The organism is Paenibacillus sp. 453mf (assembly GCF_900116105.1).
In the GTDB taxonomy this organism is placed as follows: domain Bacteria; phylum Bacillota; class Bacilli; order Paenibacillales; family Paenibacillaceae; genus Paenibacillus; species Paenibacillus provencensis.
In genome coordinates this window covers 1-57,671 of record NZ_FPAC01000003.1, presented here as the reverse complement: position 1 = coordinate 57,671, position 57,671 = coordinate 1, and the positions used below count along the sequence as shown (strand labels likewise).

The following is a 57,671-nucleotide window of genomic DNA, read 5'->3' as shown; positions in this document are numbered from 1 at the left end:
CTGGAATATAATCGATATTTCATTGCCGCGAAGCTTGCGCATTTCATTATTACTCAGTTTCAATATATCTCTGCCTTCGAATAAGATCTCGCCTCCAGCCGAGGGAACCTCCAGTAAGCGCATAAGTGACATCGCCGTCACGCTCTTACCACAGCCTGATTCACCAACGACACATACGGTCTCGCCTTCTCGTATAGTAAAGCTGACGTCATCTACGGCTTTGACGATCCCGGAGGATGTATGAAAATGCGTTTTTAAGTTGCGAAATTCTACAAGTTCTTTTGCCATGTTCGCATCTCCCTACTTTTTCATTTTAGGATCGAGCGCATCACGAAGCCCGTCACCGATTAAGTTAATTCCAATTACAGTTACCAAGATACATACCCCTGGTGGAATCCAGACCCAAGGTCTTTTACGAAACTCAATCAGACTGTTGGCATCCGATATCATATTGCCCCAAGATGGAGTAGGAGGCACAACGCCCAGTCCCAGGTAACTCAGTGCAGATTCACTTAAGATCATGCTTGCTACAAGCAATGTAGAGGATACGATAATGATCGGGACTGTATTCGGAATTAAATGTCGGAATATTTTACGTCCATCCCGAAGTCCGAGCGCCTCTGTTGCCTGCATAAATTCTTGCTCACGCAGAGATAGAATCTGGCCTCGTACCAATCTTGATAGAGTTGTCCATCCCATCACACCCATAATCAGGATAAGGAAGTAAACTCGATTATCCGGATGAACCTTCAAATCGGACAAAATCGCACCCATAATGATCAACAATGGTAACGAGGGAATCGCCATGAAGATTTCAGCAACACGCATAATGATCGTATCTACAAATCTTCTATAGAACCCTGCCAAGGCACCGAGTACAGATCCGAGCAGAACGGCAACAAAGGTGGCTACAAATCCTACCAATAACGATATTCTGCCGGACAACATAATTCGAAGCAGTATATCCCGGCCGAGCTTATCCGTACCGAGCCAGTGCTGTGCATTCGGCGGCTGGTTCTTGTTCGCTACAGAATAGTCTGTCAAGTTATACGGGGACATCATCGGACCAAACACACAGAACAATACCATAAATACTAAAATGAAAAGTCCCATTACCGCGAGCCGGTTGCGAGTAAATCGACGTAACGATATACGCCACGGAGAATCTGGCCGCTTAACTGGAACTTGAGTATTCGACTTAAGGGGTGCAGCCTCAATCGCCAATGTAATCTCCTCCTACTTTAACCTTATTCTAGGATCTGCAGTTCCATAGAGCACATCCGACAGCAGTGTACCTATTAAGGTTAGTGCCGAGATGAAGACTGTGAAACCAAGCATAAATGGATAATCCCGCATGCTTATTGACTCCATATACACTTGTCCAACACCAGGCCATACGAATATTTTTTCAAGGATAATGGCTCCTCCAAATAAGCTCGGAAGTTCAAATCCCATTAATGTAATGGCAGGAAGCATGGCATTACGAAGCGCATGCTTGAAGATAACGGTTCTCTCTTTCAGGCCTTTAGCACGGGCCGTACGAACATAGTCCTGCCGAATAACCTCCAGCATGCTTGTTCTGAAATATCGAGTCAGCGTTCCTGTACTCAGCATTGTCAACACGAGTATTGGCAGGAAGCTATGATTTAGAACATCTAAGAAATATGCCCAAATTGACATATTAGACGCTCCAGCTGAACTCATTCCCCCTACAGGGAACCACCCCAGATCAACAGAAAGAAACTTAATTAATACGAGTCCAATGAAGAAGGAAGGAAGCGACATACATAGGAACACGAACAAAGTTACGATCTTGTCAAAGAATGAATATTGAAATTTCGCAGAGAATACACCGGTAAATACGGCAATAATCCAGCTTAAGATCATACTAAAGAATGCAATAATAAAGGAATTCCACACATAATCTCCGATAACATCAGTAACAGCCCGCTTATGCTGAAGCGATTCACCCATGTTACCTGTAATCATATTACCTACCCATGTGAAATACCGTTCTACAGGGGGTTTATCCAGACCATATATTGCTCGCAGCTGAGCCGCTCTTTCTTCCGTCATCTGCGGATTTTGCTGTGATGTGATAAAATCTCCAGGCACCAATGCTGTTATGGCAAACAAGATAATGGTGATTCCGATCATCGTCGGAATCATTTGCAGCAGCCTCCGGATAATGTACTGCTTCATAATATTCCTCCCGGTTAGAAAAGTAGATAAGCCCAGCCCTTGCCAGAGCTGAGCTTATCATCATGCTGATTTAATTATTCTCCGATTTCGGCTTTGTACAGATCAATAGTAAAGTCTTTGTAAGGTGTAATTTCTAGTCCGTTGATGCGGCCATTGATTGCCCAGCCGTCACGTCTTTGGTACATCAAGATATCCGGAATTGTTGCATTAAGCTCTTGATATGCCTTAGCGTAAATTTCTTTACGTTTCTCGAGATCAAGTTCTGCCTTACCTTGTGCAGCCAGCTCGTCATAAGCTGGGTGAGAGTAACCAAGACGGTTCTGTGCACCATCCGTAGTATATACGGTTGTATCAGGATCTGGAGTCAAGCCCCATGCCATGAAGAACATCTCGAAGTTGCCTGCTTGTGCTTTTTCAGTGATAGCGTTGAAATCAAGCACTTCAGCTACCACTTCAATGCCAAGCTCTTCATAGTTTGCTGTTAGAATTGGAAGAAGTGCATCTACTACAACGTTATCCGCTGTAGCAGAGAAATCGATTGTGAATTTCTCACCGTCTTTCTCACGTATTCCGTCTTTACCTACAGTCCAGCCTGCTTCATCTAGAAGTGATTTTGCCTTTTCCGTGTCAAACGCATAGGCTTCAATTCCCTCTTCTGTGTAAGCCCAAGATTGCTTGGATTGTGGAATATTGATAACATCGGCAAATTTACCGTATACCGCTTCTACAATCTCAGCACGGTTGAGGCCATATACCAATGCTTGACGGACTTTTACATCCGAGAATTTCGGACTTGTATGATTCATACCGATATATCCATATCCGTTAGTAGGGAAGATGTTCAGATCCAAGAATCCAAGGAGCTGAGCCATTTCAACATTATCTTCATCTACTGTGAGCATATCCATATCAATTTCACCGGACTCCAGCATCGCAAGTCTTGTTTCGTCTGTAGTCGTTTTGTAAATTACATTTTTAATTTTTGGAGCTCCCAGGTGATAATCTGGATTTGCTTCAAATACAACTTCTTGGCCTGGCGCAAAGGATTTCATTACATATTGACCAGAGCCAATTGGCTTGTCATTCAGTGCTTTAACCCCATCCAGGTTGCCTTGGGTATAAGGTTCACCATAGTAATCAGAAGGGATGAACGGAACTCCTGCCAAATATACTTGTGTCAAAGCTGTTGCTTCCGTAACTTCAACTTCGACAGTATGATCATCAACAATGGTTACACCCGAAATTTCATCGGCTGTACCATCATAATACTCCTGTCCACCTTTAATTTTCCAAGAAAGTGGATCGGATTGACCATCATAGCTGCTGTCATGGTACATTTTAAGAGCCAAGTAATAGTCGTTTACGGTTACTGGAGAACCGTTCGTGTATTTCAGATCCGGCTTCAGCTTGAAGGTATATTGCAAACCGTCTTCGCTAACCTCGATGCTTTCTGCAAGTCGAGGAGAGTAGGTTCCATCAGCATTGATACTTTGGAAGGATTCAAAAATAAGATCATTTACCCAAATATCGTAGGTTGTACTTGCAAAGATAGGATTAAAAATACCTGCAGGAGATGTAATCCCTACAATCAGAGTGTCAGTACGGCTTGTTGCTGTCCCTGGATTCGCGGACATGTCTGTCGCTTCAAACAGACCATCGTTTTGCGTAGCATCTTCTGCTGCTGGTTCTTCTGCCGGCTCTTCTGTTGTCTCTGCCGGTTCCGTTGTTTCTGCAGGTGTTTCCCCCGTCGCTGGTTCTTCAGCTGTTGATCCGCCGGAGCATGCTGCCAGCACAGTTACCAGCATGAGCATGATCACAAGCATTAGCGAAAATCTCTTTCTCATGAAAATCCTCCTCGTAAAATTCTATAATGCTTCTTGCTTATAAATTATCAGGATAATTATGTATGAATATTTATCCATGAATAATTACAGAGGTGAGTACATTTAATCATGATGCACTGTTGTGTGATGAAAGAAATAGAGCGAAAATGCTAGTTTGTATAATGTTAGAGCGAAGTGTATAGGTGAATAATGTTTAATTTATGATGGCAAGTCTCATAAGATGCGGACTTCTCTAGTTGTGGAATGGAGCTAAAATGATCATTCGATGGTCTTACAGCTTATTGCTAAGTCTATGGGGTCGAAATGTGAAAAATGTAGGAATTTTTATACCAAAGGTCAATAAATGTAAGACAGACCTACATTTTCAATTCCGAATAAGTTATTGTAATAATACGTGTAAATATTACTAACGTCAATAATTTTTTCATACTTTTATTAAAAATGTAGTTTAAATGTTTCGTGACGGGGTATATAGGCCTGTTTTTATAGATCTAAACATCTAGATTGTAAGGCGAATTTTCTCTGTAAAATATCCGGTTTTTAGATAAAACATGACATGGAATTTACGTTTATTAATTGATTATAGCTAAATTTAGATTTATTGTGTAATGTAATATGACATATATATAACTTTGTAGATTTGAGTATGTCTGCTATGATGATTCTGTAAATGAGGTAGAAAGTGGAATTGATGCTATAGATGAGCGCGGTTCTGTTCCTTCAACTTAAATTAACAGGTGCTTTATACTTCTATTATATTTATAGATTATAATAGAACTTTTTTCCTATTATACAATTATCTTTATTAATTTCAAGTCAAAAATGATGAATCTTGTGAATAAATCAAAAAATGATTGGGGTTGCTATATATTCATAACATTCTACGAAAAAAGTAAGCTCTGCCTATATGCAGAGCTTACTTCTCCTAAGATTATTTACTTCTTCCCTATCACATGAAACCGTAAAATGGCTGACTGCTATGTTATTCACTTGCTTCCAGATCTTCTGGTTCGAGCTCATATCCTGGTGGTCTCTTCCCGCGTTGTAGTTCAGCAATACTATAGCCAAAATCATACTGAAGATGCGGATAATCAGGGAAATTGACCCAGTCTCCGCCCCACTCAAATCCAAGACTTTTGGCTATGGTGACCACTTCCATCCAATCAGATTCACCATTATTGTTCCCATCATACTCCAAGTCCCATATCACTTTGTCTTCAGATACCCGAATCGCAAAATCAATCGCAAGTCCATAGTTATGATAAGATTCTCCTCCCCTTGCAGAGGTGACAATCTGTCCTTCCGTCGATCGTCCTTGCTCATACAGCTCATTTTGCCTCTCTTCGCTGCGGTGACCTTCTGTAATCATAACTTGTATGCCTTTTTGCTTCGCTAACTCCACTAGCTGAGATTTCTTCGCTGCCACTTCCGGATGGAGTTCGGTTACCTGCTTCGGTTCCTCCGCTTCAAACAGATGAGTAGGACTTCCCCAATCTATATTAAATGATTCCGTTTGAGACATATAATAGACAAGACCCAATACTAGAAAAACAAAAACAATGGGTCCGCTTGATCTTCGCTTCTGTTTGTACTGCCGCTGTTTGTTCATATTCACTCCTCAAGCTTTTACATATATACGTCTTCTTGAATCACTTCTGACTACTACTTTCCCACTAGATATCTGTTCGAATCCAACATTCTACCATCACAATTATCTAGACAATCTATGTATTCTATTATATTCGTTCTACCATTCAAGGAACAACCCTACAAAAAAAGGACAGCCTGCTAAGTAGCAGACTGTCCTTCCCCTTCACTGAATCGTTAACTATTCAGTTGTGTACGGAAGCAATGCGATTTGACGGGAGCGTTTGATTGCAATCGTCAACATGCGTTGGTATTTTGCGCTTGTGCCTGTTACACGACGTGGCAAAATTTTTCCGCGCTCACTGATAAATTTACGAAGCAGATCCGTATCTTTATAGTCAATGTGAGTAATTTTGTTAACAGTGAAGAAGCACACTTTACGACGTTTGTTACGGCCGCCGCGGCGAGCCGGTCTTTTATCGTTGTCTCCGCCTTCTCTTTGTTTGAAGCTCATGCTATTCAGTCCTTCCTAATTAAAATGGCAAATCATCATCCGAAATATCAATCGGTTTTCCGTCATCGGAAAAAGGATCCTGATTGTTCCGTGAGAAATTGTTATTGCTATTATTCCCGCGGCCGCCGCCTCCATAAGAAGGCTCTTCACGCATACCACCACCGTTATTCGCGTTTCCGCCATCACGGTTGGATTCCAAGAAGCGAACGTTATCTGCAATAACTTCAGTTACGTATACACGCTTTCCTTCGTTATTCTCGTAGTTTCTTACTTGGATGCGCCCCTCGACGGCTGTCAAACGGCCTTTACGCAAATAGTTTGCGCAAGTCTCCGCTAGCTGTCTCCAGGTAACGACCGGTATAAAATCAGCTTCTCTTTCCCCGCCTTGGCTTGTAAACGGACGGTCTACAGCAATTGTAAACTGCGTTACGGCTACCCCTGCAGGCGTGTATCGCAATTCTGGGTCACGAGTTAACCGGCCGATCAGAATGACTCGGTTTAACAATCTAATCCCCTCCTTCTGAGCGTAGTTCTTACAAAATCACTTGAAACGAATTAAGCAACAACGTCGTTCGTAATGAGATAACGAATTACTTCGTCAGAAATTTTCATGATACGTTCCATTTCAGAAACGACAGCTGGCTCAGCGTTGAAGTTAACCAACACATAATGACCATCACGGAATTTCTTGATCTCATACGCAAGACGGCGTTTACCCATTACGTCGTGTTTTGTAATTTCACCACCGCCGTTGGAGATGATGCCTTGGAATTTTTCGACTGCAGCTTGAACAGCTTCTTGTTCAATGTCAGGACGAATAATGTACATCACTTCGTATTTGCGCATATTAGCACCTCCTTATGGACTTAAGGCCCTCAAGTCATCGCTTAAGAGCAAGGAACGAGATTAAACTCGCACCATATCAATATACCATTTTCATTAATTGAGTGCAAGCACATGTTCTGTTTTACCAATGATGATCAGACATGAACATACGAGAGACTGCGCACAATAGCCAATGTGGCAAACATATTTTTGATCAGAACAATGAAGGAGGGAATTCAAATGGGTGAAAAAACCGAATTTGAACCAGGGGATAAAGCTCCTAATGATGGAGAATACACGGAGATCGGTGAAAGAAGCTTCCATACCGAGATCAACGATCCCAAGCGGATCAAGCTTAAAAAAGGGGAGGCTTTCCCTGAAACATCGAACCATAATCGGAAATGGAAGAAGCTGACCAAAGCCCGAGTTCACTAAACAGCTGAGTAACAAGGCAATCCGATTTTTTATGTTTATAATATGCTGAACATTAACCAATCCAAACTTTGCCAACTGTAATCCAGATTATATTTCGTTGATACGGATATAATACAATCAAGGCAGTGCTTCACAGAGAGGTGTGGTTCCGTTGGATGATTTGAAGACAGAGCCGGACTATTCATTTGAAGGAGGGTCTTTAACGTGGCGATAGAAGCGGAAGGTAATGTGCAATTGATGAAGTAATGATGGATTCAGATGCACTGGTATTGCGTAGCAGTACACCGAGCTTCTAACTGAAGCTGTCGTAAAAGATGTTTTCTTTAAAAAAATGCACTGCCCCCCATAAAGGGCCCGAAAGGGTCCTTTTTTGGTTGCGATCTTAAACATTTCGCATGCATAACGCTCGCTTCCATAACGACAAAAGACCCCGCATTAAATGCAGGGCCTAATCTCTATATATATAACAGTTAAATGGTATGGCGGAAAGAGAGGGATTCGAACCCTCGCACGCCGCGAGGCGCCTAACTGATTTCGAGTCACGTATTTGACGCTTATTCTCGGACAAACTCCGTTATATCAAGCGTTCAGTTTACGTTCACATACCGTACTGATTCCGTTGCCTCTACGTTTACAACGATTATCTACTACTTATAATACACGTAGCATAAACGCATAGCAAGGAATATATACGATAATGGATCGCCGATAAGCGTACATATAATGGAAGAAACTCAGTTGTGAAATTCGGAACATCCCGAGATATTTTTTATTTCGCGGATAGTATTTGAGGTTGCTGGGGCCGTGTTCGCTAGGGGCCTTGGGGTCACGCGATCACTCCGCAAATTGGACGCGACACCTAGCTGATTGGTAATCATGTAGAAGTCCGCATTCCTAACGTTAGAGACCGCAGACCCGCGCCACCACTACGTTTAACTATGTGCGGACTCATAGCGGTGCAGTTATATATCCGCGTTATTTGCACTAAATTACCGAAATAGCGCTCTAACCCTGAAGATTTCCGATGCCCGTCCGCCGAGCCCCGCGTGTTGATTATACCGCAGTTACGTACGTATTTGTGACGCGATAACTAACGGCATAGACACGCGGTATCCTCGCGGCACACGTAGATTTCATGCGAAATCATACGTATATTCTTTAACGCACACTAATCGGACTCTCGCGCTAATACACCGGCTACTTCGAAGTATCTGCGCAGTACATCCGCACTGCATCCGTCTAGGTTAATGCGCGGAGTAGAACGCCTAACCTCCGTCTTAACCTTTTCCGTTTCCTTACGTAGTTCTCTGCGGAAATCCTTCCGATCGAGCCAACGGTAAAGCTGGCGCCTACTTACACCGCATTCTAACGCAATTGCCTCGTAACTTGTACGTAGTGATTTGCGCGCAATAAGACGGATAGCGAGACGGTGTCTTTCATCGAGGGGTGGACGGTTACGCTTCTTACGCTTACCCACCGTTAACCATGCGGTCCAGTTCCGCAATCTCACTCGCGATCTCTTCGTCCGTCTTAATGTTCTCCGCGACTTCTGTCTTCGTAATGACTTCCGTTTTATCGGTAAGTAGACCATGTCTGCGCATGTACAGTTCAATCGCTTTTGAGCTCGGGATACCATTCGGTCCGCCCATTATCGCTTTTACTAGCTGCTTATACACTTCTCCACGATACGAACTCAGTTGTCTATCCGCTAAGTAACTCACATATGCGTCGAAGGACTCGTCTGTTTTCCATAAAAATAGCGTTGAACGTGCGACACCAACCTCATCCGCAATTTCTTGCATCGTGCGTTTTTGAATACTATCGTCATCGAGCAGGTCGGCCCAGGTGTTCATTACTAAGAGTGCTGCGGCCTCTACTTGTTGCGGTGTTAATTGTGCTTCTAATTGTTTTCGTCTTCTACTCATTCTGACTCCTCCTCAGGTTCATAATCTTTATCATTTGGCGGTAGTTGCATTAATGCCCTCTCGTATAACTCCGTGAACTCAGCGTCAGTTACTCGTTCCTTTCCGCCTTGTGGTTCCATCCAATGAATCGCGTGTCGTAAGGTCCTAACATGTCCGCTTACGTTTATCGTGTCGACCGTCCCGTTATCGATATCGCCGTTAATCTTTTCGATTACGTTAAGCGCAGTTACTACGCCTAGGCCCGGTATTGAGTATAGAAACTCGCAACTAAACCGGAGTAATCGCGCATAGTCGCGGTAGATTTCGAATTTACATACATCTAGGTTCATTAGCTGTCCTTGAGCTAAGATAGACGCATATTTAATAACGATAGCTCTAAACGGCTGAATCCGATTAGTTAGCGCGATACTTAATTCTTCATCCATGAATTTCGGCCACTGTTTCGGCTCCGGATCTAATCCCTGTTCGATGCGCGTCTGGCGGATGCGCTCCTTTAACTCTTCGATATTAACGATAATCTCTGCGTTACTTTGTGCCATTCTCTAAATCACCCCTTAGAAATAGAGCCGCTCCCCAAACGAGGAACGGCCGGTTGTTATAACGCAAGCTTACGCGCCAATGTATCGGCAATAACTTCGATATCGGAGTCATTACGAACGGTCATATTCTGAATAACGATCGTTGGCGCACCCTTTCCGCCATTACCTCCGATTTGCATACCATTATCGCGCCATTCTTGTGCTTCGGTCTTCGTCAGTACAGCCTCGCCTTGGTGAAGACGCGCGTGGTAACCGTGGTACGGGACGTTATCAAGACCGCCTGCATGCGGCTTCGCTTTTGACACAAGACTATTAAATGTAGCCGAAGTAAAGTCCTTAACTGTGTTGGGATTGCTGAACATAGAAAGCGGTGTTCCGTTGTTATTTCCGAGCTTAGCCCTGCGCTCAGCCTTTAAGCGCGTACTCTCGCTCTCGGAATATCCGCCCATCCACTTAGGTAATGCATCCCCTGTGAAATCAAACACTTTATTCGCGATGTCCGTACTAACGGATTTACCGACGATATTAATTGGAGCCTGTCCAACGCCGTCAATAATTCCTTTAGCGAGAGATGTACCCATCTGCAGCCCTATCGCGGCGATTCGTGGAACCGCAGATTCAATCGATGACAGAATGAAGTTTGTTATCTCGCCGGTTAAATTACGAACGCCTTCTCTGCCGCTCGCCGCCCACCATGCGTCAAACAGCTCTTTTATTTTTCCGAATGTAAAGTCAATTTTGGCTGACAGTGTAGGCAGGTTTTTAAACTCTGGATTGTTTAAGAAGTTAGTATTAATGTAGTTCGTGGCTTCTCTTACAGACTTTACAGCTCCTGAAACTAATCCGCTAAATGCCTGCGCTCCCCACTCTTTGAGCTTTTCAAACTCCGCACTATCCAGCCACTTATTGAAATCTTGTAGCATTGGTGTGATGTAAACTAAACCTCGCATTCCCATATCTCTGAGTCCTGCAGTGATCTTCCCTAAAGCTTGGTTGTACTGCCCCATTGTTGATTGTTCTTGGGCTTTGAGCAAATCGTCGGAGGCCCCCAACTTATCAAGGAATTTATCTAATTCGCGTAATTGCGTACTTAAGTCCAGATTCTTCAACGGCGCGAGATCGGACCTCGATAACTCAAACCTCTCAACAAGTGACTGCGTGTCTCCGGAGAAGAACTCTTTTAATGATAGCGACGCTCCTTCAATACCTTGGACCGGAAAATCAATGGCTGCCAACCGCTCAGCGAGATTAGTCATCTGCTTTAGTTGACCTAAATCCTTCGAGGTTGAGATAAAACCTTTACTCGAACTCAAGAAATCACCGAGGTCATATTGTGAAATGTTCGCACGTTCTTGCAAGAAGTCCAGATACTGGCTAGACGTCTTCTTGTAGCTACTTCCGAACATCGCCTCAACCGTAACCACTCGCTGCTCATGTCTCGCAGCTTCCGCGATCGTTTTATCGAATAAACCTGCGCTTGCTCTCGCGGTCAAGAACGCAGCACCCATCGCACCGACTGTACGTGTTAAACTCGACATTCCAGTCGTGGCCGACGCGGTTGCTTTACGCGAGTTCTGAGCGAACGTAAGCATTGAGCGCCCGGCGTTAGCAGCTCCGGTTTTAATGGAGCCGAACGAACGCGCAGCCGACGCATTTGCCGAAGATAATCCGCTCGTTGTATTACGTAATGCTTTTGTAGCCTTTTCAGCCTGTTCTATTTGTCTTTGCGCTTTACGGAGTCCAGACGACATATTCTCGTCTTTTAATCGCAATCGCGCTATCAGATCGAATGCTATTTTAATTACCCCCTAACTTGCGATGATAGCGCTCTGACGCGGTGCTTGCGGACTTAGTTGCCCGCTGCATTCTTCTCGCATTATGGCGGCTCAAGTTCTTTTCCATCGCTTCAATTGCGGAAATAAACTCTAATACAGCGCGACCGAATAACCGTGCTTCTTTTAATTTGGAGCGCAGAAGGATGCGGCTCGCGTCTTTAATCGCGCAATGTTCCTCCGGGTACAGTTCGGACATTTTATAGTCGATCGGCGTTCGCTCAGCCGCCTTTTCCTCATATAAGCGGATAACGTACGATATAACTTCCATTGCTTCGTTCTCTAACTCGGTAATCATCCGGCTTCCTCCCATACCTGCACACGTCAAAAAGCCCCGCAGCGTTAATGCGGAGCCCTTGGCGTATGTATTCTGTTATTTATTGCGTAGATTAGATACCGCAGCTTTCATTTTCAGATAAAGTGCGGCACTTTCTGGCGTTTTCTTGAATTGAGCGGCATTATACAGTTGGCCTAACGTATCAAAATTAATCTGCATTCCGGAAATGCTTACCGTGTTAGGGTCAATCTGTTCGTCGATTACTTCTCCAGATGCCATGGTATATTCGAAACCGGATGACAGTTTGAAGGCAAGTTCACTGAATCCAGTATTAATAATACGCAATGACTCCGCGCTCACTCTAAACTTTATCTCAGCATTCCCGCTTCCACTAAAGGGCTCCTTTGCCACGAATGACATATTACTCACCTCCTTCCGCCATAAACTCGCGTCTAACCTGCGAAAACTTCACCATATTCCTAGGATGTGGATTACGCTGCGCTTCCTCTCGTGCTTTCTCTACGTCATCCGCAGTAACTTTACGTTGTGGAGCGGGTTCCTCCGTAACGCATTCCGTTGGGTTTTCGTATCCGGTTTTTACCTGCGAATATAGCGCGATATTATTTACGGAACTGTTAGCCCGGGCCAGGCGCTCAGCCGCCAATACATCGCGTTGAGATAGGCGCTCTCCACTCGCGAGTTTTACCTTTAACTGCGAACGGGTTTCTTTCCAGTCTAAATGCTTCATGTTGTCCGCCTCATAGTACTCGAAACCATCGCGTAGAATAACGGCACGTGCCAAGTCATCGGGGTCGCCGGATTCTGCCGCAATTTGTTCAGCACGTTGGACGTATTCCTCACTCTTGGAAGGCAAGTACATAATCGGAGCTTCAGCAGTGAATAAAGATGACACCATATCGTCATACCTCTTCTGCTTTAACTTGTAAGCTACTGTCTTTTCCGGGTTCCCTCTGGACATAAGCTCCATTTCTTTAAGTTTTGCAAGGGTTATCTCCATCTTCATATTATTTCTCCTCCTCCTTATTTAAGGCCTTGAACGCTACGAACTGGCTTATCGCCATTAAGATCATTTAAGTCATATCTTTTGATGAAGTACCTATCTGTTTCAGTAGTTAGATTAAAATCTATCTCATTAAGCTTATATTGGTAAGGATTTGGCCAACGGCCAGGAGCAAGAGTCTCGTAAGTGTCTTTTTTCTGGTCGTCAAAGTCCTTTACTACTGCCCTGTAGCTTTTGTAAGCTTCAATATAAGCTAGTTTTGCATTGAGAAGAGCTTCGATCGCTGGGTTAAACACTTCAGAACGGTATTGTGGAGTAAACTCCTGATTCCACGAATCCTGCACTTGCTGAGGGGTAATCGTATGCATTCTCATCGTCTCGGCCACTTCATACTCGCGTTTTTTTCTTTCAAATGTTCTCTCTGCTTCTGCTATTTGGTCACTTAACTTATCCAATTGTTTCCCCGCGTCGGTACCATTCACAAGTGAGTCGCGCATTACTTTGGCATACTCAGCCCTCAGAGCCTGTACCGTTTCAAGCGCAGAGGCCCGCTGGCGTGCTCTTTCTTCTTGCTTTGCATTAAACTCATCTGACTGTCTCCGGTAGCTTTCGATTAATTCAAATTTCATTTGACATATCTCCTTTAGTTTGGATTTTCTCAATTAATTTTGTAAGTACCCGTATCAATAAGCCGCGCCAGCAACGAGGCTGAACGTCCTCTACCGGGGGTTCCACCGGCTGCGGCTCCGGATAAAACTCGCGAAATATATCAGCGCGTCCCGTCACTTGGTCTACGACGAATGACGTCTCGCTTGGATGTACGATATCGACCGTTATTTGTCCGTCCGTGAGCGCTTCTCTAAATAGCTGCGGATCGGATGTACGCAACTCGAAAACGTCGAACCAGTTCGCGAGCTCCATCGATTCCAGGATGAGCTGCAGCGCAATCTCTGCGGTAGTACACGGCACTACAATCTCGGACATATAGCGGCCATCCGTTCCGAAAATTTGTGCGGAAAGAAGGCGCTGTATCCCGTCAACCTTTACTAGCTCCGCGACAACTATCGGACTTTTCATTGACTTGTCACCAGAACATTGATCGCACGCGGCTTGTCTCCGTTTTCCTCAAGGTCGAACGTAACAAAGTCGCCTGACATTGGGAGCTCGCTTTTCTCATCCATCTTGCTTAGATGAAAGAAAATTTCCTCGTCGATTCCTCTTGATTTTATGAAGCCGTACCCTTTTTCTGATACATATTTCACTTTACCGGTCGACCGTTCCGCCCCATCCTCGACTGTAATAACTGGCGCTGCTTTCGGCTTTTCTACTGCGCGCGGTGATCGATAATTTGTCGGACTGATTCGTGCGTCCAACTCCGTAAAATCTGCGTCTTTCAATCCGTTCCAAGTGATACCGTTATACATTCGTTATTCCTCCCGTTTATTTCGTATATTTTCAAACGCGTATAGAACCGCCATACGGATCTCCGGTTTAGAAATCCCGAAATCGCGGGTAGGGCTATACGCCTTGCAGAATCGTATCGCCGTCATTTCGAGCAGCTTGTACATTTCCACCGGCTCCATCTTCTGAAGCGTCGGCGCGTATACCGTATTGGATACGTGCTCCTGAACGAGGTCCCATACCGGTTCTGTTCTCTCGTTAACGCGGAATTTACGGAACTTGAGCGGCCGTTTATCGGGATCATACGTTACTTCAAATTCGTCATGTGTCACGATAATTACCGCCTCTCTTGCGGCGCTTGACCTCGTCTGCATGAATCAACGGAGCCATAAACTTAATCCACTGGCGCGAAACTGAGTCACCGTAAGTAATAACGATGCCATCTCCGAAATTAATTTTTGTTTGGTATTGCTCATTCACCATTCCCCTACCTCCTCGAAAATAGCTACACTATCTGCACGCTAACCGCTGTTTCCGCCTGTTTTTAGGCGCGCAAAGATAAGCCGAGGGTATTTACACCTCCGCCTGACTAAATCGCTATTTCTACGTCAAATTCACGCCGAGCAGACGCCTTGCCGAACGCTTCTGATCGCTTGGAATCCGGTACTGACGCGCGATGACTGTACCATTCCGATAATAGATTCCGAATTCCATGAACTCGGGGTAACTTCGCCGTATCTTGCGTATAACTTCCGGGTCCTCGACGTAACCCACCAAGTACTCCGGACAGATCCGCCATAATGCGTTTTGCACGCAATTCCTCCTACGTTTTATTAATTCGATGGACCGTTCCAATGAGTTCCGTGATTTGTTCGTCAGAATACGGGATTGCTTGGCGTATTTTCTTAGACACATGCGGTAAAAGGGGGCGCTCTTCGCGCTCAATCGATCCGAGTAACGTGCAAGAAATATCCGCTTCTCTCGCTAACTTCCCCTGTGAGAGTCCCAAAGTCATCCTACAAATTTTGATTATCTCAGGCGTCAAATTCATTACACTGTCCTCCTTTTATCTAGTGGTGGAGTTTAATTAACACAAGTCCATAAAACAAAAAAGAGTTGGACTGCTTGTCCTTCTCTTCTCACTTATACATGGAAATGAGCGCTGTAAAAAACACGGTATTCTCGAAGAAAAAAATAAAAATATTTATGCTGCTTCTAGATTTTCTTTTGGGTAGTAAACCTGTCCCGTGTAGCCATCTATCTGAACTCCACCATCTAACAATGCATCTAACGATATGACTTTCTTACTCCGTACATGATCATCGTAATAAGCCGCATCTGCATTTTTAACCGGATGATTGGCTTTAGTCTCCTCTGACATTTTTGCCTTTATTATAAAATCCGCTAAGATATCGAGTATGCTCACTTTTTTAAGGAAGCTCTTACGTCGCGTCATCGGATGGGTATAACGCGGCCTCATCAGATCGTCACGAGTCCAACCTGCCGTGTCCGTCAACTCGTTAATAACAAGCTCCGCTATCATATTGCGGAGCTCTCCGTCCTCAATGCGATAATGCTCGTCCCAAAAACTATATACGTTTATCATCCGTTGTTCCTCCGTTTCGGATTATGGAAATGAAACAATTTAACTTCCGCGTATCTGTTCCTCTTTCTCCTGTTCTATCGCGAACATAATGTATTGAATAGATGTCTTAATACGCGTTAACAGATACTTGCGAGGAACGAAGTGACGATGCATGAGGAATAGTGTTCTTCTATTCCGAAGCATACGGTTTTGATTCGCAATTATTTATTTTTCTTTCTCTTAAATCTTTCTCTTTATTCTTTCTCTAGTAAAAAGAGTGAATAACCGTTATCAACTCCGTTTATTACGGAAGTTAAGCAGATTCACTTCCATTAGAATCTGCCTGTTTCTCTCGCAATCTTGCACGGTCCTCTTCCGTTTCGGCTTCAATTTCTTCGAGCCGTTCCGTGAAAGCCGCTACTTCCGCTTTGTAAATTGCCCTAAACTCCGCTTCTGTTATCGGGTCAAGCGGTGTGTACATCAGCTTATTCGCAACGCGGCGTGATTTATCCGTTTTAAGGAGTCCGTACTTAACAAGCGTTGCGGTGTGCTTTCGGATCAGATACGGTGACATACTAGTCTGCGCGCTTATTTCACTTTGGTTTAACCCACGCTTTACCGTGCATCCGATGATTAGCGTTATGTTGTCGCCAGGTTAATAGATAAGCGTATAAACCCGCTGTCTCAAGCGTAAAACCGTCAAGTAACGTGTACATTCGCAGTACTATATTAGTTACGCGTGCAAATCCCTCGTCATAAGCTAGTGGTTTCGTTGTATCAATCGGCATTTTATTTTCTCCTTCCGTTTTGTCCTATACTTACTTAACAGATCCCAAATTAAATCGGCGTACTTTTTGCGAAAATATTTTTGCCCTCATAACATATAGCTACGTCCGATTCAATTTCGCACACTTTTTACGAAAATTTTTTTCGTTATACTGATTTATTTACCGCTACTTCTCGATTCGTACAAAAGCGGCCACTCGTTTGGCGCCGAGGACCGCTATTTACTGAGCACACTATTAATAAGGACACGAAATTAGCTAATTGGGACATCTTAGCGGCCACTATTTGGCGCTAGCGACCGCATGTTTTACCGAAGTTTGGCGCCTCCGGAAATTTTACTAAAAATCCGAAACCGAGTCGAATATATGTTCGTATTAAGTGGTATAATCAACGGAAAGAGCGTACCTAACGCGGAGACTCCCCCGCCACCCTTTCCGCAGTATCTATATGAAGCGATGTGCCTAACTGATGTTACAGCATCCGCATCGCGTTATTAACGAGTTAGTCGGTAGTAGACGTTGGCGCGTCCAGGCTACCGACCGAACACCGAGCATTTGGCGCTACCCGGCGTATTGTCCGCATGGCGATCCTATCCGGTTGGCGCCGGAAGGTACGGACATAGCCGCTCGTTCCCGCGAGAAGACCGTTCATCTTCTCCGCATATCTTGCGCAAATACACGTTTGGCGTCGTGCACTACGCGTGGCATCATCGAAGAGTTATGCGATTGCTTCTACGGGTTCCTGATCAATGATAAATCCGAGATCTATCGCTTGTGTAACTGTAATATCAATGAGATTTGAGATAGATAAGTGATTTACTTGAGGTAAGATGTGAAAGAAGGCGCCGGGTAACACGACGATTTGCCGACCAGTACGATAGTCTTGTCTGAGGAGAGTTACGAAGAAGTTTCCGGTCTGATGATCGCGAACATAACTGACTTCTAATAATTGCGTCATTTTTTCCATAAATGCCTCCTAATCGGTTAACGTTCGTCGACAATTAATTATACGTTGTTACGTGAATAATTTTGGCATGCAGCGACCGCCACCACACGGACTCATCAGGGTAATACATACAAAAGTCAGACGATTAAAAAATATAGGTTATCATCAACTCCTTTAGAATAATTCCTATGAGATAAGAGACCTTTTTCAGCAAAGTTGTTCGACGACGCTTTGCTCTAGACCGAGAGAAAGTACGTGAAGGAACATTATTGTAGGTCGAGTATTCATTATGTAATATATCTTGTAAGACCATTTATGAATCACCTCCAAATAATTAACAATTCATTCTATCAAATATGAACGTTTAACGTTCATATCCTACATTCGAAATATAACACATTGATCGTTAAGCGGTCAATAGAATAATACCTTTTTTTTACGTATACTGTTATTGTTTAAAGAAAGGTGGAGAATTTTTTGTCCGAGTGGAACAAGAAAAAAGCAATTCTACAGTGTAATTTAGGTAATATTTTGAAAGAAAAAGAGATCTCTGCACTTAAACTGTCGAAAGATCTAGATTATCGTCGATCTACTATTAATGATTTGGTTACCAATCGTGAAATGGAGCATAAAAGGATACCTGCAACATTGATTGCTCGCCTTTGTGTCTATCTGGAGATAACTCCCAACGATCTTTTTACTGTGACATACGAATAAATAAAAATGGCCCCTCCACCAAATATAGCGGAAGGGCTTTTCAATGATAAAATAAACATTTTCTTTATTAGTACTCGCTCACTTCAAATGTAAGAATGTTATTAAATATTACATAATCAGTTCTTTTCTTAAATGGACCAATATTATTATCATGCTTATCAATTGCATACTTAGAAGGACCAGTTCCTGAATCTCTTGTATCATACCAACTAATAAATCTGTCAACTTCATCATTTGAAAGGTCATATTCTTTAATAAGACCGGTAGTATAGGTAATCAGTAATATTGCTCGATCACCAGAAGGTATTTCTGAACCAGGCTTCTCCGGATTTGGTGTTTCACCACCGGGTTCCTCAGGATTTGTTGAAGTATCATCGGTAACTCCTAAGGTTATTTCATGGAGAGAGGCCCAGGAACTTTTAGCATTAATGTTTATTTTTATAGATTCATACTTTCCTTGTTGAACTGGGATTGGTTCAAGAACTTTCATTTCAGTATCCAAATTAACTGTTCTCGTTGTAACTGGACTTATTTCTAGCCACTCTCCATTATACAGCCCAAAAATTTGGTAATCGACCTGTGTTTCAGGTGTTGTTTGAGCAGCAAACTGAACGAAATTAATATCAATAGGATAAGGGAAATCCAATTGAAGAGAAGCATTAGCCACTCTAGCATTCCATTTCGTCTCTAAATCGTTATCAATAGCTAATTGCCCTAACTGATCACTATAAACACTTGAAGCCAATGCTGTAGTATTTTCTGGTGGAGCTGCCCCTTCCATTCCTTCTATAACTGGAATCTCAGGAGTTGCACTAAATTCATGAGTTGTATGTATTAATTCTGAATTTACTCTCGCTTCTAAAACATAATAATAGCTTTTACCGTTAATTAAATTTCTATCTACGTAGCTTTTAGAATTTAGATCACTCGCAATAGTTGAATACGGTCCTCCAGGGGTGTCGCTCCTTTTTAGTGTGAAGTTGTTTGCTAAACCCATATCATCCCACGATATAAAGATTATACCATTGTATGACGATAGATTTACTTTTTCAGAAATTTCATCAACAACCAGCCATCCACTTTCGTCGATTTCAACCGCATCTAGACTTGCGATCTTAGTATCTGTAGTAGTTAATTCTACAGTATGAAGACCATTACCCAGGTCTAAATTCTCATACACTAGGTATTGGTAACCTGCACTTCTTTTAAGGGAAAATCCTTCTGACGCCCCGTCAATTTGTATCTCAAAATTTTCTGTTCTGTCTGTATTTCCATCAGATATTAACCTAAGTTTTGTACCATAAAATTTAAAGCTTACTTTCTCACCCACGCTTGATGTTAGCTTAATACTCCCATTAGAATAACTTGTTGCTTTATTGTCATACCATCCGTTTGTATAACTAATTTTCGAATCTTTGTCATCGTAACGTTTCCATCCCTCTTCAGGACTAGTTAACTTACCTCCAATAGATGCTGCATATGTATGTTGTCCAACACATAATAAACAGATCATTGATACTAAAATCAAAGTTAAAACTCTCTTCATTTATATTCTCCTTTATTATTTATTCTTAAAAAGAATACAAAAATATGCTTCTTAAGTCTAAACATAAAATAACATATTCTGTAAATTTTGATATATAAATTATATGCTTTTATATATCAATGCAGGAAATTTGCGCCAATTTGTCGAAGTAATCACGCAACCCACAACGAAAGGACTACGTATATGAGCCGATTTATGAGACCGCTGACCTCCGATGTTCACTTTTATACTGCGAAAATGGAGCGAACGCCCCTCGTCGTGTTTATTGAGCGCGAATTAGTCGGTAGCGACGTGATCGAGGATATAACGGAGGCTAGCGTTAAGATAAGCGGTGAGCGTTTTATGCGGGGAGTGTGCACGTTTAAATATACATGATAAAACAATTAGGAGGCATTTTAGTGAGTGAAAATGATGAAAAAAAAAGTCTTATAGACGTGTCACTAATTCCACCAGAAGTAACAAAAGACGCGTATAATGATTTGATCCAACCCTCAGCAAAAAATATAGGAAGCGTCCTCGGTAGCCTAACAGGCGTGTTGGATACTATCACTCTTAAAATAAAATACTGGAATCACAAACAAAGATTAATTTTTTAAAATAACATTAGAAAACTCGAGGAAAACCTGAGCAACATAGATGAAAACAAAAGAATTGAAATCCCTTTAGAGTTATCGGTTCCTGCTATTGAGAAAATGTCCTACACATCTAACAGTCAGATAAATGAAATGTATGTTAACCTATTAACAAAAGGGGCTTCATCTGAGACTATATACCTTGCCCATCCTGGATTCATTCTTACGATCAGCAGCCTTTCTTTTGATGAAGCTTTGCTATTAAAGCATCTTTACGAGCAAGAAAGAAAAACTATACCATTAGTGCAATTCAAAGTTCATTCAATTATATCAAATGAAACCGATATTCTAACTTCTCAGAGAGGTTACAGTTATCTACCTCATATTTGTGGTTTCCACTTCCCTGAAAATGATAATTTATATATCTACAATTTAACAGGCCTAGGTATTCTAGAAAAAGTTGAAGACAGTATAGATACAGAGTATGAGCATGAATATAGAAAACTAGAACAAGAACTTATGGAAGAAAAAGAAGCTTTTCTTAAAGAAATGATTAAAACTCATAGTCTTGGCCAATTCTACACTGCTCACTATGTTCGTAGTTTTTATAGGGTAACAGATTATGGAGTGCAATTTTTGAAAGCTTGTAACGATAGCGTAGAAAAACAACTTACACGATAAACTTGCTGAACCCCGGACTGCATAGCTGCGTTAAGATAAAGCGCGAGCGTTATGCGCGCGGAGTTTATACGTTTAAATATGCTGTTTAATAGGAGACTTATCAGTGAAAAAGTTTTTATCATTCAGATCTGTAGAAAAAATTGCTTTTATTACAGTAATAGTATCTGTAAGTATTTGCTTTGTTTGTATAGCAGTTGCATACCTCTTAGCCCTTGAACCACTTATTGTAATAAATGAATGGGACTTTTTGGCTTTCTTAGGTTCTATAGTAGGTGGAGTTCTTACACTCGTCGGTGTTAACATGACAATTAGAGAACAGAGAAACGAAAGACTCGCAGCTAAGTACGAGGACAGTGTCAAGCAATTAATGAGGGTGAACAAGGAGCTTACATTTATTATTAATGCGCGTAATATGGTAGTAACTAATAGTAATACTAATGAGAAAGATATCCTTAATACAATGAGACTTAGAGCTGGTACCCTAAACAACTTCATCGAAATAATTAATAAAAATATGTCAGAAATAATGACATCATTAAACCTAACTACATACCGAGTTTTCGAAATTAAATTTAATTTCTTATCCTCTAACTTTGCTTTGTATTATAAGAATATAGATTACCACCTTAACCCAACTAACAACAGCTTAGGCAAGTTCGAGAAAAAGCTCAATGAATTTTATGATAAAGCTATTGATATTCGGACGTCATTAGATGAATATGAGAAGGAAATTTTAGACAAATATTTTAAAATTGACAAGAAGTCCAGGCACTAAACAATAAACTCGCAGAACACTGGACTACGCAGCATCCCCGCTTTGGTCCAGTTCCGCATCTTCACGCGAGCCTTAATCCGCGGCTCCACGTAAACGAACTCGCTGTCCTCGCCGGTAACTATCGCTTGATTGGCGCTAACCACTCTATAAAACGCCTTCTTATGCGTTGGACTCGCGCCAAACTCGATAATGCCGGCGGGGCGGATTTCTCACTAAATATGTAAGTATCCTGCTTTCATCTGATCACTTCTCTTATAGAACCTCTGGATAATTGGTACTGATATGTTCCAAATAGAAAGGCACAAACGGTTTTGGAGGCGTTAACTACTAAAACAGCATGATGCTCAGACGGCTCATATAACCGGGAATGTGAATCCCCCACCCTATTTCTTATTGTTCCAAGTCCTTGAATTGTACTTGCTAAACCAGTAATTACTTGTTTTAACGGTTTATCAATGTCTTGTCTGGCTGGATCGAGGTTTAGACATTCTCTTACTTGGTTCGATAAATCAACTAAATTGTTATCTGATTCTGCATGATTGCCTGTTGTTTTAAAAATAATCTCTTTCAGAACTCCTTCTAATAAACTACGCGCATTAGTTATAGCTCCCGAGTAATCTTTTTCTTGCAGTTTACTCTCACACTTTCTTAATTCTTCTTTTATGTGTTCGTATGTTAGAACATTTGGCGGAATGAATTCCACTTTAATAAATTGTACTAAAACCGATTTTTCAGCAAGCATATTGATGTAAGGATTGTATAAGTGTTGTATGAACAATGTAAGCTCTTGTCTATTATCGCAATCTATCCAAGCAATCGATAAAAACTCATCTACATCCAAACCATTAAGAATCGCAGTAGGTACCTCCTTTGATTCTTCATTACATAGCTTCATAATTATATGCCTGCTCTTCTCATAAAGTTTATTAGTAGCCTCGTCCAATAAATCTCCATAATTCAAATAATTTTTAATCGCATTTTTAGCAGACTTTAAAATTTCCTCCGGATTCTCCATTTTACTATTCCCCTTAAAATATCATAAAAATATATACAAATTATAACATTAAAACCATATATCAATCTCATTAATTCATAAGGTTTGACAAGTTACTCTTTAAAATGTTAATGCAACCCTTTAGCATGAGTCGATTATAGGGCGAGAGTTTATACGTTATATTGATTAAAGCTGAAATGGAGGCGCATGTGTTGCCGGTCGAGGATTTGAGGTAAGTACAAAGGGAATAAACCCCAATTTGTCGAATAGATAATTAAAAACTGAACTTACTTCAAGAAGGGGAGTTGTCATGGGCTTCGGGAACAATTGGGAGGTAAAGAAAGATAACGATATAAAATCTCCTATCATTATCGATAATAATACAGAATCGGAAAGGGTTAAACGCAAAGGTTATGAGGGAGGTTTAGTTTTCGCTTTATTAGGGTGGATTTGTGCACTTATATCATTTTTACCATTTACTGCTCTGATAGCTGCATTAGGTGTAGTATTTGGGTTCTTATCTTACAAGTTAGAAAATCGTGAAATACAGGGAGCAGTAATTATGATTTTGTCTTTGGCAGGTGGTTTATTCTGAGGACTAACAAATCGGGAGGAAAATAAGTAATGGAGTCACCGTCTATTACGGATTGGATACAGGCTATATTCGGGGTTTTAACAGGGTTACTTGCTTTGATAACTTATTCATTATCTAGGAAAGTGTATCACGGTCCTTCCTTAACCTTTTTACGCCCCATTAAACTCAAATCAAATAATGAACACCAAGTAGAAATAATCCTTTTTAATGCTGGTCCAGGAATAGCATTTAACGTAAATGTTAAATCTTTATATATCAAGAGAAGGACTACAGTTGGAAATATGTTATTTTATGATGATGGTTATACGCGTACTATTGGTGAGCCAGAATTACAATCTAATTCTCAAGGAAATTATACATTTGAAACACATCTACTCCAACTACAGGCTCCCTTTATAATCACTTGGGAAACTGTCACTGGTAAAAAACTCAAAAGTTACTGGAGATATGGAAACGTATTAAATGAAATTGATTTCTATAAGCTAAGTAGATGGGGTATATTTCTGTTTAAATTAAAAAGGATAATTGCAAACATACTAACACCGTACTACAGATTGAAGAAGCGCTATCTTGAAGAGAGAGAGAAACAGAAACGAACATTGAACATTAAATAGATCTCTGTCAATTAGAAAAAGTTATTGAATAGAAAGTGGTATAGGTATAAAATTAAAGTAGAACTTATTATCGGAATATCGTTATCTCGATAATAAATATGTGTAAGGTAAGGGTAATAGTGTTCCTTATCTAGTCGTTGGAGTAGCTGAGACCCCGCCAAGAGACCAGCTACTCTTTTTTGTTATGATTTAATTTAATTATTGCTATTATTGCTGTGAATAACATTATCACGAATGTCATAGCAGTAAAGACCAATGTAATAGCCTCGTAAGTACTCGTACTCTCACCACCTGGGCCGCTTACCTTACTAATACTATTATACCATCTTTCTCTGTTAATCAAATTAAAACGAACATAGATTTGATCATTCGTGGATATTTTTATTTCTATAACTTTTTGCTTGACACTCCGCAAGAGCCTCGTTATAAACATCGAAAAATAACCCTGTCGGAGAGCTAACGTCTATCTTCGGCAAGCCTGTCCGCATATCGATCGCCTTATTAAAATACCGCTCGCCGGCAATCCGAATAACCTCCGGTTCCAACTGGCCCGGAAAACGCCTCGTTAACATCGCGTAGATGTCCTCGAAGTAAAACTCGTAAAGTGATGACGTATCGTTAAGCGGTAATTTGCGCAGTTCTTTCGCGAGTGTGTCGAGAATAATTTCCGCGCTCTTACTTACTTTTCTCTTAGAGTCAGTAATACTTAAATCATTAATTACTTGTGTCGGCTTATCCGTTATCGGCTCGTCCTTATCGGGAATTTCCGTATGTGGAATATCCGCACCAGGCTCGTCCATAATCGGCCGCTCATAAACGATCGTCTCAACGCCAGTAATACGTTGTGTTTGCTCATCGCGCATCTGTCTCCGCTCCACATAGCCCGCAGCTTCTAATTCTCGCAACGCCGAATAGACCGAATCACGGCCGTCTTTTGAACGCTTAACGAGGTCAGCAACGAACACCTGCCATCCGTTCGGTTTGCTCAACAAATAGGACAGAACACCCTTCGCTTTAAACGAAAGGCGATCGTCCGATAAGAAATACGTATCTATTACAGCATATCCGTTCTCGCGCTTAGAAACGCGGACTATGCCTGATTTCCGTTCTTGGGCGCTCAAATACGTACACCACCCTTCGATCGGCTATTTATCCGCGTCAAGGGGCTGAAACGTCTATGTTCGTCCGAGAGGCTACCTTCACTTATTTGAACATACTTTCTTGTTGTTGAGATATCGGCGTGACCCAATATGAGCTGCAGATGGAAAATCGACATACCGTTCTCTGCTGCCATTGATGCGAAGTTGTGTCTCAAGACATGCGGAGAAACTGTACGATCAATCTTCGCTCTCTCTGCATACTTATCAAATGACTTTTGAACAGTCTTAATACTTAGTTGTTCCCCATAATTGGTTGTGAATAAGTACGGCGAATCAAAATGAAATGCTCAGAACTTTCCACAGTTAATTGTTTTAAAAGTCGTGTTGTCTCTGTGGATAACGGTAAAATCCGCGATTTTCTATTTTTATTTTTCGATGCTGGCAGCACGATTTGTTTCTTGACGAAATCTACCTCGCTTTTTTCAAGAGAACATATCTCGCCTAATCGAATACCGCAATCTAGTATTAGCGTCATAATAATATAATCACGCCACTGTGCCCATTGAGATTGATCGGGAGCTTTCATAAATCTTTTTAACTCATCCTCAGTCAGCGGCATAACCGTATCAACGTCCTGGCGCATCAGAGAGACGTTTCTAACGGGATTCTTACTTATTACTTCCTCTTCATATAGAGTCGAAAAGAACGTGCGTAAAACGCGAATACGGACGTTTACCGATGCCGGCGAAAGTCCTCTACGATCCTTGTTAAACTCAGATTTAAACGGATGCCCCGCGTAGTATTCCTTATCGTTCGAGCACCACAAGATATATTCGCGCAGCATATCCGTTGTCACTTGATTAATCGGTATCTCACCATAACGTTCGTTCGTCCAATCGATGAAATACCGCATGTTTTGTATGTATCCGCTAATTGTGCGCTCTTTAAGGTTATTAGCGCGTTTAATTCTTACGACAAAGTCTACCGCTTCCTCTAATGTATACGAAGACAGACCGATATTCGCGACCGGCTCACGTTGTCCCACTATTCTTTTACCTTTACGTTTATCCATACGAAAAAACCTCCTACGTTAAGTTAACGTAAGAGGCGTCCGAGATCATTCAGGTATGGTTAAATCATTTAGCGCAGAATCCGCTGTATCCGTTCAGTTTCCGTACCACATAACGGACTGAAAACGTGATAACCATGCGGGTTTTTAGTAATGGCGGAAAGAGAGGGATTCGAACCCTCGCACGCCGCGAGGCGCCTAACTGATTTCGAGTCAGTCCCCTTATAACCTCTTGGGTACCTTTCCGCAGTGTTTTATATTATACACTTTTCCTTGTCCCTTGGCAAGTATCGTTTGCTATTCTTGTCCTTGCGGATCCTCAACTGAGCGGAGTACTTTCTTAAAGTTCTTTTCAAACTTTGGGCGTGGTACAAGTACACTATGTTTGCAGCCTACACACTTAATTCGAATATCCATACCCATGCGGATAATTTCCATCTCATTGCTTCCGCAAGGATGAGGCTTTTTCATCTGAACGATGTCCCCCAGATTAAACACTTTACGCTCCATTCGAACCATCCCCCGTATTCTCTTCATTGGCTGCGGCGGCTTCCAGTTCAGCAAGCCTCACGCTCTCCTTATATTCCAGCGCTTCTTTTACATCCATTTTTATTAAACGTTCAACTTCATGATTGGCATTGGGCAGACATTCTGCCACTACTCGAATCACATATTCAGCGGTTGTCATGGATTGTATGCCAACGACCTCCGGCACCATTAGGACGTTGCTGTTACGCTCAGGGAGAGTCTGGACCGCTTCCTTAACCATTCTCATGCTCTCACCTAGCTGCTCTTCGCCCTTCATTGGTATATCCACAACCGCCCGGGAATTGGCCATTGAGAAGTTAGTTACCGTCGTAAATGTACCATTAGGGATAATATGCACTTCTCCTGTAAAACTAACGATCTTCGTTGTTCGAAGACCAATGACCTCAACTGTCCCCTTCAGCGTTCCTGATTGAACAACGTCGCCTACCGCGAACTGATCCTCTAATATAATGAAAAATCCGGTTATAATGTCTTTGACTAAGCTTTGCGCACCAAAACCGATGGCTAACCCGAGTACTCCGGCGCTGGCCAGCACTGGTCCAAGATTCACTCCCATTTGAGATAGAATGAGCAGTACAAGAATGAAGTTACATACGATAGAGACCACATTTTTTAGCAGCTCGCCTACCGTGTTTACACGTCTCTTATTGATTCTGATTCTTCTCTCTGACTGACGATTCAACAGCGACCGATCAATGACATTATGAAGTACCTTAATCGCGATTCGCGTAAGTATAAATACAATTATAATCTGCAGCGCGATTCCTGCGTAATGAATCCACATATTTGTATCCGTGAGCCAGTCCCAAAAAACATCACTTAAGCGTTTGGCTTCATCAACTGATCCTTGAACAGCTTCCCCTACATTTTCAGTGAGTGTTCCCTCATCGGGAGTAGTTGCAGGATCCGAAGCAGTTCCTCCTGTATCTGTACTTCCTTCATTTGGTGCAGCGCCTTCTGTTCCAGAAGTCTCCTCCGGTGTTTCATTTGTTTCGGTTTCAGGAGCAGCTCCTGATGCTTCAAACCACATTAATACTCCTCCCCTTCGTGTTCACACCATTCCACTTGTATATATTCAGCACCTTTCTTTTCATAGATGCCGCGAATCTCTACTTTTTCACTCACGATGATTTGATTAACATGTCTTAATTCTTCCGCTGGAAACTGGATGGACAGTGCGCAGCCTGCCGTTATTTGTTTCGGGGTAGGATAGGTGTCAATTTCAATTCCTGCATATTCGAGCAGCATTTCTGCGCGAAGAGCCTGCTGCGTTGAATCAAATGAGATGGTAAGCCACAACTCCATCCTATACCTCCAGTCTATGAATACGAAATGCCCCAAGTATAAAAACCAAGCTTCTTCCATATACTATTTACTACTAATCCAAGCACGAAAGGAAGATAGTGCGCTATGAATCGGATTCCAAAAGCGATAAATATGCAGGACATGCCTGGTTTAAAGCTGCAGCATACCGATCCGGGAGTACATTCAGCTATTATTCATCGTTTATTATTCCACCTGTTTGAGGCACCTAATCACAAAGAGGTTGTTATCGTATGCATTGGCACCGACCGATCTACAGGCGACTGCCTGGGCCCACTTGTTGGAACAGCACTATCCGAGCATAACAGCCCATTCTTCCATCTCTATGGGACGCTTGAAGATCCGGTTCACGCCATGAATCTCCAAGATACACTCACCATGATTTACAGCAAGCACAGAGATCCATACATTATCGGGATTGATGCCTGTTTAGGGCAAGCCTCCAGTGTGGGATGCATCCAGGTCGCTTCAGGTCCCCTTAAACCTGGAGCTGGTGTAAATAAAGAACTGCCGCCGGTAGGCGATATCCACTTAACAGGAATCGTCAATGTCGGCGGCTTTATGGAATATTTTGTTCTGCAAAACACTCGGCTAAGTCTTGTTGTCCGGATGTCCAACATTATTGCAAATAGCCTATATGCTGCGCTTGTAGAATGGCATAATCGCTCTACTCTGCTTGCCGTGCAAGAATAATGGCTTCCTTCTCTTCGTTTGAGAGCGTGTATGTGGACTCTCCCCCTTGAAGGGGCTTGGCATATACGTATGAACCATCTCTATTGTAGAGTCCGGTTAGGACAAGTCCATCCTCTTTCTCGTTCAACATGGCAATGGAGAAGCTGAGATCTGCTCCACGGTCACCATAAGCATTATACCGTTTAATACCCATTTTTCCTTGGATTCTATCAAGTTTTTTATTCATTCTGGCTACCCTATCTCTGTTCTCACCTTGCTCGTCCTCAATGGCATCCATTTGTACCTTCAAATTCAGTAGTAAAGACTCTAAATCTTCCACACCCGTACTGGACATAAATTTGTTGTAGTTTTTTCGCAGTTTACTGACTTTTGCGGTCTGCACCATCAACATGATCAATAAAATAATCATTACCAATACAATCCCAAACACAATCAAAGGCAGTTGTTCCAGAATCAGCTCATTAATCTCTGTCATTTATTGCTCCTACTCCTAACGTCTTCACGTTGTTCTTTTTGGGATTTATGCCAAACCCTCATCCACAAGCTCACGAACTGCAGCAAGCAAGGTGACTACTTCTCTCTCATTAGAGTTTACACCAAAACTAGCTCTCACTGCACCTTGCTTCGCTGTACCTGCGCTTTCATGGGCGAGTGGAGTGCAATGATACCCCGCGCGAACCGCAATTCCGAATTTCCTATCTAATTTAAAGGCCAGCTCTGCAGAGTCTAGCTTTTCGCTATAAAAAGCAACAAGTCCACTTCTCGGTTCTCCCAGGCTTGGACCGAGTATTTGAATGCCTGGTATTTGGGCCAGGCCCTCCATCAGCAGCTGCGTCAGTTTCCATTCATGAGAATATATTTGCTCTGTTGTCATCTTCAGTACATAGTCTACACCTGCGCCTAATCCGGCAATACCTATCGTATTGGGTGTCCCCGATTCATAACGATCCGGCCTTACGGTTGGCTGATCGATCGCTTCTGATTGACTTCCCGTTCCACCGTGGACCAGGGGTTCTAAATCGATAGAGGGATGAATGTACAGCCCCCCGGTACCTTGCGGTCCTAACAATCCTTTATGACCTGGAAAGGCAAGCATGTCTATTCCCATTCGTCTAACATCAATACCCAGAACACCAGCGCTTTGCGCGGCGTCAACGAGAAAGTGAACCTGATGTTCTTTTGCAATCCGTCCTATCTCTTCAAGAGGCTGAATGCTCCCTAATAGATTTGAGCTATGAGATACAACGATAAGCTTGGTATGATTTCGAATCGTCTGTTCTAACATTGAAATGGAGATTTGTCCATGATCATCAAGGGGGAGATAATCCACCTCCACCTGCTTGTGCTGTCTCAAATACTCAATCGGTCTTCGGACAGAATTATGCTCCATCATGGTGGTGATAATATGATCACCCGAATCCACGATTCCTTTGATCGCCATGTTTAATGCGAGTGTTGTGTTAAAAGCATACACAATATCATTCGGGTTATGAATATTGAACAGCTCTGCCAGCTTTCTTCTTGTATTAAATAATACCCTGCTGGCTTGTACAGCCATATAATGGCTTCCCCTGCCTGGGTTGGCTCCTGCCATCTCCATCGCCTGCAGCATGGCTTCCCTCACCGATTCCGGTTTCGGCCAAGACGTCGCAGCATGGTCTAAATAGATGATGTCTTCTCTGTTCCCCTTCATATGTCAGCCCTCCCTAAACACAACAAATGACATACCTCATCTTCCCTTTACGGTAAGAGGACGATATGTCATCTCATACGAACACCCTTCATTACCTTGCCTATCCTTTGATCGCACCAGAGAATCCATATTCAGCTTCAAGTAACCTGAAATTCTGTTTACAAATCGTTGGTCTGAATAGCTACTGCAATTGCAGCAGCTCTAGTAATCTTTCCAGATCCTGTTGGCTGTAATAGTTAAGCTCGATTTTGCCTTTGTCTTTGTTGGCCTTGATCTTCACTGTGGTTTGGAATCGATTGCGCAGGCTTTCTTCTACATTTTCAATATAAGGATCTCTCTTCTTCGGTTTAATCTTCGCTTTTTGATCTTCATTTTTGCGATCCAACTGTTGCACGGCTTCTTCTAACTCACGTACACTCCACTGTTGTTGAATGCATTGCTTTGCCAACTCTTTGACGACCTTCTGTTCCTTGATGCCAACAATGGCTCTCGCATGTCCCATGGATAATGTTCCACGTGAAACATGATCCTTCACTTCCTCGGGTAGCGCTAGCAGGCGTAAGAAATTGGCGATATGGGATCTTGATTTGCCCACCTTCATGGAAAGCTCTTCTTGCGTGAGGGAAAACTGATCCATCAGTCCTTGATATGCAACAGCGACCTCCATTGCATTCAAATTCTCCCTTTGCAGATTTTCGATCAAGGCAATTTCCATCACCTGTTGTTCCGTGAAGTTTCTTACGACCGCAGGAATGGTAGATTTGCCACAAAATTGGGATGCCCGAAAACGACGTTCTCCTGCAATAATTTCATACCCCTTCAGCACACTTCGTACGATGATGGGTTGAATTACACCATGCTGTCGAATCGATTCAGCTAACTCTTGAATGGAATCTTCATCGAACGATTTTCTAGGCTGGTAGGGATTTGCTCGCAGCTGGCTCAGTGGTATTTCCACAATCTTGTCATCTTCGTTAATCGAAAGCGAAGGTATAAGTGCATCCAAGCCTTTACCCAAACGCTTACTCATATGAGATCACTTCCTTTGCCAACTCTAAATATACTTCAGCACCTCTTGATCGAGGGTCATAAGTAATGATGGACTGACCATGAGATGGAGCTTCACTCAAACGTACATTCCTTGGAATAATCGTCTGATACACTTTCTGTTGGAAATACTTTTTCACTTCTTCAATTACTTGTATACCTAGATTAGTACGCGCATCGAACATCGTCAATAACACACCTTCAATTTGCAGTGAGGTATTCAGATGTTTTTGTACCAGCCGAATGGTGTTTAACAGCTGACTCAATCCCTCCAGGGCATAGTACTCGCACTGAATAGGAATAATGACGGAATCAGATGCTGTTAACGAATTAATGGTGAGCATGCCCAAGGATGGAGGGCAATCAATGAGGATATAATCATACTCGTTCTTCACGAGCTGCAGTGATTTCTTGAGCCGCACTTCACGGGATATCGTCGAAACTAGTTCAATTTCTGCACCTGCAAGCTGGATTGTAGCAGGGATAATATGCAGGCCTTGAATACTTGTCTCTACAATGGCTTCTCTGGGATGAATCTCTTCAATAAGTACATCATAAATGCAATGGGCTACATCTGCTTTGTTAATACCAACCCCACTGGTTGTATTCCCTTGGGGATCTATATCTACGAGTAGCACTCGTTTACCTAACGAGGCCATCCCCGCACCCAAATTGACGGAAGTCGTAGTCTTCCCTACTCCGCCCTTCTGGTTTGCTACGGCAATAATCTTCGACACTTCGTTCACCTCAAATATAGAAGTCATTCCTTGGGGTATGAGATACATTTTTCAGATAGGCAGCGGCAGCCTTGATCCTTCATTTATACGCTCGTCATTCAAGATATGGTTTGCTGACAATGCTCAAAATGAGTAATCCTTCCCCTCAATTCTGCTATCTAAAAAAGCGGCTAAATTGCCGCTTGAGAACTATACATTACTTGCGCTTAGGGATCTGAATCACGATTTCGTAATGATCTTCATGATCAGATTCCTTCGTCTTAATATCCATGCCTGAGCCAGACACCATATCTATGGACTGACGAATCGTATTCAATGCCAGACGTACATCCTTCGTAAAGGAGATACGTTTCGATTTCTTAACGGTTGTCGCTTCCTTATAAAAAGCAACTCTCGCTTCGGTTTGTTTAACATTCAGCTCTTTGCTGATGATTTCCTCTAACAATTTAAGCTGCAACTCCAAATTATCGAGTGACAATAACGCTCTGGCATGTCGTTCTGAAATTTTACGTACCATCAGCGCGTTCTTCACTTCCTCAGGAAGCTGCAGGAGTCTAATTTTGTTCGCAATCGTTGACTGACTTTTCCCAAGACGCTGAGCAAGGCTCTCTTGTGTCAGCTGATGTAAATCTATTAATTTCTGATAGGCTACTGCTTCTTCTATGGCCGTAAGCCCTTCGCGCTGCAGATTTTCAATGAGAGCAATGGAAGCCGCTTGAGAATCATTGAATTCTCGTACAATCGCTGGGATATGCTCCATTCCAAGCTTCTTCACGGCACGCCAGCGTCTCTCACCAGCAATTATTTCATACTGGGAATTACGAATACGGACTACAATCGGCTGAATAACACCATGCGTTTTGATCGTCTGGCATAACTCATCAATCTTCTCGTCATCAAAAATCGTACGGGGCTGATACGGGCTGCTGACAATTTCGTTAATCGGAATTTGCTTTACTTCATCCCCGCTACTGCGTTCCGTCAAACCAAATAACTTAGAAAATTGTTCTTTCATTCCGTATATTACCACCTAATTTCATAATAGTGCCTTGAAGGACACTTCGCTGTCTTACCTTTCGCTTCGGTATACAAAGAATTGCAGCATGCTACACCTGACTATGTAAAGTTGTAAATTTCAGTAGGAATGGTGTTGATGCTTCACTTTATACGACATAAATTTCACGATATCCCATCAGATTGAACCACAATTGAATATCTAACATCCTCTACTACATAGATCAAACAGATGTCATGATCTCCCGTTCATTCTACTATGTATTCTATCACTTTTTCTCGGATAATCCTATTCAACTATAGATTTATTTCTTTCTTTTCCTCTATGAAAATTAGCTATGAAAACAAAGCATCGCCATACTATCTTCCTCTGTTTTTCTGTTTGGCATCGTTTGAACTCGATGATGATGGCATTCGAAGGTTCTACAAGATGGAACAGATATCTCTATAGGCAAAAAAGAAATTCATCTAACGATTCACTTTGCGTTTATTCGGAGCAAATGAGGTGTCGGGTGAGAGTTCAGGGGTCAACCAGAAAGGTGCCATTATTCAAAGAGGATAAGCTTATTCAACACCTTTACACATTAATTTATCATCATGCAAGGACGCTGCTTCGCCATAATCATTTGTCAGGCATCCCGTTCACCCACGCTAGGTAAGGAGAGTATATCGTCTCCTAGGGACTGAAATGGACTTTCTTGATCGCCCCGTTAATGACAAACGTCCAGTCCTCAATAAAAAAAGAGAATGTTTCACGTGAAACATTCTCTTTCTTACTATTTAACAAGCGGCATTTTCAGAGGCATTCCAGGTTTCCGAGGATACTTCTTCGGTGTATTGCTTGTTTTACCTATCACAATAATATGTCTTGCAGATTCTTCAACCGGCAGCTGGAAAGCGTGAGTGTCGATCACCCTCGCCTTAAGCTCCTTCAGGCTAAACTCAGCATCCTGTAATTCTTCCGTAGGATCGCTCCCCTTCATGGCGGCAAAGATACCGTCTTTTCGAACAAAAGGTAAGCAGAATTCATTCAGTACAGCCAATCGGGCGACAGCTCGAGCCGTAACCAGATCATAGTGATCCCGATATCCTGTGCGTCTTCCCAGCTCTTCTGCGCGACCATGGATAAGCTCCACTTCTGTAAGCCCCAGGGTATCTACGATATGCTGAAGGAAGTTAATTCTTTTATTCAAGGAATCAATAATCGTAAGCTTCAGATGCGGATAACAAATCTTCAACGGAATACCGGGAAATCCGGCTCCAGATCCTATATCTGCAAGGGTATGAATCTTGTTCATATCCACATAAAAAGAAAGGGAAACGGAGTCATAAAAATGCTTCGTATAGACTTGCTCCCGCTCCGTAATTCCTGTCAAATTCATTTTTTCATTCCAAGATACCAGTTCTTTAAAATAAAGCTCAAATTGCTCCAACTGTTTCTCAGTAAGAGAAATGCCATGCGAATCTAAACGATCCTGCAGCTGCTGCTGTATTTGATCCATCGTTACCCCCTAGATGCAGTTACCCGATTGTAATGTTCCAAATACACGAGCAAGATCGATATATCGGCTGGTGTCACGCCCGAAATACGGGATGCTTGACCAATGGAGATCGGACGAATCTTATCGAGCTTCTGTTTCGCTTCCATAGCTAGACCGTGTATATCACTGTAATCGATGGAGTCTGGAATTTTCTTCTTCTCCATTTTTTGAAGACGTTCTACATGGATCAATTGCTTCTCAATGTAGCCTGCATATTTAATTTGAATCTCTACTTGCTCCTTCATTTCCGCATTCAGCTCATCAGGTGCAGGAGAGATTTGTTCAATAATGCTATACGTGATCTCAGGACGTCTCATAAGCGTAAGCAAGGTTGTACCATCTTGAAGTGGCGCTGAATTGAGGCTTGCCAGCAGTTCATTAACTTCGGATGGGCGAATTCTCGTTGTGCGCAGACGTTCAATTTCTTGATCTACTTTTTCCTTCTTATTCAGGAATCGCGCATAACGCTCTTCCGAGATCAAGCCAATTTCTTTGCCTAATGGTGTCAGGCGCAGATCTGCATTATCATGGCGAAGCAGCAAACGATACTCGGCGCGTGAAGTAAGCAAACGGTATGGCTCATTCGTCCCCTTCGTTACAAGATCATCGATAAGGACACCGATATAGCCCTGCGAACGATCAAGCACGACCGCCTCTTTACCTTGGGCTTTGCGTGCCGCATTAATTCCTGCCATAATTCCTTGTCCTGCCGCTTCTTCGTAACCGGATGTACCGTTAATTTGACCTGCTGTGAATAGACCCGGCAGACGCTTCGTTTCCAGAGAAGGAAGCAGCTGCGTCGGTACCATGGCATCATATTCGATCGCATAACCATTACGCATCATTTCTACATTTTCCATTCCAGGAATGGAACGAAGAACTTGAAGCTGAACATCCTCTGGTAAGCTGGTGGACAGACCTTGAACGTAATACTCCTTCGTATTCTTGCCTTCCGGCTCAAGGAAGATTTGATGCTTCGGCTTATCGCTGAAGCGAACAATCTTATCCTCAATGGATGGGCAATATCTTGGTCCCGTTCCCTCAATCACACCAGAAAACATCGGAGCACGGTGAAGATTGTCATTAATGATCTGATGGGTCACCGTCGACGTATACGTCAGCCAGCATGGGAGTTGTTCATTATCCGATCCTTCAGTCTCATATGAGAAGAATTTAGGCTCTTCATCGCCTGGCTGAATCTCTGTCTTCGAAAAATCAATTGTATCCTTATGCACCCGAGGCGGAGTTCCCGTCTTGAAACGAACGAGTTCAAAGCCCAGCTCCTTTAGATGATCCGACAGCTTGATGGAAGGCTGCTGGTTATTAGGACCGCTCTCGTACATCAGCTCACCCATAATCACTTTGCCGCGCAAATACGTGCCTGTTGTAATAACAACCGATTTAGCCCGGTATTCTGTACCTGTCTGGGTGATCACACCAACGCACTGTCCATCCTCTACGATCAGACGATCCACCATGCCTTGACGCATCGTCAGGTTCGGTTCCTTCTCCATCGTCTCTTTCATCGTATGCTGGTAAGAGAATTTATCTGCTTGCGCCCGCAGTGCATGAACGGCAGGTCCTTTACCTGTATTCAACATCCGCATTTGAATAAAGGTCTTGTCAATATTGCGGCCCATCTCACCGCCAAGTGCATCAATCTCACGAACGACATGTCCTTTAGCAGGCCCGCCAATCGACGGGTTACATGGCATGAATGCAATCATGTCCAGATTGATAGTCACCATCAGCGTCTTACAACCCATCCGTGCAGCAGCCAGCGCTGATTCAACACCGGCGTGACCGGCACCGACGACGATGACATCAAACGTTCCGCCATCATATCCCATTGTCCTTACCTCCTTATAATTTGGATCTATACAATAAAATCGGAAAACTATTCATCCGATTGATATAACCATAATACTTAAGCAAATCGATGCCCTTCTCAAGCACCATCCTCCATTATAACGAATCCCCATGCTGAAGTTAAGATGAAGGTTACTACATTCGTGTAAAAGGATCGTAGCATCGTAAGCTAACGTCTAACGGCTTATAGTTTATTTACCCAAACAGAATTGAGAGAAGATCTGATCAATCAAAGCATCATGTGCCGTATCCCCCACGATCTCTCCTAGATGCTCCCATGCCATTCGTACGTCGATCTGAATCATATCAATCGGAATATACTGCTCGGCTGCATCGTAGGCATCACGCAAAGATTGATTAGCCTTTTTCAACAGGGAGATATGGCGCACATTGCTCACATACGTCAGATCAGCCGATTCAAGGCTGCCGCTGAAGAATAGCTGGGAAATCGCTGCTTCGAGCGCATCAATTCCTTCCTCGGCTTTCACAGACATCGGGACAATGAGTTCAGGATCTACGTAGCGCTCTAAAATCTCTCGATTGGCCTGTGCAGGAAGATCGATCTTATTCATTACGATAATGGCTTGTCTGCCTTTGATTTGTTCAAGCAATTCGATCTCATCATCATGAATCGGCTCGCTCGCATTTACTACCATTAAGATCAAGTCTGCTTCACTGAATGCTGTCCTTGAACGTTCTACCCCGATCTTCTCGACAATATCCATCGTCTCCCGAATACCTGCAGTATCCAGCAGCTTCAGCGGAATATTATTAATCGTAACAAACTCTTCAATGACATCTCGGGTTGTTCCAGGAATATCGGTTACAATCGCACGATTGTCCTGGGCGAGTGTATTAAGCAGCGATGATTTTCCGACGTTCGGTCTTCCTACGATCGCTGTCGTAATGCCTTCTCTTAATATTTTTCCTTGTTCTGCCGTTTTTAAAAGCTTAGCGATCTCATTCATCACAAAAGAGGATTTTTCTTTAATGAATTCAGAAGTGAGTGACTCCACATCATGCTCTGGATAATCAATGTTCACCTCGATATGAGCAAGCGTCTCAACCAGTGTGTGTCTCAAAGCTTTAATCTTGGAGGACAGTGAACCCTCTACCTGCTTCAATGCCACAGAGAATGCCCGGTCAGACTTCGAACGAATCAGGTCCATAACCCCTTCTGCTTGGGACAGATCAATTCTGCCATTCAAAAAAGCCCTCTTCGTGAACTCACCCGGCTCAGCGACCCGTATATTCATCTGAAGGAGCAAATCCATAATCCGTTTAACTGAAATAACGCCACCATGAGAACTAATCTCGACTACATCTTCTGTTGTAAAAGAGCGCGGAGCTCTCATTACAGTGACCAGCACCTCTTCAATATGCTCCTTGCTGTCTGGCTCTATAATATGTCCATAATGAACGGTGTGAGAATCCACAAGATGGAGTGGCTTTTTACTTTTGAATATTTTCTCCACTTCCGTAATTGAATCCGGTCCACTTACTCGAATCACAGCAATCCCTGCTTCACCAACGGCAGTGGAGATCGCAGTTATAGTATCACTAATCAAGATGTTCACCTACTTTACCATTTGTATAAAGACTCGCCCATACTATGAAAAAAGCAATGGCTCCCGCATCCCGCAGAAAGCCATTGCGTATTCGCAAAATTTCTCATTGAATTACATCATTTAGGTGTGATTACCACTCTACGGTTAGGCTCCTCGCCCTTACTGTAAGTCTTAATCTGACGGTGATGCTGCAGCTTCGCATGAATAACTTTGCGTTCCTGAGACGACATCGGTTCAAGAATGACTTCTTTCCCTGTACGAATGACTTGTCCTGCCAGACGTTCAGCGAGCTCCTCCAATGTTTTGCGGCGTCGCTGTCTGAAATTCTCTGCGTCCAGCACAATTCGGACAAAGCTTGAAGAATGCTTATTCGCAACGATGTTCGCAAGATATTGAAGTGCGTCCAGCGTCTGTCCTCGACGACCGATGATTAGACCTAAATTATCACCGGTAATATTAAAGATTTTTCCATCTCTGTTCTTCTTTATATCAATATCTACCTCAAGTCCCATTCCAGCAGCAACTTCTCTGATGAATTCACTTGCCTCGTAATAGGGGTCTGCCTCAGACACAGCTGATACTGATTCTGTTAAGCTCAAATTTTGGATCCGGGCAGGCTCAGTTACGACGGACTCGCTCTTGCGTTTAGGTATAAGGGTTAGTTCCACCTTAGCGGGTTTAACGCCGATAAGTCCAAGAAATCCTCTGGATGGCTGCTCTAAGACGTTTAACGTAACTGATTCCCGGTTAACACCAAGTTCAGTTAATCCTTTCATGACAGCATCTTCTATCGTCTTACCTGTCGCAATGACGGTGGTCATATAGAACGCCTTGCCTCCTTCACCACAAGCGGATTACTTTCTTTTCTTCTTCTTTTTCTTGTTGATTTGCGATCTGTTAGCACCATTACCTGCTTTGGCTTGTCCCTTATTGGAGCTAGTCGCAGCTTGAACATTGGAAGCAGCCAGATGCTTATCGTTATTACGATACAAGAAGAAGTTTTGTACAATGGTATAAATGTTGGAATAGAACCAATACAACGGCAATGCAGATGCGAATTGGTACGACATGACGAACATCAGAATCGGATATACCCACAGCATGAATTGCATAGGACCTTGCTGCTGACTTGGGTTTTGCTTCATCATGTACCAGGTTTGGAACCACATCGTTACAGCAACGAGAACCGGCAGGACAAACAGCTTGTCTGGTGAGCCAAGCTCCATCCACAGGAACGTATGCTGACTGATATTGGAATTCATATAAATTGAATTGTAAAGAGCAATATATATCGGCATCTGGATGATCAAAGGTAGACATCCTGCCATCGGATTAACTTTATGCTCTTGGAATAGCTTCATTGTTTCCTGTTGCAGCTTCTCAGGGTTATCCTTGTACTTTGTTTGGATCTCCTTGATTAAAGGTTGAACCTTCTGCATGTTTCTAGAGCTTTTGACTTGTTTAATAGTTAATGGGAGAATTAACGTCCGGACAATAAGCACCAAGACCAGTATTGCTAAACCGTACTCTCCATTAAACCAATTCGCAAAAGTATCTAGAGCAAGTGAGAACCAGTAAACGACGTTACTTCTCCAAAATGAATCACTGTTTTTCAAGTCTTCTGTGGTCAGGTGTGCAGACGGATTCGTAGAACAGCCCGCTAGCACGGAGACCAAAGCAATGACAGCGATAAGAAGGAGCCATTTTCTACCCTTCATTAACATGAATCGCGACACTTCATAACCCCTCTCTTAACCTTTCCATTCCACCGTAAATAATACCATAATTAGAAGAACAAAGAAAACGCTATTTCAAGCCATTTTTCTTGAGCAGCGAAGCTTTTCGCAAGACATGAAGGATACTCTTCTCCATCTCTTGATAGCTCATGGAAGCCGCACCTTTTCTAACGATAAAAATAAGATCCATATGTTCTACTATTTCGGCTTCATGATGTCGAATGATTTCTTTAATAATCCTTCTAATGCGATTGCGAACGACAGCATTGCCTATCTTTTTGCTGCAAGATACGCCGACTCGAAACTGATCGACATCTTTGCGACGCAATCCATATACCACAAATTGATAGTTGGCAAAGGACTTTCCATAACGGTATACGCGATTAAAGTCGTCCCGGTTTCGTAAACGTAATCTCTTATGCACGAGCAATCTTCTCCTTGCTTACCTAGCAATCCTCAAAAATGAACATAACTAGTATAGACGATCCGCCACGAACATAAACGAATCGATCATATAGTGTAGTCCTACAATTATATTTATAAGTAAAATGAGCGATATTAAGAAAAAAAGACCACCGTAGTGGTCTTTATGCACGCATTACGCACTTAATACTTTTCTGCCTTTTAGACGGCGGGCTGCCAGAACTTTACGGCCGTTTTTCGTGCTCATTCTTTTCCGGAAACCATGATTTTTCTTGCGTTTGCTTACGTTCGGTCTAAACGTTGGTCTCATGTGTATGCACCCCCTTAAAGGAATCCTGTACAGATTGAACTATCTTGTAGAGCTTATGAACTGTATTAATTTGCTTAGCGCAATCCATAACATTATCGAAATTTAATCATTTTCATAAACACAGAAAATGCCTTTATACATTTAAACATGATCAAGTCAAAAAGTCAACTGGCTTCATATAGCTTATCATTTAGCTTATCATTTTTTACTTACGACATGTTTGTGTACTTTATTAAAATTGTCCACAACGCCAAAAAACATCTCTCGAAACAATTCATTTATACACATGTGGATAACCAATTTATCCTTAAAATTTTTCACTCCTTCATTGTATTTTATAGCTCCTCTGGCTATAGGCTGCTAACGCGATATTGTACTTATTTTGCCTCGTTTAAATTAGGAAAGTGAATTAAATTCTGCTTATTTTTCTTAAATTAATCGTTTACAAAACCTTTATTTATAGTGTAGGATAAGTCACAGCTAGTTGTATACATGTATACTTTTAGATGGGAGCGTCATCATGCGATATCCTGCTGCTTGGTTACAAGGAGAGTCTCTTGGTGAATTTATTGTAAGCGAATTACGACTGCAAATTATTAATGGCGCAATTCCGGTTGGAGAAGTTCTGTCTGAGAATCGAATCGCCAGTCAATTTGGCAGTAGCCGTTCTCCCGTTAGAGATGCATTTAAAACGCTTTCAAACGAAGGCTTGCTTCGATTAGAACGGATGGGCGCGGTCGTCCTTGGTCTTAGTCAACGGGATATGGATGAACTGTATGACGTAAGGTACCTTATTGAAAGCTTTGTCCAGGAGCGATTATCATCAGATTTGCCGGAGCAGCTGATCATGAAGCTGCAGCATATCATTGATAAGATGGAGCTCTCAGCAAAACATAAGGATTATGTCGAATTTGCTTACCAAGACTTAAGTTTCCATGAAACGATTATTATAGAAGCTAACCACACTCGAATGCTTCATTTATGGAAGAGCATCCGACAGATTATTATGACGGTTCTGCTGCTTACGACAGAGGAAGTTTTCTCGCACGGTCATGAGCGGATTGAAACGGTAATTGAGAAGCACCGAAGACTAATACGGGGGCTGCAAACCCGAGATTCTGAGGTTGTAGCGGATGAGGTTAAGCTTTATTTTAATGATTCAAGGCAAACTTTGCATAAAACATTATGATTTCTCTCCACAATAAGTACCTAGGTATTCAAATTGAGAAACGTGCAAGTGTTGTACTTTCTCTTTTTCGCTCAAACTTGTCGACAAGTATACTCGTATTCGATATGAAGTTTTTTAAGATGCTTTTGTAAGCGCTTCTCGTTTTACACAACTTACGAATTTTACTTTATTGGCTGAAAAGGAGATTTCGAATTATGGATAGTATTTTTGGACTTAGTCATACGGCAACGATGCTGATATGGACACTAATTACGATTGTTTTTCTTATCGTATTGATTTCTAAATATAAATGGAATCCATTCGTCTCCCTGTTAATATCCGCCTTAATGCTTGGATTGCTTACAGGAATGAACGCTGAAGACGCCATTAGCTCAATAACCGGTGGGGTTGGTGGAACACTCGGAACGATAGCCATCGTTATTGGTCTTGGTACAATGCTCGGTAAAATGATGGCCGAGTCCGGCGGGGCTGAACGTATTGCTACAACGCTGGTTAATCGGTTCGGTCAAAAACGTGTTCACTGGGCAATGATGATCGTTGGTTTTATCGTCGGTATTCCTGTATTTTTCGAAGTAGGTCTTATCCTGCTTATCCCTATTGTCTTTACTGTCGCGAGAAAAACGGGATTATCCATTATTAAAATTGGTATTCCCATTCTGGCCGGTCTCTCAACCGTGCACGGTCTGGTGCCACCGCATCCGGCTCCGATGATTGCGATTAAGGCATATAATGCAAACTTAGGTATGACTATTTTCTACAGTATCCTGGTCGGTTTGCCTACTGCAATTATCGCAGGACCTGTATTCGGTAATATTATTAGCAAAAGAGTACATGTTGAGCCTCCTGTAGAACTCGCTGAACAATTCTCATTGAAGAGCGAACGCGAGCTTCCTGGCTTTGGTATTACCCTGCTAACTATTCTGCTGCCGGTTATTCTTATGCTTGCCGGTTCAGTAGCGATGATTGTAGATCCAGCAGGTACAAATGGTCTTACGCATTTCCTTGAGTTCATCGGTGACGAAATTGTCGCGCTCCTTATTTCTGTCGTCTTTGCACTGTTCTCACTCGGGTTTGCACGCGGATTTAACAAAAGTGAAATTTCGAAGTTTACCAGCGAGTGTCTTGCTCCTACAGCAAGCATTATCCTGATCATCGGCGGCGGCGGCGCGTTTAAACAAGTTCTGATTGACAGCGGCGTCGGCAATGCGATTGCGGAGTTAGCTACAAGCATTAACATCAACGTTATTCTATTTGCATGGCTCGTAGCGGCACTGATCCGGGTTGCAACCGGTTCTGCAACAGTGGCAATGACGACAGCAGCCGGTATTGTTGCTCCGGTTCTTGCAATGTCTCCTGGTGTAAGCGTTGAGCTCGTTGTACTGGCCACAGGAGCAGGTTCCCTCTTCTTGTCCCATGTCAACGATGCCGGCTTCTGGATGATCAAAGAGTTCTTCAATATGTCTGTATCACAGACGCTCAAAACTTGGTCCGTTATGGAATGTATTCTTTCCGTAGTCGCATTGATTCTTATTTTGCTGTTAAGCTTTGTCATCTAAAAACTTCATATAGTACACTGGATACATGTACACTTAAATGAGAATTGCCTAACACGAGCTGAACTGCTTGCTTCGTGTTAGGCAAATTGCGTTACCAATTATATTTTAGAAAGAAGGCTCTTACGTTATGAAATCATACATGCTAGGTATTGATATCGGGACAACGAGCACGAAATCGGTCCTGTTTGAAGAAAATGGACAAGTGGTTGCAAAAGCAAGTGAGGAATATCCGCTACACACCCCTGTTCCCGATGCAGCGGTTCAGGATCCGGAACAAATCTTCCATGCCGTCATGCATACGGTTAAGGAAGTTATGAAGACAAGTGGCATTGCACCTGATCAAGTGATGTTTGCTTCCTTTAGTACAGCTATGCACAGTATGATCGCGATGGATGCCGCAGGAAATCCACTTACTCCATGCATCACTTGGGCGGATAATCGCAGTAATCAATGGGCGAGAAAATTAAAGGATGAGCTGAACGGACACGAAATCTATCGCCGCACCGGAACTCCGATTCATCCCATGTCCCCTCTTGCCAAGCTGCTATGGCTCAAACACGATCACAACGAGCTGTTTAGTCAATCGGCTAAATTTATATCGATCCGTGAGTACGTTACGTTTAAGCTGTTCAATGAATATGTTGTCGATCATTCTATTGCTTCTGCAACAGGGCTTATGAACCTTGAGCAGCTGGATTGGGATGAAGAAGCGTTGCAGATTGCAGGAATTACTTCAGAACGCTTGTCCATGCTTGTACCTACAACACATATTCTCGAGGGCTTGAATGAAAAATATGCTGCAGAAATGGGCTTGTCTGCTTCTACTCCTTTCGTTGTAGGAGCTACCGACGGCGTATTATCCAACCTCGGTGTGAACGCCATACGTCCTGGTGAAGTGGCAGCCACAATTGGGACGAGCGGAGCGATCCGCACCGTTGTAGACAAGCCGGTTACTGATCCAAAAGGACGTACTTTTTGCTATGCTTTGACGGAGAATCACTGGGTTGTCGGCGGACCAGTAAATAATGGAGGCATGATCTTCCGCTGGGTTCGTGATGAAATGGCGGCCAGCGAAATCGAAACCGCGAAACGTCTTGGCATTAGCTCGTATGATGTACTTACCCGTATAGCTGCACGCGTTAGCCCAGGTGCAGACGGACTGCTCTTCCATCCATTTTTGGCCGGTGAAAGAGCTCCACTATGGAATCCTGATGCCCGAGGCTCCTTCTTTGGCCTTACACTGCATCATAGGAAGGAGCATATGATTCGTTCTGTACTTGAAGGGGTCATTTTTAACCTCTATACGGTTCTGCTTGCCATGAAGGAACAAATGGGCCAGCCAAGCCGAATACTAGCAACAGGCGGATTTGCACGCTCTCCATTGTGGCGTCAGATGATGGCCGATATATTTGATCAGGAAGTCGTTGTGCCTGAGAGCTTTGAGAGCTCATGTCTCGGGGCTGTTGTCCTTGGTCTATACGCCACAGGACGCACAGATTCGCTTGAAATCGTCTCTAAGATGGTGGGGACCACTCATGCACACAAACCGGATCAAAACCATGTATCGATCTATCAAGAGCTTCTTCCCATCTTTATTCGTATATCCCGTAAGCTGACCGAAGAATATGAGGATATTGCTAAATTCCAGCGAGAGCATATTACAGCAACCGAATAGATTCAACAACTTGCGAAAGAGCCGATCATAATGATCGGCTCTTTCGCATATCCTAGATTGAAATAAGAAGACTTCGATTCATTTCCTCGTTTATCCACAGACTCACTTTGCCTGGATTTACACAGATCGTCTCCTGTTGTTCAACAGAATTCTTCAATACTGGAGGACAAGCTGTGAATAATCATTATCGCCTTTTGGGCGTTCTTGTCGAAAACTAAACAGATTATAAACAATATATAGTGTTGTGATTAAAAATTATACACAAGTTATTGAGTTTGTGGATAAAATCCTGAGATCCGTTGAAATATAAGCTTTCTTTTGCTATGATTATATTACTTTTGGATGTGAATATAAGTTTTAATCCATAATCTTATCAACAGCCTGTGGATAAAGTTGTGAACAATTTTGAGTTGTTCATTCTTTTTTTGTCTGACATCTTTTGGACACTGGGGATAAATTCTACAATATAAATTTTATTTCGACATTCCGCTCATGGCTCTGGGCCACATTTGGACGATTAAAAGGAGTGACAGTCTGTGGACAGCCATACATCCGAACTATGGCAGCAAATACTATCAATAATTCAAACCAAGCTTAGCAAGCCCAGCTATGACACCTGGTTTAAGGCGACAAAAGCCATTAAGTTGAATGACCAATTTATTGTCATCTCAGCACCCACTACGTTCGCTGTAGAGTGGCTGGAGAGCCGCTACACGAAGCTTGTCGGTTCAACGGTTTATGAACTGCTCGGAAAACAAGTGGACGTTAAGTTTGTCATAGAAGAACACAAGACGGCTGAGCCGGATCCGCAGCAAGTGGTCACACCTCCTCCAGCACCACCAGAAGAGGCTGTGGCACATATGCTTAATCCGAAGTACACTTTTGACACATTTGTCATCGGCCCGGGCAACAGATTTGCACATGCAGCATCACTGGCTGTTGCAGAAGCCCCTGCCAAAGCGTACAATCCGCTCTTCTTATATGGAGGAGTTGGACTCGGCAAGACACACCTCATGCATGCCATCGGGCACTACATTTTGGAGCATAACCCCAGCAGTAAGGTCGTTTACCTCTCATCGGAGAAATTCACGAATGAATTCATTAATTCCATCCGCGATAACCGTGGTGAGAATTTTCGCAATAAATATCGCAATGTCGACATTTTGCTGATTGATGATATTCAATTTTTGGCCGGTAAGGAATCGACACAAGAAGAGTTCTTCCATACATTTAATGCACTGCATGAAGAACACAAGCAGATCATTATCTCAAGTGACCGGCCTCCGAAGGAAATTCCGACGCTTGAGGAACGGCTGCGTTCCAGGTTTGAATGGGGACTTATAACGGATATCCAGCCTCCGGATCTCGAGACGCGAATCGCCATTCTTCGCAAGAAGGCGAAGGCCGAGAATCTCGATATTCCTAATGAGGCAATGATGTACATTGCCAATCAGATCGATACGAACATCAGAGAGCTTGAAGGGGCCCTCATTCGTGTGGTGGCATACTCGTCTCTGACCAATCAGGACGTAACAACGCATCTGGCTGCTGAAGCACTCAAGGATATCATCCCATCAAGCCGTCCGAAGATTATTACTATTCAGGATATTCAGCAGAAGGTCGGCGAATATTACAATCTGAAGCTTGAGGATTTCAAGGCTAGAAAAAGAACCAAAGCAGTTGCCTTTCCAAGGCAAATTGCAATGTATCTGTCTCGAGAGTTGACTGACTTTTCCTTGCCTAAGATTGGAGAAGCGTTCGGGGGACGGGATCATACTACCGTCATTCATGCGCACGAGAAAATAACGCAATCGATAAAAAGCGATCAGGAACTTTTTAAAGTTATCAACAACCTTATCGAGAAAATCAAAAACCCAACTTAACAAGTACAAAGCCTATGCACAATCTGTACACATGTGGATAGGCTTAATTTTATGCCGTTTGTAGGGTTTATCCACATATTCAGTGCGCCTATTACTATTACTACTATTTTTTTAATAAATACTACACCAATATGAATACGTCTTAACGACGTCATATACCGAAAAATTAAGTACGTTAGGCTGCAACATCAAGCTTATATTCCCCAAGGAGTGAAACTATGAAAATCAGCATATTGAAAAGCTACCTGAATGAATCCATTCAACATGTATCCAAGGCGATCTCCAGCAGAACTACGATCCCTATTCTTACCGGAATCAAATTTGATGTGAATTATCAAGGCGTTACGCTTACCGCAAGCGATACAGATATCTCTATTCAATCGTTTATCCCTTTAGAAGAGGATGGAAAAACAATTGTTTCTGTAGAACAAGCAGGAAGTGTTGTTTTACCCGCCAAGTTTTTTGTTGAGATTATTAAGAAGCTGCCATCTCAGGAAGTTCACATGGAAGTAAAAGACAACTTCAATACCTTTATTTCCGCTGGAGCCACCGAAATTCAGCTCGTTGGACTCGATCCGGAGGAATTCCCTGTTCTTCCTAGCATTGAAGAGAACCAAACCCTGTCGATTCCCGGCGACCTGCTCAAAAATATGATTAAGCAAACGGTGTTCTCCATCTCCACTCATGAGACAACACCTATTTTGACAGGAGTATTATGGAGTCTTGCTGATAATGAGTTCAAATTTGTGGCAACCGACCGCCACCGTCTTGCAACTCGCTCCGCACATATTGAAGGAGTCGAAGATATCAAATTCCACAATATTGTAATTTCAGGAAAAACGCTGAATGAGCTGAGTAAAATTATCCCTGATCAAAATTCGCTTGTTGATATCGTCGTTGCTGACAACCAGGTACTGTTCAAAATTGACCGTGTATTATTCTATACCCGCATTTTGGATGGAACTTATCCTGATACTTCTAGAATTATTCCGAGCTCCTACAAAACAGAACTGATATTGGAAACGAAGAAGCTTAGTGAATCCATCGACCGCGCGTATTTGCTGTCTCGTGAGGAAAAAACGAACATCGTTCGCATGCAGACACTGGACAGCGGCGATATTGAAATCTCATCCAGCTCCTCCGAGCTAGGAAAGGTTCGTGAAGAACTTCAAGTGAAAGATTTTAAAGGGGAGCCGCTAAAAATCTCCTTCAACTCGAAATATATGCTAGATGTGCTTAAAGTAGTTGAGAGCGAGGAGCTTATGATATCCTTTACCGGCGTAATGAGCCCGATTATCTTAAAGCCGACAGACAATAGTGCAAGTCAATATGTAATACTCCCTTACCGTACAACGAACTAGAGCTGTGCATTATTTTTTTTGAAATAAAAGTTATTCACATGAGAGGAAGTTTTTCGTGAAAAAAATAGTTATCCACAGTGAATATATTAAGCTCGATCAGTTTTTAAAGCTGGCCGATTGTGTTCCTACCGGAGGAATGGCTAAAGCTCTGCTGCAGGAGCAGGCCGTGAAAGTAAATGGTGAGATCGAAGAGAGACGGGGACGCAAGCTGTATCCTGGAGATCTTGTAACAGTTGATGGGGAAGGCGAGTTCCAAGTCGAAGAAGCGAAATAGATAAGCGAACACCTGCTGCTTCCTCAAGAGGCGAGAGGCAAGGGAGGATGTATAGTGTGTTTGTAACTGACATTGAACTGAATCAATACAGAAATTACGAGCATTTAAAGCTCGAGTCCTTCGGGCCTGTTAACCTGATTATCGGCCAGAATGCCCAAGGCAAGACGAATTTGGTCGAGGCGATTTATGCTTTGGCACTGACCAAGAGCCATCGGACCGCCAAAGACAAGGAACTCATTCGATTCAATGCCTCGGGCGCGCATATCAGTGCACATGTGGATAGAAGGTACGGAACAATACAGCTTGATTTATCGTTATCTCAGCAAGGCAAAAAAGCAAAGATCAACGGACTGGAGCAGCGGAAGCTCAGTGATTTTATCGGCAGCCTGAATGTTGTCATGTTCGCGCCGGAGGATCTGGAGATCGTCAAAGGGACACCGGGGGTTCGCCGCCGGTTCCTTGACATGGAGATTGGACAGGTGGCTCCGGGCTATATTTATCATCTCCAGCAGTATCAGAAAATTTTGGTGCAGCGCAATAATCTGCTGAAGCAATTATGGGGTGCTTCTGAGTCTCAGCAGATGATGCTTAGCGTTTGGAATGAGCAATTAGCAGAACATGGTGTTAAAATCGTTAGAAAAAGGAAACAATTTATAAAAAAGCTGCAGAAATGGGCGGAAACGATTCATGAAGGCATTACAGGAGGCAAGGAGAAGCTTGAACTTGCTTATGTTCCATCCTTTGCCGATGCCCTAGAAGAAGATGAAGCTGTTTTATTAGACCTTTTTATGATAAAATTATCACAAACCAAGGATCAGGAGATCAGACGAGGCACAACACTGACCGGTCCTCATCGGGACGATCTATCCTTCTTTATTAACGGCCATGAAGTACAAACCTATGGATCACAGGGGCAGCAGAGAACGACGGCTCTATCACTCAAGCTTGCAGAGATTGAGCTGATCTGCGAGGAGATTGGTGAATACCCGGTTCTGCTTCTGGATGACGTACTGTCTGAGCTTGATCCATACCGTCAGACGCAGCTAATTGAAACGTTCCAGAGTAAAGTTCAGACGTTTATAACCGCAACAGGGGTTGAGACACTGAATACCAGCAAGCTCCATGATGCACATATCTATCATGTACAGGCTGGTCACGTGGAGCGTTAAGGAGATGAACGGACCATGTATATCCACTTGGGCGGAGACAAGATTATCCGCTCTTCCGAGCTCGTTGCTATTTTTGATATATCGATTGAAAAATCGTCCAAAATATCGAAGCAGTACATCACTTATTCTAAACAGGAAAAGAATCTGGAGATTATTGGAGAAGAAGAGGCGAAGTCGATTGTCGTAACCAAGAGTACCGTTTACTATTCCCCGATCTCTTCGACCACTCTCAAGAAAAGAGCGAATGTTCTAAGCGATATATAACGATCTAACGATCTATTGAGGAGTATCGTCATCTTGCGAAATATGTGCAAGGAGGCGGTACTTTTATAACGCATTTGGCACTTTTATATACAGTCATAACACAATTATCAGATCCACTCTAATCTAGTGAAGTAGGTGAAAGGCATGTCTATGAATCAACCGGCATATGGTGCAGATGAGATTCAGGTCCTTGAAGGACTTGAAGCCGTTAGAAAACGTCCAGGGATGTATATCGGCTCTACGAGCTCGAAAGGCTTGCATCACCTCGTATGGGAAGTCGTGGATAACAGTATTGATGAAGCTCTTGCAGGTTACTGCGACCAAATTGATGTTACGATCCACGAAGATAACAGCATTACCGTTGTTGATAACGGTCGGGGGATCCCTGTAGCAGAACAGGCCAAGATGAAGAAATCTGCCCTTGAGGTTGTTATGACCGTCCTTCACGCTGGAGGTAAATTCGGCGGCGGTGGATATAAAGTTTCTGGGGGTCTTCACGGTGTAGGTATTTCTGTCGTGAACGCTCTATCTAACAAGGTTAGCGTTATTGTTAAACGAGACGGGCATATTTATCAGCAGGAATATCGCCGTGGTGTTCCTGAGTATGATGTCAAAGTAATCGGTGATACCGACAAAACGGGAACAACGACCACTTTTTATCCAGATCCAGAGATCTTTACGGAAACGACCGTTTTTGAGTATGATATCCTGCTCACTCGTATTCGTGAATTGGCGTTTCTAAACAAAGGAATTGGCATCAGTATTACGGATGAGCGCTCCGGTGACTCAAGCTCGTTCCAGTACGAGGGCGGAATTAAGGAATACGTACAATATCTTAACAGCAAGAGAGAAGTTCTTCATGAGCAGCCGATCTATGTCGAAGGGCAGCGTGACAACATTCAGGTTGAGGTAGCCCTCCAATACAACGACAGCTATACAGAGAATATCTACTCCTTTGCAAATAATATTAACACCCATGAGGGTGGGACTCATGAGTCCGGCTTCAAGAGTGCATTGACACGGATCATTAATGACTATGCACGTAAGGCTGGCGTAATTAAGGATAATAGCGGCAACCTGACTGGAGATGACGTGCGTGAAGGACTGACAGCCATTATCTCTGTCAAGATCCCGGAACCGCAGTTTGAAGGACAAACCAAAACCAAGCTCGGCAATAGTGAAGTGCGCGGGGTCGTGGAATCATTGTTTGCTGAGAAGCTGCAAGAGTTCTTAATTGAGAATCCTTCCGTTTCCCGTCGGATACTGGATAAAGCCCTGCAAGCGTCCAGAGCGAGAGAAGCAGCACGTAAAGCGCGTGAGATGACTCGACGTAAGAGCGTTCTTGAAGTTAGTGCTCTGCCTGGTAAACTTGCTGACTGCTCATCGAAGGATGCTTCGATCAGTGAGCTGTACATCGTTGAGGGTGACTCGGCAGGTGGATCGGCGAAGCAGGGACGAGATCGCCATTTCCAAGCGATTTTGCCGCTCCGTGGTAAGATTCTGAACGTAGAAAAAGCGAGACTCGATCGTATTCTCTCGAATGCTGAGATACGGGCGATTATTACAGCGCTCGGCACAGGGATCGGCGATGATTTCGATATCGATAAGGCCAGGTACCATAAAGTCATTATTATGACCGATGCCGACGTCGATGGAGCACATATCCGGACCCTTCTGCTCACTTTCTTCTACCGCTACATGCGCAAAATTATTGAAGCAGGCTTCGTGTATATCGCTCAGCCGCCGCTCTTCAAGATTGAGCGCAGTAAGACGGTCCGCTATGCAGGTTCTGAGGCAGAGCGTGACCTAATCCTTAAGGAGTTCGGTGAGGGTGTTAAGGTCAATGTACAGCGTTACAAGGGACTGGGAGAGATGAATGCGGGTCAGCTGTGGGAGACCACGATGGACCCAGAGAGTCGTACGATGCTTCAGGTGTCCATTGGGGATGCGATGATCGCAGATACAATGTTTGATACCCTGATGGGGGATAACGTAGAGCCTAGACGTGACTTCATTCAAGAAAATGCGAGATACGTCAAAAATCTCGACGTATAATATTCATTTTAACCATGTGTTTACAGTAGGGGCCGGTATGGCCCCTTTTTTCAAGTTTGCAGACGGGAAGGCAGCTGTTAACTTCTATAGCAGGAAGTGCATAGCAGCTTATTCGCGAATGCTAGCTTTTGCTGCAAATGGCTACATCCGTACTCTACCGTAGGCTCTAGCATATTTTTTGATTTTTCGATAGATGCTCTTGTCCGGCAAATAGCCGAACACATATAAACCAGGAGACGTATTGACCTCAAGAATCCAGGGTCTAACTTTCTCATCAAGGGCAATGTCGAGTCCGAGCTCCTTGATACCAGGATAGTTCTTTTCCATCTGTTTCGCTGTTTTGAGAGCCAGAGAGTTGAGTTCTTTCTTGAATTTCTTGGTCCCGGATTCACCGAGATAGGGTTTTAACAAGGCTTCAAAAGAGGCGATATGACCGCCGCCGTTGATGTTAGTCACGATTTTTCCTTTTGCAGCGACCTTACCAATTATTCCGGTAGCATCCCATTGACCCTTGGGATTCTTTTGAGCCATCACTCTTAGGTCGAATGGGCAGCCCTGATGCTTAAGAAGTCTGATTCCGCGTTGGATCAAATACGACTTTCCATTCATTCGTTTTTGTATCTTTTGATGCAGGGATGAAATACTAGTGTACGTTTTTTTGGTTTTTTCATAGTGGAGAACATGTTCAGAATCATCTGATGAACCGGTCTCATCACTGCTAGAGTTTATTTTCTCTACCCGCATAATTCCTTTGCCATGGGATCCATGCTCTGGTTTCACATATACCGTACGGTGGGAGTTCATCATTTTCTCCAGATTATTTTGATTGTACTTACGAGTTTCTGGAACATAGGCAGCAATCTGTGGATCTTTTAAGAGAACGGCTGTCTTTTTCCATTTGCTTGAGACACGTCGAATGCTCACTAAACCACTCCTTCGAATGCTGAATTGAACGTATCTAATAAAATCGAGAAGTATCATGCTTGCTTGAGGAAAACCATAGGACAAGGAGAAAAATCAATGGTATAATAGAGGAATATGGCGTTTTGTGTGGATATGAGTAATATTGTGCAGCTGAATGTCCATCTTGAATCTTTACAGTATATGGTTTGCTGTTCAAAACAGGAAGGGCATATCCCTATAGATAGGTTCAATTAGAAGCGTAAATACGTTTAATAATGGGCTTTTTGTCTAGGCTAGTAATAGAGAGAGAAGCAGTGGAAGATTTGGGCGTTAAAGCCTTGTTAGGCTTTTCACAAATACATTTTCAGCTTAACAATGTTGTTTGATAGACAAGAAGGAGGTCCAGCATGGCGGATCAAAATAACTCGCAAATTAAAGACCGCGATATTGGCGAAGAAATGCGCGAGTCCTTTATGGACTATGCGATGAGTATCATCGTCAGCCGTGCTTTGCCTGACGTTAGAGACGGGCTTAAACCAGTGCACCGTCGGATTCTGTTTGCAATGTCGGAGCTTGGAATGGCACCTGACAAGCCTTACAAGAAATCAGCGCGTATCGTCGGCGAAGTTATCGGTAAATATCACCCGCATGGAGACTCGGCCGTATATGAAACTATGGTGCGGATGGCCCAAGATTTCTCCATGCGTTATATGCTCATTGATGGTCATGGCAACTTTGGCTCCATTGATGGAGATATGGCAGCGGCAATGCGTTATACGGAAGCCCGTTTGTCCAAAATCGCGATGGAAATGCTCCGTGATATCAATAAAGATACGATAGATTTTCAGGCTAACTATGACGGAGAAGAGCACGAGCCTATCGTCCTCCCTGCCAGATATCCCAATCTGCTCGTAAATGGTGTAGGCGGGATTGCTGTAGGAATGGCAACGAACATTCCTCCGCATAATTTGGGAGAAGTCATTGATGGAGTTCATGCAATGATTGAGAATCCTGATATTACTTCTCTTGAGCTAATGGATTATATTCAAGGTCCTGACTTCCCGACCGCTGGCTTCATTCTTGGCCGTTCAGGTATTCGCCAGGCTTATCAAACAGGCCGCGGAACGGTTACGATGCGTGCGAGAACGACCATTGAAGAAGTGAACAACAAAGCTAGAATTATCGTCCATGAAATTCCTTATCAAGTGAATAAAGCACGTCTTGTAGAGAAGATTGCAGAGCTTGTACGGGAGAAGAAGATTGAAGGTATTACGGATCTTCGTGATGAGTCGGATCGCAGCGGTATGCGAATAGTGATTGAACTCCGCCGCGACGTAAATCCGAATGTTGTGCTTAATAATCTGTATAAGCATACATCCATGCAATCCAATTTCGGTATAAACATGCTGGCCATCGTTAACAACGAGCCTAAGATTCTGAGCCTGCGCGATGTTCTGTATCATTACTTACAGCATCAAATTACCGTTATTCGCCGTCGTACGGAATATGAGCTGCGCAAAGCGGAAGCTCGTGCACATATTCTCGAAGGTTTGCGAATTGCCCTGGATCATATTGATGAGATCATCGCTTTGATTCGTGCTTCAGCAACGACTGATGCAGCGAGAGAAGGATTGATTGAGCGGTTTGAGCTTAGTCATGACCAGGCACAGGCTATTCTTGATATGCGTTTGCAGCGTCTTACAGGACTTGAACGCGAGAAGATTGAGAACGAATATAACGAGCTTCTTGCCAAGATTGCAGAATATCGCGAGATTCTGGCTAATGAGCATTTGGTGCTTGAAATTATTCGTGATGAGCTGCAAGAAATCAAAGAACGTTACAATGATGAGCGCCGCACGGAGATTACGGTAGGTGAAGAAAGCATTCTTGATGAGGATCTGATTCCGCGCGAGGATGTGGTTGTCACGATTACGCATACCGGTTACATTAAGCGTCTTCCGGTATCCACATACCGTTCGCAGAAGCGAGGCGGCCGTGGTGTAGTGGGTATGGATACCAAGGACGAGGATTTCGTTGAGCATTTGTTTGTAACCAATACTCATAATTATCTGATGTTCTTTACGGATAAGGGTAAGGTATACAGGCTCAAAGCTTATGAGATTCCTGAGCTTGGCCGTACCGCAAGGGGAACACCGATCATTAATATGATTCAGATCGAACAAGGGGAAACGGTCAACGCGGTAATCGAGGTTGAAGATTTTGAAAGCGAACAGTTCTTGTTCTTCGCCACCAAATATGGCGTTGTGAAGAAGACCCCACTTGACGATTACGTGAATATCCGCAAGGGCGGACTTATAGCCATTCACTTACGTGAGGACGATTCACTTATTGAAGTGAAGCTTACCGATGGCAAACAAGAGATGATTCTCGGTACAGCTCACGGCATGTCCATTCGTTTCTCTGAAGATGATGTTCGTTCGATGGGACGAAGCGCGACAGGGGTCAAAGGCATAAACTTGGACGAAGAGGATTCCGTCATTGGTATGGATATTGTCGATCCAGAGCTTGAGGTTCTAATTGTCACTGCTAACGGATACGGTAAACGCACACCGGTGTCTGACTATCGTATTCAAAGCCGTGGCGGTAAAGGAATCAAGACGATTAACATTACGGAGAAGAATGGTCCAGTCGTCAGTCTGAAAGTCGTGAAGAATGAAGAAGACTTGATGATCATAACGACAAGCGGTACACTAATGCGCATGAGTATGGAGGGAATCTCGACGATGGGTCGTAACACTCAAGGGGTGAGACTCATTCATACACGTGAGGACGATTCCGTGGCAACTGTATGCAGAACAGATAAAACAGAAGAAGAGGAATTAGAGTCTCTTGAAGATGTAGCTCTTATTTCTGAATCAGATGCCTTGTCTGATGATGTAACAGATCCAGTCATAGAGGAAAGTGAAGAGAGCGGACTTGTCGATTCGGACACAGATTCCGATAATGAATAATAGAAGCTAAGAGATCCCATGCTGGGGTCTCTTTTTTTTGGAGCAATGAACTGAATTCGAACAACTAATAAAAAAATGCTTTGGTCAAAAACTCGCAATATACACATGTTACTTGTAGGGATATAATGGAAATTACAATCATAATTTTAACTTTGCTAGATAACTGAGTTAGGAACGGAGCGTTAGCGTAATGGTTATGATGTCAATTATTGAATTGAAGCCAGGGATAAAGCTGGCTAAAGATGTACATACACCGCTGGGAGGACTCCTTTTATCCAAAGGGAGAGTGATCCTTCCTCGTGATCTAGAAATTTTAAGAGCTTTTCTTGTACAGACCGTAGAAGTAGATATGAATACAGTGAATTTTTCAGAAGGAGGATCTTCATATAGCGCTCAGGAACAGCAGGAGAAACAATTACAGGTAGAAGAAGAAATTGCAGAGATCGCAGTAATTACAGCAAATCTTACTTCTTTTGAGGAAGAATATGAACGTATGGTTGCTTTGACAAAGAGGGCTTTTAAAGAAGCAGCGGCATTAGAAGTCCCTGTTTTTGAGCTTCGCACACAATTATCGATTCTTATATTACATTTAAAAAACTATCAAGTGCTTTATTTTAGTCCACGCTCGATAAAAAGAGACGAGTATATGTACCATAATGCTGTTTTGACCGCACTAACTTCCTATTTGATTGCGCAGTGGTGTGAGCTGCCTCAAAGAGACTGGGTTCAGGTTGCTCTGGCAGGTTTGCTTCATAACATCGGCAATATTAAAGTCTCACCTGAGATATTGTTCGGTACTAAACCACTGAGCAAAACTGAAGAGGAAGAAGTAAGAAAGCATACGACCTATGGTTATACAATTCTTAAGAATGTAAGAGCCATCAATGATGGAGTTAGATTATCCGCACTGCAGCACCATGAAAAAATCGACGGATCTGGTTATCCGCTGCGGCTGGAGGGGCATCAGATCCATACGTATTCGAAGATTGTTGCAGTAGCAGATATATTCCATGCGATGACATTAGAAAGACCTTATAAGAGCTCACAATCGCCTTACCTGGTGCTGGAGCAAATTATGCAGGAGTCGTTCGGTAAGCTCGACCCGAAGATCGTACAAACCTTTATCCGTAAAGTCACACAATTTCATAATGGAACAGTAGTGGAACTTAGTGATCACCGCAGGGGCAGTATTATATTTACCGATCGAGATCATCCGACACGCCCGATGGTAGCCGTAGAAGGAGCAATCGTAAATCTGGTAGCAGAGCGGCAGCTCTATATCAAACGAGTTATAATTGAGTAATAAATAGAGGGTATCTTCATCTAGATTATAGAAGGGGATTCCCTCTATAGTAGATAAAACAATAGAATAATAAATTATATAAAAAAAGCTTGCATTATAATTATATACATGGTATATTCTAATTCCGGCCAAGAAATAAGCCGTTCAAACAAGAACACAGCAAGTAAGCTTCGATCAGAAGTT

General features: G+C 42.9%; 64 protein-coding genes, 1 tRNA gene and 1 pseudogene (1 of these 66 running past the window's edge). 19 read left to right on the top strand and 47 right to left on the bottom strand.

Features of this window, described 5'->3' with window-relative positions:
• The 8 genes from BM415_RS16365 to rpsF all read right to left on the bottom strand — a co-directional run.
• Window positions 1–288 carry the 5' end (the start) of an ABC transporter ATP-binding protein gene (locus BM415_RS16365; RefSeq protein ID WP_091159908.1) on the bottom strand. The gene continues 690 nt to the left of window position 1, outside the view, so 288 of the gene's 978 nt are visible here — the first part of the coding sequence; the start codon lies at window positions 286–288; the stop codon falls past the left edge of the window.
• A 12-nt stretch (window positions 289–300) separates the two neighbouring features.
• The gene (opp4C, locus tag BM415_RS16360) at window positions 301–1,224 is read right to left on the bottom strand and encodes an oligopeptide ABC transporter permease (RefSeq protein WP_091159906.1); all 924 of its coding nucleotides are present in this window, start codon (window positions 1,222–1,224) and stop codon (window positions 301–303) included.
• A 12-nt stretch (window positions 1,225–1,236) separates the two neighbouring features.
• Window positions 1,237–2,202: an ABC transporter permease gene (locus tag BM415_RS16355; protein ID WP_091159904.1), complete on the bottom strand. Its 966-nt coding sequence runs from the start codon at window positions 2,200–2,202 to the stop codon at window positions 1,237–1,239.
• A gap of 74 nt (window positions 2,203–2,276) precedes the next feature.
• On the bottom strand, window positions 2,277–4,046 hold the full coding sequence (locus tag BM415_RS16350) for an ABC transporter substrate-binding protein (protein WP_091159903.1): 1,770 nt from the start codon (window positions 4,044–4,046) through the stop codon (window positions 2,277–2,279).
• A gap of 982 nt (window positions 4,047–5,028) precedes the next feature.
• Entirely contained in the window at window positions 5,029–5,655 is a 627-nt protein-coding gene (locus BM415_RS16345; RefSeq protein ID WP_091159901.1) for a M15 family metallopeptidase, read from the bottom strand.
• A gap of 219 nt (window positions 5,656–5,874) precedes the next feature.
• Complete coding sequence (rpsR, locus tag BM415_RS16340) at window positions 5,875–6,147, bottom strand: 30S ribosomal protein S18 (protein ID WP_091159900.1); 273 nt, start codon at window positions 6,145–6,147, stop codon at window positions 5,875–5,877.
• A 19-nt stretch (window positions 6,148–6,166) separates the two neighbouring features.
• The gene (gene ssb / locus BM415_RS16335; RefSeq protein ID WP_091159899.1) at window positions 6,167–6,652 is read right to left on the bottom strand and encodes a single-stranded DNA-binding protein; all 486 of its coding nucleotides are present in this window, start codon (window positions 6,650–6,652) and stop codon (window positions 6,167–6,169) included.
• Window positions 6,653–6,702: 50 nt separating this feature from the next.
• The gene (gene rpsF / locus BM415_RS16330; protein ID WP_091159897.1) at window positions 6,703–6,993 is read right to left on the bottom strand and encodes a 30S ribosomal protein S6; all 291 of its coding nucleotides are present in this window, start codon (window positions 6,991–6,993) and stop codon (window positions 6,703–6,705) included.
• A 219-nt stretch (window positions 6,994–7,212) separates the two neighbouring features.
• Between rpsF and BM415_RS16325 the strand changes: the two genes are divergently transcribed.
• Entirely contained in the window at window positions 7,213–7,407 is a 195-nt protein-coding gene (locus BM415_RS16325) for a YjzC family protein (protein WP_091159896.1), read from the top strand.
• A gap of 1,168 nt (window positions 7,408–8,575) precedes the next feature.
• Here the strand turns inward: BM415_RS16325 and BM415_RS16320 are convergent.
• The 16 genes from BM415_RS16320 to BM415_RS16245 all read right to left on the bottom strand — a co-directional run bounded on the left by BM415_RS16320 (window position 8,576) and on the right by BM415_RS16245 (window position 17,739).
• Window positions 8,576–8,911 carry a helix-turn-helix domain-containing protein gene (locus BM415_RS16320; RefSeq protein ID WP_170862517.1) on the bottom strand — a complete coding sequence of 112 codons (336 nt, stop codon included), beginning with the start codon at window positions 8,909–8,911 and terminating at the stop codon, window positions 8,576–8,578.
• On the bottom strand, window positions 8,877–9,332 hold the full coding sequence (locus BM415_RS16315; protein ID WP_091159893.1) for a phBC6A51 family helix-turn-helix protein: 456 nt from the start codon (window positions 9,330–9,332) through the stop codon (window positions 8,877–8,879). Before BM415_RS16315 ends, BM415_RS16320 begins: the two co-directional genes overlap by 35 nt.
• Window positions 9,329–9,871 carry a hypothetical protein gene (locus tag BM415_RS16310; protein WP_091159891.1) on the bottom strand — a complete coding sequence of 181 codons (543 nt, stop codon included), beginning with the start codon at window positions 9,869–9,871 and terminating at the stop codon, window positions 9,329–9,331. The genes BM415_RS16315 and BM415_RS16310 overlap by 4 nt, the downstream gene beginning before the upstream one ends.
• A gap of 56 nt (window positions 9,872–9,927) precedes the next feature.
• A complete protein-coding gene (locus tag BM415_RS16305) occupies window positions 9,928–11,622 on the bottom strand; it encodes a hypothetical protein (RefSeq protein ID WP_139237001.1) in 1,695 nt (564 codons plus the stop codon).
• Window positions 11,623–11,668: 46 nt separating this feature from the next.
• Window positions 11,669–12,001, bottom strand: a complete 333-nt coding sequence (locus BM415_RS16300; protein ID WP_091159888.1) for a hypothetical protein — start codon at window positions 11,999–12,001, stop codon at window positions 11,669–11,671.
• A gap of 75 nt (window positions 12,002–12,076) precedes the next feature.
• Window positions 12,077–12,400 (bottom strand): hypothetical protein, encoded by a 324-nt coding sequence (locus BM415_RS16295; RefSeq protein ID WP_091159887.1) that lies wholly within the window; start codon window positions 12,398–12,400, stop codon window positions 12,077–12,079.
• A 1-nt stretch (window position 12,401) separates the two neighbouring features.
• A complete protein-coding gene (locus BM415_RS16290) occupies window positions 12,402–13,004 on the bottom strand; it encodes a hypothetical protein (protein WP_091159885.1) in 603 nt (200 codons plus the stop codon).
• A 17-nt stretch (window positions 13,005–13,021) separates the two neighbouring features.
• Window positions 13,022–13,630: a hypothetical protein gene (locus BM415_RS16285; RefSeq protein WP_091159883.1), complete on the bottom strand. Its 609-nt coding sequence runs from the start codon at window positions 13,628–13,630 to the stop codon at window positions 13,022–13,024.
• On the bottom strand, window positions 13,620–14,078 hold the full coding sequence (locus tag BM415_RS16280) for a hypothetical protein (RefSeq protein ID WP_091159882.1): 459 nt from the start codon (window positions 14,076–14,078) through the stop codon (window positions 13,620–13,622). The genes BM415_RS16285 and BM415_RS16280 overlap by 11 nt, the downstream gene beginning before the upstream one ends.
• A complete protein-coding gene (locus BM415_RS16275) occupies window positions 14,075–14,425 on the bottom strand; it encodes a cold shock domain-containing protein (RefSeq protein ID WP_091159880.1) in 351 nt (116 codons plus the stop codon). The genes BM415_RS16280 and BM415_RS16275 overlap by 4 nt, the downstream gene beginning before the upstream one ends.
• Before the next feature lie 3 nt (window positions 14,426–14,428).
• Complete coding sequence (locus BM415_RS16270; protein WP_091159878.1) at window positions 14,429–14,734, bottom strand: hypothetical protein; 306 nt, start codon at window positions 14,732–14,734, stop codon at window positions 14,429–14,431.
• The gene (locus tag BM415_RS25145) at window positions 14,724–14,885 is read right to left on the bottom strand and encodes a hypothetical protein (RefSeq protein WP_170862516.1); all 162 of its coding nucleotides are present in this window, start codon (window positions 14,883–14,885) and stop codon (window positions 14,724–14,726) included. The genes BM415_RS16270 and BM415_RS25145 overlap by 11 nt, the downstream gene beginning before the upstream one ends.
• Before the next feature lie 120 nt (window positions 14,886–15,005).
• On the bottom strand, window positions 15,006–15,215 hold the full coding sequence (locus tag BM415_RS16265; RefSeq protein ID WP_244533474.1) for a hypothetical protein: 210 nt from the start codon (window positions 15,213–15,215) through the stop codon (window positions 15,006–15,008).
• Between the two features lie 391 nt (window positions 15,216–15,606).
• Window positions 15,607–16,008 carry a hypothetical protein gene (locus BM415_RS16255; protein WP_091159875.1) on the bottom strand — a complete coding sequence of 134 codons (402 nt, stop codon included), beginning with the start codon at window positions 16,006–16,008 and terminating at the stop codon, window positions 15,607–15,609.
• Window positions 16,009–16,300: 292 nt separating this feature from the next.
• On the bottom strand, window positions 16,301–16,561 hold the full coding sequence (locus BM415_RS25620; RefSeq protein WP_244533472.1) for a hypothetical protein: 261 nt from the start codon (window positions 16,559–16,561) through the stop codon (window positions 16,301–16,303).
• 929 nt (window positions 16,562–17,490) lie between these two features.
• A complete protein-coding gene (locus tag BM415_RS16245; RefSeq protein WP_091159874.1) occupies window positions 17,491–17,739 on the bottom strand; it encodes a hypothetical protein in 249 nt (82 codons plus the stop codon).
• Between the two features lie 456 nt (window positions 17,740–18,195).
• Between BM415_RS16245 and BM415_RS16240 the strand changes: the two genes are divergently transcribed.
• Window positions 18,196–18,435: a helix-turn-helix domain-containing protein gene (locus BM415_RS16240; RefSeq protein ID WP_244533466.1), complete on the top strand. Its 240-nt coding sequence runs from the start codon at window positions 18,196–18,198 to the stop codon at window positions 18,433–18,435.
• A 67-nt stretch (window positions 18,436–18,502) separates the two neighbouring features.
• Here the strand turns inward: BM415_RS16240 and BM415_RS25920 are convergent, their stop codons facing one another.
• Window positions 18,503–19,981: a hypothetical protein gene (locus tag BM415_RS25920; protein WP_091159872.1), complete on the bottom strand. Its 1,479-nt coding sequence runs from the start codon at window positions 19,979–19,981 to the stop codon at window positions 18,503–18,505.
• 398 nt (window positions 19,982–20,379) lie between these two features.
• Here BM415_RS25920 and BM415_RS16225 point away from each other — a divergent pair, with 398 nt between their 5' ends.
• The 3 genes from BM415_RS16225 to BM415_RS16215 all read left to right on the top strand — a co-directional run bounded on the left by BM415_RS16225 (window position 20,380) and on the right by BM415_RS16215 (window position 22,009).
• Window positions 20,380–20,577: a hypothetical protein gene (locus tag BM415_RS16225; protein WP_091159871.1), complete on the top strand. Its 198-nt coding sequence runs from the start codon at window positions 20,380–20,382 to the stop codon at window positions 20,575–20,577.
• A gap of 6 nt (window positions 20,578–20,583) precedes the next feature.
• Entirely contained in the window at window positions 20,584–21,234 is a 651-nt protein-coding gene (locus BM415_RS16220) for an Abi-alpha family protein (protein WP_091159869.1), read from the top strand.
• A 103-nt stretch (window positions 21,235–21,337) separates the two neighbouring features.
• Entirely contained in the window at window positions 21,338–22,009 is a 672-nt protein-coding gene (locus BM415_RS16215; protein WP_091159868.1) for a hypothetical protein, read from the top strand.
• On the opposite strand, the pseudogene BM415_RS25610 reads toward BM415_RS16215, so the two are convergent.
• Both BM415_RS25610 and BM415_RS16205 read right to left on the bottom strand, forming a co-directional pair.
• A pseudogene (locus BM415_RS25610) lies at window positions 22,006–22,215 on the bottom strand (ATP-dependent DNA ligase); the annotation flags it as partial. The gene BM415_RS16215 and the pseudogene BM415_RS25610 sit on opposite strands and share 4 nt — an antisense overlap.
• A 29-nt stretch (window positions 22,216–22,244) precedes the next feature.
• Window positions 22,245–23,024, bottom strand: coding sequence for an abortive infection family protein (locus tag BM415_RS16205; protein WP_091159866.1), 780 nt, complete (start codon window positions 23,022–23,024; stop codon window positions 22,245–22,247).
• 289 nt (window positions 23,025–23,313) lie between these two features.
• Here BM415_RS16205 and BM415_RS16200 point away from each other — a divergent pair, with 289 nt between their 5' ends.
• A complete protein-coding gene (locus BM415_RS16200; RefSeq protein WP_091159865.1) occupies window positions 23,314–23,598 on the top strand; it encodes a hypothetical protein in 285 nt (94 codons plus the stop codon).
• A 29-nt stretch (window positions 23,599–23,627) separates the two neighbouring features.
• Window positions 23,628–24,212 carry a hypothetical protein gene (locus BM415_RS16195; RefSeq protein WP_091159863.1) on the top strand — a complete coding sequence of 195 codons (585 nt, stop codon included), beginning with the start codon at window positions 23,628–23,630 and terminating at the stop codon, window positions 24,210–24,212.
• Window positions 24,213–24,577: 365 nt separating this feature from the next.
• On the opposite strand, the gene BM415_RS16190 is transcribed toward BM415_RS16195, so the two are convergent.
• From BM415_RS16190 to BM415_RS16165, 7 genes are all read right to left on the bottom strand, one after another.
• On the bottom strand, window positions 24,578–25,333 hold the full coding sequence (locus BM415_RS16190) for a helix-turn-helix domain-containing protein (protein WP_091159862.1): 756 nt from the start codon (window positions 25,331–25,333) through the stop codon (window positions 24,578–24,580).
• Window positions 25,330–25,602 (bottom strand): tyrosine-type recombinase/integrase, encoded by a 273-nt coding sequence (locus BM415_RS25830; RefSeq protein ID WP_280142880.1) that lies wholly within the window; start codon window positions 25,600–25,602, stop codon window positions 25,330–25,332. Before BM415_RS25830 ends, BM415_RS16190 begins: the two co-directional genes overlap by 4 nt.
• A 2-nt stretch (window positions 25,603–25,604) precedes the next feature.
• Entirely contained in the window at window positions 25,605–26,384 is a 780-nt protein-coding gene (locus BM415_RS25825; RefSeq protein ID WP_280142875.1) for a tyrosine-type recombinase/integrase, read from the bottom strand.
• 151 nt (window positions 26,385–26,535) lie between these two features.
• Window positions 26,536–26,627, bottom strand: a tRNA-Ser gene (locus BM415_RS16180).
• A 51-nt stretch (window positions 26,628–26,678) separates the two neighbouring features.
• Window positions 26,679–26,891 (bottom strand): DUF951 domain-containing protein, encoded by a 213-nt coding sequence (locus BM415_RS16175; protein WP_091159860.1) that lies wholly within the window; start codon window positions 26,889–26,891, stop codon window positions 26,679–26,681.
• Entirely contained in the window at window positions 26,881–27,960 is a 1,080-nt protein-coding gene (locus BM415_RS16170) for a mechanosensitive ion channel family protein (RefSeq protein ID WP_244533465.1), read from the bottom strand. Before BM415_RS16170 ends, BM415_RS16175 begins: the two co-directional genes overlap by 11 nt.
• Window positions 27,960–28,235: a putative Se/S carrier protein gene (locus tag BM415_RS16165; RefSeq protein ID WP_091159858.1), complete on the bottom strand. Its 276-nt coding sequence runs from the start codon at window positions 28,233–28,235 to the stop codon at window positions 27,960–27,962. The genes BM415_RS16170 and BM415_RS16165 overlap by 1 nt, the downstream gene beginning before the upstream one ends.
• A gap of 105 nt (window positions 28,236–28,340) precedes the next feature.
• Here BM415_RS16165 and yyaC point away from each other — a divergent pair, with 105 nt between their 5' ends.
• The gene (gene yyaC / locus BM415_RS16160) at window positions 28,341–28,946 is read left to right on the top strand and encodes a spore protease YyaC (protein ID WP_091159857.1); all 606 of its coding nucleotides are present in this window, start codon (window positions 28,341–28,343) and stop codon (window positions 28,944–28,946) included.
• On the opposite strand, the gene BM415_RS16155 is transcribed toward yyaC, so the two are convergent.
• The 12 genes from BM415_RS16155 to rpmH all read right to left on the bottom strand — a co-directional run bounded on the left by BM415_RS16155 (window position 28,921) and on the right by rpmH (window position 40,884).
• Window positions 28,921–29,421: a DUF4446 family protein gene (locus tag BM415_RS16155; RefSeq protein ID WP_091159855.1), complete on the bottom strand. Its 501-nt coding sequence runs from the start codon at window positions 29,419–29,421 to the stop codon at window positions 28,921–28,923. The two genes, yyaC and BM415_RS16155, sit on opposite strands and share 26 nt — an antisense overlap.
• Before the next feature lie 45 nt (window positions 29,422–29,466).
• Window positions 29,467–30,639, bottom strand: a complete 1,173-nt coding sequence (locus BM415_RS16150) for an aminotransferase class V-fold PLP-dependent enzyme (RefSeq protein ID WP_091159853.1) — start codon at window positions 30,637–30,639, stop codon at window positions 29,467–29,469.
• Between the two features lie 181 nt (window positions 30,640–30,820).
• Window positions 30,821–31,669: a ParB/RepB/Spo0J family partition protein gene (locus tag BM415_RS16145; RefSeq protein WP_091159852.1), complete on the bottom strand. Its 849-nt coding sequence runs from the start codon at window positions 31,667–31,669 to the stop codon at window positions 30,821–30,823.
• The gene (locus BM415_RS16140) at window positions 31,662–32,423 is read right to left on the bottom strand and encodes a ParA family protein (RefSeq protein WP_091159851.1); all 762 of its coding nucleotides are present in this window, start codon (window positions 32,421–32,423) and stop codon (window positions 31,662–31,664) included. The genes BM415_RS16145 and BM415_RS16140 overlap by 8 nt, the downstream gene beginning before the upstream one ends.
• Before the next feature lie 196 nt (window positions 32,424–32,619).
• Window positions 32,620–33,438: a nucleoid occlusion protein gene (gene noc, locus BM415_RS16135; RefSeq protein WP_091159849.1), complete on the bottom strand. Its 819-nt coding sequence runs from the start codon at window positions 33,436–33,438 to the stop codon at window positions 32,620–32,622.
• Window positions 33,439–34,213: 775 nt separating this feature from the next.
• Entirely contained in the window at window positions 34,214–34,939 is a 726-nt protein-coding gene (gene rsmG / locus BM415_RS16130) for a 16S rRNA (guanine(527)-N(7))-methyltransferase RsmG (RefSeq protein ID WP_091159848.1), read from the bottom strand.
• Between the two features lie 2 nt (window positions 34,940–34,941).
• On the bottom strand, window positions 34,942–36,828 hold the full coding sequence (gene mnmG, locus BM415_RS16125) for a tRNA uridine-5-carboxymethylaminomethyl(34) synthesis enzyme MnmG (protein WP_091159846.1): 1,887 nt from the start codon (window positions 36,826–36,828) through the stop codon (window positions 34,942–34,944).
• Window positions 36,829–37,038: 210 nt separating this feature from the next.
• On the bottom strand, window positions 37,039–38,415 hold the full coding sequence (gene mnmE / locus BM415_RS16120; protein ID WP_091159845.1) for a tRNA uridine-5-carboxymethylaminomethyl(34) synthesis GTPase MnmE: 1,377 nt from the start codon (window positions 38,413–38,415) through the stop codon (window positions 37,039–37,041).
• 116 nt (window positions 38,416–38,531) lie between these two features.
• A complete protein-coding gene (gene jag / locus BM415_RS16115) occupies window positions 38,532–39,236 on the bottom strand; it encodes an RNA-binding cell elongation regulator Jag/EloR (RefSeq protein WP_091159843.1) in 705 nt (234 codons plus the stop codon).
• Window positions 39,237–39,269: 33 nt separating this feature from the next.
• Window positions 39,270–40,139 (bottom strand): YidC/Oxa1 family membrane protein insertase, encoded by an 870-nt coding sequence (locus BM415_RS16110; protein WP_091159842.1) that lies wholly within the window; start codon window positions 40,137–40,139, stop codon window positions 39,270–39,272.
• Window positions 40,140–40,221: 82 nt separating this feature from the next.
• Window positions 40,222–40,575 carry a ribonuclease P protein component gene (gene rnpA / locus BM415_RS16105; protein WP_091159840.1) on the bottom strand — a complete coding sequence of 118 codons (354 nt, stop codon included), beginning with the start codon at window positions 40,573–40,575 and terminating at the stop codon, window positions 40,222–40,224.
• Between the two features lie 174 nt (window positions 40,576–40,749).
• Window positions 40,750–40,884, bottom strand: a complete 135-nt coding sequence (gene rpmH / locus BM415_RS16100; protein ID WP_091159838.1) for a 50S ribosomal protein L34 — start codon at window positions 40,882–40,884, stop codon at window positions 40,750–40,752.
• Between the two features lie 520 nt (window positions 40,885–41,404).
• Between rpmH and BM415_RS16095 the strand changes: the two genes are divergently transcribed.
• The 9 genes from BM415_RS16095 (at window position 41,405) to gyrB (ending at window position 52,310) form a co-directional block, all read left to right on the top strand.
• Complete coding sequence (locus tag BM415_RS16095; protein ID WP_091159837.1) at window positions 41,405–42,073, top strand: GntR family transcriptional regulator; 669 nt, start codon at window positions 41,405–41,407, stop codon at window positions 42,071–42,073.
• A gap of 194 nt (window positions 42,074–42,267) precedes the next feature.
• Complete coding sequence (locus BM415_RS16090) at window positions 42,268–43,629, top strand: GntT/GntP/DsdX family permease (RefSeq protein ID WP_091159835.1); 1,362 nt, start codon at window positions 42,268–42,270, stop codon at window positions 43,627–43,629.
• Window positions 43,630–43,756: 127 nt separating this feature from the next.
• Window positions 43,757–45,304 (top strand): gluconokinase, encoded by a 1,548-nt coding sequence (gntK, locus tag BM415_RS16085; RefSeq protein WP_091159834.1) that lies wholly within the window; start codon window positions 43,757–43,759, stop codon window positions 45,302–45,304.
• 536 nt (window positions 45,305–45,840) lie between these two features.
• Window positions 45,841–47,187, top strand: a complete 1,347-nt coding sequence (gene dnaA, locus BM415_RS16080) for a chromosomal replication initiator protein DnaA (protein WP_091159832.1) — start codon at window positions 45,841–45,843, stop codon at window positions 47,185–47,187.
• Window positions 47,188–47,405: 218 nt separating this feature from the next.
• Window positions 47,406–48,548, top strand: coding sequence for a DNA polymerase III subunit beta (gene dnaN, locus BM415_RS16075; RefSeq protein ID WP_091159831.1), 1,143 nt, complete (start codon window positions 47,406–47,408; stop codon window positions 48,546–48,548).
• A gap of 55 nt (window positions 48,549–48,603) precedes the next feature.
• The gene (gene yaaA, locus BM415_RS16070; RefSeq protein WP_091159829.1) at window positions 48,604–48,822 is read left to right on the top strand and encodes a S4 domain-containing protein YaaA; all 219 of its coding nucleotides are present in this window, start codon (window positions 48,604–48,606) and stop codon (window positions 48,820–48,822) included.
• Between the two features lie 56 nt (window positions 48,823–48,878).
• A complete protein-coding gene (gene recF / locus BM415_RS16065) occupies window positions 48,879–49,991 on the top strand; it encodes a DNA replication/repair protein RecF (protein WP_091159827.1) in 1,113 nt (370 codons plus the stop codon).
• Between the two features lie 15 nt (window positions 49,992–50,006).
• Window positions 50,007–50,255 carry an extracellular matrix regulator RemB gene (locus BM415_RS16060; protein ID WP_047912550.1) on the top strand — a complete coding sequence of 83 codons (249 nt, stop codon included), beginning with the start codon at window positions 50,007–50,009 and terminating at the stop codon, window positions 50,253–50,255.
• 144 nt (window positions 50,256–50,399) lie between these two features.
• A complete protein-coding gene (gene gyrB / locus BM415_RS16055) occupies window positions 50,400–52,310 on the top strand; it encodes a DNA topoisomerase (ATP-hydrolyzing) subunit B (RefSeq protein WP_091159825.1) in 1,911 nt (636 codons plus the stop codon).
• A gap of 141 nt (window positions 52,311–52,451) precedes the next feature.
• Here the strand turns inward: gyrB and BM415_RS16050 are convergent, their stop codons facing one another.
• Window positions 52,452–53,234: a YheC/YheD family protein gene (locus BM415_RS16050; protein ID WP_170862515.1), complete on the bottom strand. Its 783-nt coding sequence runs from the start codon at window positions 53,232–53,234 to the stop codon at window positions 52,452–52,454.
• 386 nt (window positions 53,235–53,620) lie between these two features.
• Here BM415_RS16050 and gyrA point away from each other — a divergent pair, with 386 nt between their 5' ends.
• Complete coding sequence (gyrA, locus tag BM415_RS16045) at window positions 53,621–56,185, top strand: DNA gyrase subunit A (protein WP_091159821.1); 2,565 nt, start codon at window positions 53,621–53,623, stop codon at window positions 56,183–56,185.
• A 190-nt stretch (window positions 56,186–56,375) separates the two neighbouring features.
• Window positions 56,376–57,488: an HD-GYP domain-containing protein gene (locus tag BM415_RS16040; protein ID WP_091159820.1), complete on the top strand. Its 1,113-nt coding sequence runs from the start codon at window positions 56,376–56,378 to the stop codon at window positions 57,486–57,488.
• The last annotated feature ends 183 nt before the right edge of the window (window positions 57,489–57,671 follow it).

What these genes read in the sequence shown, in the direction of transcription:
- BM415_RS16355 (WP_091159904.1), bottom strand. Translation starts at nt 2,202, where the DNA reads ATGAAGCAGTACATTATCCGGAGGCTGCTGCAAATGATTCCGACGATG.
- BM415_RS16350 (WP_091159903.1), bottom strand. Translation starts at nt 4,046, where the DNA reads ATGAGAAAGAGATTTTCGCTAATGCTTGTGATCATGCTCATGCTGGTA.
- BM415_RS16345 (WP_091159901.1), bottom strand. Translation starts at nt 5,655, where the DNA reads ATGAACAAACAGCGGCAGTACAAACAGAAGCGAAGATCAAGCGGACCC.
- rpsR (WP_091159900.1), bottom strand. Translation starts at nt 6,147, where the DNA reads ATGAGCTTCAAACAAAGAGAAGGCGGAGACAACGATAAAAGACCGGCT.
- rpsF (WP_091159897.1), bottom strand. Translation starts at nt 6,993, where the DNA reads ATGCGCAAATACGAAGTGATGTACATTATTCGTCCTGACATTGAACAA.
- BM415_RS16325 (WP_091159896.1), top strand. Translation starts at nt 7,213, where the DNA reads ATGGGTGAAAAAACCGAATTTGAACCAGGGGATAAAGCTCCTAATGAT.
- BM415_RS16315 (WP_091159893.1), bottom strand. Translation starts at nt 9,332, where the DNA reads ATGAGTAGAAGACGAAAACAATTAGAAGCACAATTAACACCGCAACAA.
- BM415_RS16310 (WP_091159891.1), bottom strand. Translation starts at nt 9,871, where the DNA reads ATGGCACAAAGTAACGCAGAGATTATCGTTAATATCGAAGAGTTAAAG.
- BM415_RS16305 (WP_139237001.1), bottom strand. Translation starts at nt 11,622, where the DNA reads ATGTCGTCTGGACTCCGTAAAGCGCAAAGACAAATAGAACAGGCTGAA.
- BM415_RS16300 (WP_091159888.1), bottom strand. Translation starts at nt 12,001, where the DNA reads ATGATTACCGAGTTAGAGAACGAAGCAATGGAAGTTATATCGTACGTT.
- BM415_RS16295 (WP_091159887.1), bottom strand. Translation starts at nt 12,400, where the DNA reads ATGTCATTCGTGGCAAAGGAGCCCTTTAGTGGAAGCGGGAATGCTGAG.
- BM415_RS16290 (WP_091159885.1), bottom strand. Translation starts at nt 13,004, where the DNA reads ATGAAGATGGAGATAACCCTTGCAAAACTTAAAGAAATGGAGCTTATG.
- BM415_RS16285 (WP_091159883.1), bottom strand. Translation starts at nt 13,630, where the DNA reads ATGAAATTTGAATTAATCGAAAGCTACCGGAGACAGTCAGATGAGTTT.
- BM415_RS16280 (WP_091159882.1), bottom strand. Translation starts at nt 14,078, where the DNA reads ATGAAAAGTCCGATAGTTGTCGCGGAGCTAGTAAAGGTTGACGGGATA.
- BM415_RS16275 (WP_091159880.1), bottom strand. Translation starts at nt 14,425, where the DNA reads ATGTATAACGGTATCACTTGGAACGGATTGAAAGACGCAGATTTTACG.
- BM415_RS25145 (WP_170862516.1), bottom strand. Translation starts at nt 14,885, where the DNA reads ATGGTGAATGAGCAATACCAAACAAAAATTAATTTCGGAGATGGCATC.
- BM415_RS16255 (WP_091159875.1), bottom strand. Translation starts at nt 16,008, where the DNA reads ATGATAAACGTATATAGTTTTTGGGACGAGCATTATCGCATTGAGGAC.
- BM415_RS25620 (WP_244533472.1), bottom strand. Translation starts at nt 16,561, where the DNA reads ATGTCACCGTATCTGATCCGAAAGCACACCGCAACGCTTGTTAAGTAC.
- BM415_RS16245 (WP_091159874.1), bottom strand. Translation starts at nt 17,739, where the DNA reads ATGGAAAAAATGACGCAATTATTAGAAGTCAGTTATGTTCGCGATCAT.
- BM415_RS25920 (WP_091159872.1), bottom strand. Translation starts at nt 19,981, where the DNA reads ATGAAGAGAGTTTTAACTTTGATTTTAGTATCAATGATCTGTTTATTA.
- BM415_RS16205 (WP_091159866.1), bottom strand. Translation starts at nt 23,024, where the DNA reads ATGGAGAATCCGGAGGAAATTTTAAAGTCTGCTAAAAATGCGATTAAA.
- BM415_RS16200 (WP_091159865.1), top strand. Translation starts at nt 23,314, where the DNA reads ATGGGCTTCGGGAACAATTGGGAGGTAAAGAAAGATAACGATATAAAA.
- BM415_RS16195 (WP_091159863.1), top strand. Translation starts at nt 23,628, where the DNA reads ATGGAGTCACCGTCTATTACGGATTGGATACAGGCTATATTCGGGGTT.
- BM415_RS25825 (WP_280142875.1), bottom strand. Translation starts at nt 26,384, where the DNA reads ATGGATAAACGTAAAGGTAAAAGAATAGTGGGACAACGTGAGCCGGTC.
- BM415_RS16175 (WP_091159860.1), bottom strand. Translation starts at nt 26,891, where the DNA reads ATGGAGCGTAAAGTGTTTAATCTGGGGGACATCGTTCAGATGAAAAAG.
- BM415_RS16170 (WP_244533465.1), bottom strand. Translation starts at nt 27,960, where the DNA reads ATGTGGTTTGAAGCATCAGGAGCTGCTCCTGAAACCGAAACAAATGAA.
- BM415_RS16165 (WP_091159858.1), bottom strand. Translation starts at nt 28,235, where the DNA reads ATGGAGTTGTGGCTTACCATCTCATTTGATTCAACGCAGCAGGCTCTT.
- yyaC (WP_091159857.1), top strand. Translation starts at nt 28,341, where the DNA reads ATGAATCGGATTCCAAAAGCGATAAATATGCAGGACATGCCTGGTTTA.
- BM415_RS16155 (WP_091159855.1), bottom strand. Translation starts at nt 29,421, where the DNA reads ATGACAGAGATTAATGAGCTGATTCTGGAACAACTGCCTTTGATTGTG.
- BM415_RS16150 (WP_091159853.1), bottom strand. Translation starts at nt 30,639, where the DNA reads ATGAAGGGGAACAGAGAAGACATCATCTATTTAGACCATGCTGCGACG.
- BM415_RS16145 (WP_091159852.1), bottom strand. Translation starts at nt 31,669, where the DNA reads ATGAGTAAGCGTTTGGGTAAAGGCTTGGATGCACTTATACCTTCGCTT.
- noc (WP_091159849.1), bottom strand. Translation starts at nt 33,438, where the DNA reads ATGAAAGAACAATTTTCTAAGTTATTTGGTTTGACGGAACGCAGTAGC.
- rsmG (WP_091159848.1), bottom strand. Translation starts at nt 34,939, where the DNA reads ATGGATCAAATACAGCAGCAGCTGCAGGATCGTTTAGATTCGCATGGC.
- mnmG (WP_091159846.1), bottom strand. Translation starts at nt 36,828, where the DNA reads ATGGGATATGATGGCGGAACGTTTGATGTCATCGTCGTCGGTGCCGGT.
- jag (WP_091159843.1), bottom strand. Translation starts at nt 39,236, where the DNA reads ATGACCACCGTCATTGCGACAGGTAAGACGATAGAAGATGCTGTCATG.
- BM415_RS16110 (WP_091159842.1), bottom strand. Translation starts at nt 40,139, where the DNA reads ATGTTAATGAAGGGTAGAAAATGGCTCCTTCTTATCGCTGTCATTGCT.
- rpmH (WP_091159838.1), bottom strand. Translation starts at nt 40,884, where the DNA reads ATGAGACCAACGTTTAGACCGAACGTAAGCAAACGCAAGAAAAATCAT.
- BM415_RS16095 (WP_091159837.1), top strand. Translation starts at nt 41,405, where the DNA reads ATGCGATATCCTGCTGCTTGGTTACAAGGAGAGTCTCTTGGTGAATTT.
- BM415_RS16090 (WP_091159835.1), top strand. Translation starts at nt 42,268, where the DNA reads ATGGATAGTATTTTTGGACTTAGTCATACGGCAACGATGCTGATATGG.
- gntK (WP_091159834.1), top strand. Translation starts at nt 43,757, where the DNA reads ATGAAATCATACATGCTAGGTATTGATATCGGGACAACGAGCACGAAA.
- dnaN (WP_091159831.1), top strand. Translation starts at nt 47,406, where the DNA reads ATGAAAATCAGCATATTGAAAAGCTACCTGAATGAATCCATTCAACAT.
- BM415_RS16060 (WP_047912550.1), top strand. Translation starts at nt 50,007, where the DNA reads ATGTATATCCACTTGGGCGGAGACAAGATTATCCGCTCTTCCGAGCTC.
- gyrB (WP_091159825.1), top strand. Translation starts at nt 50,400, where the DNA reads ATGTCTATGAATCAACCGGCATATGGTGCAGATGAGATTCAGGTCCTT.
- gyrA (WP_091159821.1), top strand. Translation starts at nt 53,621, where the DNA reads ATGGCGGATCAAAATAACTCGCAAATTAAAGACCGCGATATTGGCGAA.
- BM415_RS16040 (WP_091159820.1), top strand. Translation starts at nt 56,376, where the DNA reads ATGGTTATGATGTCAATTATTGAATTGAAGCCAGGGATAAAGCTGGCT.